General features: G+C 63.0%; 57 protein-coding genes and 1 pseudogene (1 of these 58 running past the window's edge). 29 read left to right on the top strand and 29 right to left on the bottom strand.

The features are described from left to right. The 5 genes from recQ to NDB2M4_RS13290 form a co-directional block, all read right to left on the bottom strand. Positions 1–1,010 carry the 5' portion of a DNA helicase RecQ gene (gene recQ / locus NDB2M4_RS13310; RefSeq protein WP_083556336.1) on the bottom strand. The gene continues 862 nt to the left of window position 1, outside the view, so the window shows 1,010 of its 1,872 coding nt (coding positions 1–1,010); its start codon is at positions 1,008–1,010; the stop codon falls past the left edge of the window. Between the two features lie 89 nt (positions 1,011–1,099). Further along, entirely contained in the window at positions 1,100–2,194 is a 1,095-nt protein-coding gene (locus NDB2M4_RS13305; protein WP_244536172.1) for a cytochrome-c peroxidase, read from the bottom strand. A gap of 95 nt (positions 2,195–2,289) precedes the next feature. Next, on the bottom strand, positions 2,290–2,781 hold the full coding sequence (locus NDB2M4_RS13300; protein ID WP_072375899.1) for a group III truncated hemoglobin: 492 nt from the start codon (positions 2,779–2,781) through the stop codon (positions 2,290–2,292). 28 nt (positions 2,782–2,809) lie between these two features. Then, entirely contained in the window at positions 2,810–3,331 is a 522-nt protein-coding gene (locus NDB2M4_RS13295; protein WP_072375897.1) for a hypothetical protein, read from the bottom strand. Between the two features lie 111 nt (positions 3,332–3,442). Continuing rightward, positions 3,443–5,674, bottom strand: a complete 2,232-nt coding sequence (locus NDB2M4_RS13290) for a TonB-dependent receptor (RefSeq protein ID WP_139247268.1) — start codon at positions 5,672–5,674, stop codon at positions 3,443–3,445. A 306-nt stretch (positions 5,675–5,980) separates the two neighbouring features. On the opposite strand from NDB2M4_RS13290, the gene NDB2M4_RS20265 reads away from it, so the two are divergent. After that, on the top strand, positions 5,981–6,616 hold the full coding sequence (locus NDB2M4_RS20265) for an SH3 domain-containing protein (protein WP_072375895.1): 636 nt from the start codon (positions 5,981–5,983) through the stop codon (positions 6,614–6,616). A 122-nt stretch (positions 6,617–6,738) separates the two neighbouring features. On the opposite strand, the gene NDB2M4_RS13280 is transcribed toward NDB2M4_RS20265, so the two are convergent. Further along, on the bottom strand, positions 6,739–7,158 hold the full coding sequence (locus tag NDB2M4_RS13280) for a CBS domain-containing protein (protein ID WP_072375892.1): 420 nt from the start codon (positions 7,156–7,158) through the stop codon (positions 6,739–6,741). A gap of 271 nt (positions 7,159–7,429) precedes the next feature. On the opposite strand from NDB2M4_RS13280, the gene NDB2M4_RS13275 reads away from it, so the two are divergent. Next, positions 7,430–7,783: a hypothetical protein gene (locus NDB2M4_RS13275; protein ID WP_072375890.1), complete on the top strand. Its 354-nt coding sequence runs from the start codon at positions 7,430–7,432 to the stop codon at positions 7,781–7,783. 86 nt (positions 7,784–7,869) lie between these two features. Here NDB2M4_RS13275 and NDB2M4_RS13270 read toward each other — a convergent pair whose 3' ends face one another. Further along, complete coding sequence (locus NDB2M4_RS13270) at positions 7,870–8,103, bottom strand: glycosyl hydrolase family 5 (RefSeq protein ID WP_139247266.1); 234 nt, start codon at positions 8,101–8,103, stop codon at positions 7,870–7,872. A gap of 241 nt (positions 8,104–8,344) precedes the next feature. On the opposite strand from NDB2M4_RS13270, the gene NDB2M4_RS13265 reads away from it, so the two are divergent. Further along, positions 8,345–10,351, top strand: a complete 2,007-nt coding sequence (locus tag NDB2M4_RS13265) for a protein-L-isoaspartate(D-aspartate) O-methyltransferase (RefSeq protein WP_139247265.1) — start codon at positions 8,345–8,347, stop codon at positions 10,349–10,351. Positions 10,352–10,356: 5 nt separating this feature from the next. Here the strand turns inward: NDB2M4_RS13265 and NDB2M4_RS13260 are convergent, their stop codons facing one another. From NDB2M4_RS13260 to NDB2M4_RS13245, 4 genes are all read right to left on the bottom strand, one after another. Continuing rightward, on the bottom strand, positions 10,357–12,198 hold the full coding sequence (locus NDB2M4_RS13260; RefSeq protein WP_072375884.1) for a PHA/PHB synthase family protein: 1,842 nt from the start codon (positions 12,196–12,198) through the stop codon (positions 10,357–10,359). Between the two features lie 227 nt (positions 12,199–12,425). Continuing rightward, the gene (locus tag NDB2M4_RS13255) at positions 12,426–12,791 is read right to left on the bottom strand and encodes a SpoIIAA family protein (protein WP_072375882.1); all 366 of its coding nucleotides are present in this window, start codon (positions 12,789–12,791) and stop codon (positions 12,426–12,428) included. Between the two features lie 65 nt (positions 12,792–12,856). Next, complete coding sequence (locus tag NDB2M4_RS13250) at positions 12,857–13,621, bottom strand: N-acetylmuramoyl-L-alanine amidase (protein WP_072375880.1); 765 nt, start codon at positions 13,619–13,621, stop codon at positions 12,857–12,859. Then, positions 13,618–14,349, bottom strand: a complete 732-nt coding sequence (locus NDB2M4_RS13245) for a TerB family tellurite resistance protein (RefSeq protein WP_072375878.1) — start codon at positions 14,347–14,349, stop codon at positions 13,618–13,620. Before NDB2M4_RS13245 ends, NDB2M4_RS13250 begins: the two co-directional genes overlap by 4 nt. 181 nt (positions 14,350–14,530) lie before the next feature. Here NDB2M4_RS13245 and NDB2M4_RS13240 point away from each other — a divergent pair, with 181 nt between their 5' ends. Together NDB2M4_RS13240 and NDB2M4_RS13235 are read left to right on the top strand one after the other, a co-directional pair. Further along, entirely contained in the window at positions 14,531–18,154 is a 3,624-nt protein-coding gene (locus tag NDB2M4_RS13240; protein WP_072375876.1) for a hydantoinase B/oxoprolinase family protein, read from the top strand. Positions 18,155–18,291: 137 nt separating this feature from the next. Continuing rightward, on the top strand, positions 18,292–19,167 hold the full coding sequence (locus NDB2M4_RS13235; RefSeq protein ID WP_244536171.1) for a pentapeptide repeat-containing protein: 876 nt from the start codon (positions 18,292–18,294) through the stop codon (positions 19,165–19,167). A 72-nt stretch (positions 19,168–19,239) separates the two neighbouring features. On the opposite strand, the gene NDB2M4_RS13230 is transcribed toward NDB2M4_RS13235, so the two are convergent. The 6 genes from NDB2M4_RS13230 to egtB all read right to left on the bottom strand — a co-directional run bounded on the left by NDB2M4_RS13230 (position 19,240) and on the right by egtB (position 23,904). Then, positions 19,240–19,644 (bottom strand): DUF2852 domain-containing protein, encoded by a 405-nt coding sequence (locus tag NDB2M4_RS13230; protein ID WP_072375874.1) that lies wholly within the window; start codon positions 19,642–19,644, stop codon positions 19,240–19,242. A gap of 78 nt (positions 19,645–19,722) precedes the next feature. After that, positions 19,723–20,148: a DUF2852 domain-containing protein gene (locus NDB2M4_RS13225; protein ID WP_072375872.1), complete on the bottom strand. Its 426-nt coding sequence runs from the start codon at positions 20,146–20,148 to the stop codon at positions 19,723–19,725. Positions 20,149–20,591: 443 nt separating this feature from the next. Continuing rightward, positions 20,592–20,816, bottom strand: a complete 225-nt coding sequence (locus tag NDB2M4_RS13220; RefSeq protein WP_072375870.1) for a hypothetical protein — start codon at positions 20,814–20,816, stop codon at positions 20,592–20,594. Positions 20,817–20,917: 101 nt separating this feature from the next. Then, entirely contained in the window at positions 20,918–21,559 is a 642-nt protein-coding gene (locus NDB2M4_RS13215) for a TetR/AcrR family transcriptional regulator (RefSeq protein ID WP_072375868.1), read from the bottom strand. Positions 21,560–21,595: 36 nt separating this feature from the next. Next, on the bottom strand, positions 21,596–22,603 hold the full coding sequence (gene egtD / locus NDB2M4_RS13210; RefSeq protein WP_083556330.1) for an L-histidine N(alpha)-methyltransferase: 1,008 nt from the start codon (positions 22,601–22,603) through the stop codon (positions 21,596–21,598). Next, positions 22,600–23,904, bottom strand: a complete 1,305-nt coding sequence (gene egtB / locus NDB2M4_RS13205) for an ergothioneine biosynthesis protein EgtB (RefSeq protein ID WP_072375866.1) — start codon at positions 23,902–23,904, stop codon at positions 22,600–22,602. Before egtB ends, egtD begins: the two co-directional genes overlap by 4 nt. Positions 23,905–24,164: 260 nt before the next feature. Here egtB and NDB2M4_RS13200 point away from each other — a divergent pair, with 260 nt between their 5' ends. Genes NDB2M4_RS13200 through NDB2M4_RS20260 form a run of 3 tightly spaced genes read left to right on the top strand, consistent with a single transcriptional unit; the run spans position 24,165 to position 25,199 of the window. Continuing rightward, on the top strand, positions 24,165–24,392 hold the full coding sequence (locus NDB2M4_RS13200; protein WP_139247264.1) for a hypothetical protein: 228 nt from the start codon (positions 24,165–24,167) through the stop codon (positions 24,390–24,392). 11 nt (positions 24,393–24,403) lie between these two features. After that, complete coding sequence (locus NDB2M4_RS13195) at positions 24,404–25,018, top strand: hypothetical protein (protein ID WP_072375863.1); 615 nt, start codon at positions 24,404–24,406, stop codon at positions 25,016–25,018. Between the two features lie 43 nt (positions 25,019–25,061). Continuing rightward, positions 25,062–25,199 (top strand): hypothetical protein, encoded by a 138-nt coding sequence (locus NDB2M4_RS20260; RefSeq protein ID WP_171988101.1) that lies wholly within the window; start codon positions 25,062–25,064, stop codon positions 25,197–25,199. 40 nt (positions 25,200–25,239) lie between these two features. Here NDB2M4_RS20260 and NDB2M4_RS13190 read toward each other — a convergent pair whose 3' ends face one another. Both NDB2M4_RS13190 and NDB2M4_RS13185 read right to left on the bottom strand, forming a co-directional pair. Then, positions 25,240–25,911, bottom strand: a complete 672-nt coding sequence (locus NDB2M4_RS13190; RefSeq protein ID WP_072375860.1) for an extensin-like domain-containing protein — start codon at positions 25,909–25,911, stop codon at positions 25,240–25,242. A gap of 407 nt (positions 25,912–26,318) precedes the next feature. Beyond that, on the bottom strand, positions 26,319–27,071 hold the full coding sequence (locus NDB2M4_RS13185; protein ID WP_072375858.1) for an alpha/beta fold hydrolase: 753 nt from the start codon (positions 27,069–27,071) through the stop codon (positions 26,319–26,321). A 110-nt stretch (positions 27,072–27,181) separates the two neighbouring features. Between NDB2M4_RS13185 and NDB2M4_RS13180 the strand changes: the two genes are divergently transcribed. After that, positions 27,182–27,433: a zinc-finger domain-containing protein gene (locus NDB2M4_RS13180; RefSeq protein ID WP_072375856.1), complete on the top strand. Its 252-nt coding sequence runs from the start codon at positions 27,182–27,184 to the stop codon at positions 27,431–27,433. A gap of 23 nt (positions 27,434–27,456) precedes the next feature. Then, the gene (locus tag NDB2M4_RS13175) at positions 27,457–28,713 is read left to right on the top strand and encodes an FAD-dependent monooxygenase (RefSeq protein ID WP_083556328.1); all 1,257 of its coding nucleotides are present in this window, start codon (positions 27,457–27,459) and stop codon (positions 28,711–28,713) included. Here the strand turns inward: NDB2M4_RS13175 and NDB2M4_RS13170 are convergent. The 3 genes and pseudogenes from NDB2M4_RS13170 to NDB2M4_RS20370 form a co-directional block, all read right to left on the bottom strand. After that, positions 28,704–29,441: a type 1 glutamine amidotransferase gene (locus NDB2M4_RS13170; protein ID WP_072375854.1), complete on the bottom strand. Its 738-nt coding sequence runs from the start codon at positions 29,439–29,441 to the stop codon at positions 28,704–28,706. The two genes, NDB2M4_RS13175 and NDB2M4_RS13170, sit on opposite strands and share 10 nt — an antisense overlap. 81 nt (positions 29,442–29,522) lie before the next feature. Further along, positions 29,523–30,329, bottom strand: a complete 807-nt coding sequence (locus NDB2M4_RS13165; protein WP_244536170.1) for a helix-turn-helix domain-containing protein — start codon at positions 30,327–30,329, stop codon at positions 29,523–29,525. Between the two features lie 237 nt (positions 30,330–30,566). Next, a pseudogene (locus tag NDB2M4_RS20370) lies at positions 30,567–30,804 on the bottom strand (sarcosine oxidase subunit beta); the annotation flags it as partial. A 264-nt stretch (positions 30,805–31,068) separates the two neighbouring features. Between NDB2M4_RS20370 and NDB2M4_RS13155 the strand changes: the two are divergent. The 11 genes from NDB2M4_RS13155 to NDB2M4_RS13105 all read left to right on the top strand — a co-directional run bounded on the left by NDB2M4_RS13155 (position 31,069) and on the right by NDB2M4_RS13105 (position 39,425). After that, positions 31,069–31,362, top strand: a complete 294-nt coding sequence (locus NDB2M4_RS13155) for a hypothetical protein (protein ID WP_072375850.1) — start codon at positions 31,069–31,071, stop codon at positions 31,360–31,362. A gap of 10 nt (positions 31,363–31,372) precedes the next feature. Next, the gene (locus NDB2M4_RS13150; protein WP_072375848.1) at positions 31,373–31,753 is read left to right on the top strand and encodes a hypothetical protein; all 381 of its coding nucleotides are present in this window, start codon (positions 31,373–31,375) and stop codon (positions 31,751–31,753) included. A gap of 12 nt (positions 31,754–31,765) precedes the next feature. Beyond that, positions 31,766–31,960: a hypothetical protein gene (locus tag NDB2M4_RS13145; protein ID WP_072375846.1), complete on the top strand. Its 195-nt coding sequence runs from the start codon at positions 31,766–31,768 to the stop codon at positions 31,958–31,960. Then, positions 31,957–33,342: an APC family permease gene (locus tag NDB2M4_RS13140; RefSeq protein WP_072375844.1), complete on the top strand. Its 1,386-nt coding sequence runs from the start codon at positions 31,957–31,959 to the stop codon at positions 33,340–33,342. The genes NDB2M4_RS13145 and NDB2M4_RS13140 overlap by 4 nt, the downstream gene beginning before the upstream one ends. A 120-nt stretch (positions 33,343–33,462) precedes the next feature. Continuing rightward, positions 33,463–34,134 (top strand): hypothetical protein, encoded by a 672-nt coding sequence (locus NDB2M4_RS13135; RefSeq protein ID WP_072375842.1) that lies wholly within the window; start codon positions 33,463–33,465, stop codon positions 34,132–34,134. After that, complete coding sequence (locus NDB2M4_RS13130) at positions 34,131–34,412, top strand: hypothetical protein (protein WP_072375840.1); 282 nt, start codon at positions 34,131–34,133, stop codon at positions 34,410–34,412. Before NDB2M4_RS13135 ends, NDB2M4_RS13130 begins: the two co-directional genes overlap by 4 nt. Before the next feature lie 88 nt (positions 34,413–34,500). After that, positions 34,501–35,397, top strand: a complete 897-nt coding sequence (locus NDB2M4_RS13125) for a class II glutamine amidotransferase (protein WP_072375838.1) — start codon at positions 34,501–34,503, stop codon at positions 35,395–35,397. A gap of 8 nt (positions 35,398–35,405) precedes the next feature. Then, positions 35,406–36,092, top strand: a complete 687-nt coding sequence (locus NDB2M4_RS13120; RefSeq protein WP_072375836.1) for a GltB/FmdC/FwdC-like GXGXG domain-containing protein — start codon at positions 35,406–35,408, stop codon at positions 36,090–36,092. Further along, a complete protein-coding gene (locus NDB2M4_RS13115; RefSeq protein ID WP_072375834.1) occupies positions 36,092–37,420 on the top strand; it encodes an FMN-binding glutamate synthase family protein in 1,329 nt (442 codons plus the stop codon). Before NDB2M4_RS13120 ends, NDB2M4_RS13115 begins: the two co-directional genes overlap by 1 nt. Before the next feature lie 115 nt (positions 37,421–37,535). After that, positions 37,536–38,843: a type III glutamate--ammonia ligase gene (gene glnT / locus NDB2M4_RS13110; RefSeq protein WP_139247269.1), complete on the top strand. Its 1,308-nt coding sequence runs from the start codon at positions 37,536–37,538 to the stop codon at positions 38,841–38,843. Positions 38,844–38,966: 123 nt separating this feature from the next. Next, positions 38,967–39,425 carry a group II truncated hemoglobin gene (locus NDB2M4_RS13105; RefSeq protein WP_210186546.1) on the top strand — a complete coding sequence of 153 codons (459 nt, stop codon included), beginning with the start codon at positions 38,967–38,969 and terminating at the stop codon, positions 39,423–39,425. A 248-nt stretch (positions 39,426–39,673) separates the two neighbouring features. On the opposite strand, the gene NDB2M4_RS13100 is transcribed toward NDB2M4_RS13105, so the two are convergent. Then, positions 39,674–40,285, bottom strand: a complete 612-nt coding sequence (locus tag NDB2M4_RS13100) for a response regulator (RefSeq protein WP_072375828.1) — start codon at positions 40,283–40,285, stop codon at positions 39,674–39,676. Beyond that, positions 40,282–41,646 carry a HAMP domain-containing protein gene (locus tag NDB2M4_RS13095; RefSeq protein ID WP_072375826.1) on the bottom strand — a complete coding sequence of 455 codons (1,365 nt, stop codon included), beginning with the start codon at positions 41,644–41,646 and terminating at the stop codon, positions 40,282–40,284. Before NDB2M4_RS13095 ends, NDB2M4_RS13100 begins: the two co-directional genes overlap by 4 nt. A 166-nt stretch (positions 41,647–41,812) precedes the next feature. Between NDB2M4_RS13095 and NDB2M4_RS13090 the strand changes: the two genes are divergently transcribed. Further along, positions 41,813–43,033, top strand: a complete 1,221-nt coding sequence (locus NDB2M4_RS13090) for a TIGR03862 family flavoprotein (protein WP_139247263.1) — start codon at positions 41,813–41,815, stop codon at positions 43,031–43,033. Here the strand turns inward: NDB2M4_RS13090 and NDB2M4_RS13085 are convergent. The 3 genes from NDB2M4_RS13085 to NDB2M4_RS13075 are packed head-to-tail and all read right to left on the bottom strand — an operon-like array spanning position 43,030 to position 45,871. Then, complete coding sequence (locus NDB2M4_RS13085; RefSeq protein ID WP_072375822.1) at positions 43,030–44,841, bottom strand: ABC-F family ATP-binding cassette domain-containing protein; 1,812 nt, start codon at positions 44,839–44,841, stop codon at positions 43,030–43,032. The genes NDB2M4_RS13090 and NDB2M4_RS13085 overlap by 4 nt on opposite strands. A gap of 16 nt (positions 44,842–44,857) precedes the next feature. Then, on the bottom strand, positions 44,858–45,346 hold the full coding sequence (locus tag NDB2M4_RS13080; protein ID WP_072375820.1) for a YcgN family cysteine cluster protein: 489 nt from the start codon (positions 45,344–45,346) through the stop codon (positions 44,858–44,860). Between the two features lie 48 nt (positions 45,347–45,394). Further along, on the bottom strand, positions 45,395–45,871 hold the full coding sequence (locus tag NDB2M4_RS13075; protein ID WP_139247262.1) for a hypothetical protein: 477 nt from the start codon (positions 45,869–45,871) through the stop codon (positions 45,395–45,397). Positions 45,872–46,003: 132 nt separating this feature from the next. On the opposite strand from NDB2M4_RS13075, the gene NDB2M4_RS13070 reads away from it, so the two are divergent. Then, positions 46,004–46,507 carry a CreA family protein gene (locus tag NDB2M4_RS13070; protein ID WP_072375816.1) on the top strand — a complete coding sequence of 168 codons (504 nt, stop codon included), beginning with the start codon at positions 46,004–46,006 and terminating at the stop codon, positions 46,505–46,507. A 78-nt stretch (positions 46,508–46,585) separates the two neighbouring features. Then, positions 46,586–47,224 (top strand): phosphatase PAP2 family protein, encoded by a 639-nt coding sequence (locus NDB2M4_RS13065; RefSeq protein ID WP_072375814.1) that lies wholly within the window; start codon positions 46,586–46,588, stop codon positions 47,222–47,224. Here the strand turns inward: NDB2M4_RS13065 and rmuC are convergent. Beyond that, the gene (gene rmuC, locus NDB2M4_RS13060; protein ID WP_083556323.1) at positions 47,221–48,513 is read right to left on the bottom strand and encodes a DNA recombination protein RmuC; all 1,293 of its coding nucleotides are present in this window, start codon (positions 48,511–48,513) and stop codon (positions 47,221–47,223) included. The genes NDB2M4_RS13065 and rmuC overlap by 4 nt on opposite strands. A gap of 126 nt (positions 48,514–48,639) precedes the next feature. Here rmuC and NDB2M4_RS13055 point away from each other — a divergent pair, with 126 nt between their 5' ends. The 5 genes from NDB2M4_RS13055 (at position 48,640) to NDB2M4_RS13035 (ending at position 54,256) form a co-directional block, all read left to right on the top strand. Next, positions 48,640–49,095: an NUDIX hydrolase gene (locus NDB2M4_RS13055; RefSeq protein WP_072375812.1), complete on the top strand. Its 456-nt coding sequence runs from the start codon at positions 48,640–48,642 to the stop codon at positions 49,093–49,095. 109 nt (positions 49,096–49,204) lie between these two features. After that, complete coding sequence (locus tag NDB2M4_RS13050) at positions 49,205–49,654, top strand: hypothetical protein (protein WP_072375810.1); 450 nt, start codon at positions 49,205–49,207, stop codon at positions 49,652–49,654. Positions 49,655–49,797: 143 nt separating this feature from the next. Beyond that, complete coding sequence (locus tag NDB2M4_RS13045; RefSeq protein ID WP_072375808.1) at positions 49,798–51,195, top strand: glutamate decarboxylase; 1,398 nt, start codon at positions 49,798–49,800, stop codon at positions 51,193–51,195. Between the two features lie 254 nt (positions 51,196–51,449). Continuing rightward, positions 51,450–52,676, top strand: coding sequence for an HlyD family secretion protein (locus NDB2M4_RS13040; protein ID WP_083556321.1), 1,227 nt, complete (start codon positions 51,450–51,452; stop codon positions 52,674–52,676). Then, positions 52,673–54,256 (top strand): DHA2 family efflux MFS transporter permease subunit, encoded by a 1,584-nt coding sequence (locus NDB2M4_RS13035; RefSeq protein ID WP_072375806.1) that lies wholly within the window; start codon positions 52,673–52,675, stop codon positions 54,254–54,256. Before NDB2M4_RS13040 ends, NDB2M4_RS13035 begins: the two co-directional genes overlap by 4 nt. Here the strand turns inward: NDB2M4_RS13035 and NDB2M4_RS20365 are convergent. Continuing rightward, positions 54,222–54,707, bottom strand: a 486-nt coding sequence (locus NDB2M4_RS20365; protein ID WP_210186545.1) for a hypothetical protein, incomplete at its 5' end; no start/stop codon positions are given. The two genes, NDB2M4_RS13035 and NDB2M4_RS20365, sit on opposite strands and share 35 nt — an antisense overlap.

Raw genomic sequence — 54,707 nt, 5'->3', positions numbered from 1 at the left:
CCGGCGCGACCGGTTTCCTGGTAGTAGGCCTCCAGAGACTTCGGCAGATTGAGGTGGGCGACGAAACGCACGTCGGGCTTATCGATGCCCATGCCAAAGGCGATGGTGGCGACGACGATGATGCCGGCCTCGTTGCGGAAGCGCTCGAGCACCTCGCGCCGCACCTCGGCGTCGAGGCCGGCGTGGTAGGCCAGCGCAGTGCGCCCCTTGCCCGATAGCCAGGTGGCGGTCTCCTCCACCGACTTGCGCGACAGGCAATAGACGATGCCGGCGTCCTCGGCGTGTTCGCCCTCGATGAAGCGCCAGAGGCGCTCGCGGGCGCCCATGCTGCCAGCATCGGAGATGGTGTAGCGGATGTTGGGGCGGTCGAACGAAGCGACGAAACGCTCGGCCTTTTCGAGACGCAGCTCGGCGACGATTTCCTCGCGCGTGCGCTCGTCGGCGGTGGCCGTCAGGGCGATGCGCGGCACGGAGGGGAAGCGTTCGGCCAGCAGCTTGAGCTGGCGATACTCCGGGCGGAAGTCGTGGCCCCATTGTGAGACGCAATGCGCCTCGTCGATGGCGAAGAGGGCGATGTCGGTGCGCGATAGCAGCGCCAGCGTTCGGTCCTGCAGAAGGCGCTCGGGCGAGACGTAGAGGATGTCGAGGCCGCCGGACGTGATCCAGTTCTCCAGCGCCGTTTGTGCGCGGTAGTCGAGCGTCGAATTGAGGAAGGCGGCTTTAACGCCGGCGGCGCTCAGGGCCTCGACCTGGTCTTGCATGAGGGCGATCAGCGGCGAGACGACGACGCCGAGGCCGGGGCGCACGAGAGAGGGTATCTGGTAGCAGAGCGACTTGCCGCCGCCGGTCGGCATCAGCGCGAGAACGTCGCTGCCGGCGATGAGCGATGAGATGATGCCCGCCTGATGCGAGCGGAAATCGCGATAGCCGAACACGTCGGCCAGGACCTCGCGCGCGCGATCGAGCTGGCCGGCTGAGGTCATTTGCTTGCGCGCTGCGGTACCCGACATCCCCTGCGAGACACTATGCTGCCCATTCTGGGACCTGGGTAGCGCGATTCGCTGGTGCGCCAGCGCCGCCGACCAGCGCTATGCGCAGCTCATTGCGGTATCAGGGGCTCGTAGCGCTTGTCAGTCAGGGTCTTGAGGAAGGCGACGAGGGCATCGACGCGGCGGTCATCAAGGCCGGGGCCGGTCTCCAGCTCCTTCATAGAGAGATTCTGGGGGACCTCGGGCGGGTCCCAGGGCTTGCCGGTCTCAGGGTTGATCTGCCGCTTGCGGGCCTTGCTGTTGTACTTGTCGTAGAACAGCACGACGGTACGCAGATCGTTGAACACGCCATTGTGCATGTAAGGGCCGGTGACGGCGACGTTGCGAAGCGTCGGCACCTTGAACTTGCCCTCTTCGGCGGTGCTCTTGATGGCCGGATTGGCGGAGAGGCCGCGATCGGCGGGTTTGCCGTTGGCGGCGTGCAGCGCCGCGTTCGCGGGCGTTCCGACGTTGTGGTACTCGAAGTTGGAGAAGACCTCTTTCTCCGACCCGCCCATCACATTCAGCTTGTGGCACTGGCTGCAGTTGGTGAACTGGGTCGAGAAGAAGAGCACGCGGCCGAGCTCTTCCTGGTCGGTCAGCTTTTCCTCGCCGCGCAGATAGCGGTCGTACTTCGAATCGAACGGCGCGAACTGCGGCGTGCGTTCGAAGGCGGCGATGGCGCTGGTCATGGCCGCGAAACCTTTCTCGACATCATCGAGCACGCCCGCGCCGTAGAGCGTGTTGAAGGCTGCGACGTAGGACGGGTTCTCCTTGAGGCGAGCGACGACGCTTGCCTTGTCGGGCATGCCCATCTCGACCGGATTGAGCGGCGGGCCGCCGGCTTGCTCCTCCAGGGTCTTTGCGCGGCCATCGAGGAACAGGCCGCCGACGGCCTTGCCCTTGGCGTTGATGTGGAACTCAGGGGCGAAGCTGGCGTAAGTCGCGGTGGGCGCGTTGCGCTCGCCGATCGATTTGCCGTCGTCGCCGACGGAGACTGCCCCTGCGCCTTTCGCATTCGCGCGCGGGTCGGTGAACGCAAGGTTGGGCGAATGGCAGCTTGCGCAGGCCTGCGCCCGGTTCTTCGACAGGTTGACGTCGAAGAAAAGGTCGTTACCGAGGGATTCAGGTGTGACAGCGGGCGGATCGGCAGCGTTGCCCGGAATGGCGAGATAGCCCGCAGCCAAGACGACTGCCCCCGCGACTGCCGCGAGCGGCAGCGCGCGCCCTACCAAGCGTGATGCACTCCCCCACCGCATTTTCATGAGCGCCGTGAAGGGTCCGTCTGATCCTGCGGCCACTCGAAAACCAGTCTGGCGCGGTGTGCCTTCATGCGCGGCGTCTCCAGAGGGAACAGTCCAGCCATGAACGATTTAGCCATGTGATGTGCCTTGTCGATGGCGAAGTTTGCCTGAGCGGGCGGAAGCTCAACAACCGCCGCTTCTTCGAACAGTTCCAACCAGCGGTCGAAGTGCTCCGGCCGGATGGGCATTCCCACGTGGGCCGGATATGCCTTACCTTGATAGCGCTCCGTGCCGAGCAGCGCACGCGACCAGAAATCGCACACGGTGGCGACGTGACGCTCGAAGTCGACGATGCCTGCCCGCATGACGGGGGCGAGAAGGTCGTCGGCGTGCGCCTTAACGTAGAAGAGGCGCACGCAGCGTTCGATGGCTGCCTCAAGGGCGGCAGGATTGACAGGTGCGGCCCCGGCCAGAGTTGCGGACGTGCTCGCCCCTTCGTCTCGATCCATGGTGTGACCTCTGCGGCCGCCGTTGCGGCTACTTTCCTTCGTTGACGGTGATGCGGATGACGTCCTTGGGCGCGCCGCTGATCTGAACTGTGAGCGGCCCTTCGCCGATCTCGAAACGGACGCTCTTATGGATGGCCTTGCATTCCTGGCGTCCGCTGAAGCCCTTGGAGGAGATGAGCTCGCCGTTCTGCGCGGCATCGATCCAGCCGTTATCAGAGAGTGAAATCTGATAGAGGCCGGGCTTCAGGCCTTCGATCGTGAACCAGCCCGAAAAGGTGTCAGCCGCGATGCGCTGCGCCTTCACACCCGGAGCGACGGGCATCTTCACCGACTTAGCGGGCTGCAGCGACAGGGCCACGGCCTTCTGCGGCGGAGACGCGAGCTTGCCCTCGGACTTCACGGCGACATCATCGCTGGAGGCGAGCCAAGCCAGCTCGGTGTCGAGCGGCCATTTGAAGCCGGTGCAGTCCTCGGCGAGGACGGGCGTGGCGAACGATGCAGCAGCGGCGGCGCACAGTAGCGCGGCGAATAAGGGACGGGCGATTTTCATAGCGGCTCCGAAGTTAAGCGCGGGGGACGAGGTTGGACTTGACGAGGATCAAAAGGAGAAGGCCGGCGCGTTGACGGGGGCACGCGCCGGCCTGACTACAACCTGCCCAGATCAGAACTGAGCGCGGATGTTGGCGTAGAACTGGCGACCCGGATCGGGATAGCCGTCAGTCAGCTCGTAATACTCGTCCGTCAGGTTCTTGCCTGCGAGCGAAGCGGTCCAGTTCTCATCGAGGCGATACTCGACATCGAGGTTCACGAGCGCGTAGGAGCCGACCTTGGCGTAGTCAGCAGTGAGACCAGATGTGCCACTGACGACGCTCCAGCGGTTGCTGGCCAGCTCAAGGCTCGGCGTGACGGTGAGGTCGCGCATCGCCTTCCACGACATATAAAGAAACGCTTCGTGTGTCGGCGTATCCGTCGGCTTCAAGTTCGGATCCACTGGATCCGAGATTTTGCGATGCAGGTAAGTGTAGTTACCGCCAACGCGCAGACCGGGGAACAGATCGTAGTCGACCGAGAACTCAATGCCGCGGTTCACACCATCGCCGACGTTCTGACTCTGACGGACATCATTGCCGGTGGACGAGTCCGTGTACTGGTACACGGAGTCGATGTAGTCGCTGATCTCGGTGTAGAAGACCGCCGCCGATACCTTCAGTCTTTTGTTGAACGTGTCGCCCCAACCGAGCTCATGGTTTCGCGCTCTCTCCGCCTTGAGGTCGGGATTGGGAAGTGCCGTGCCGAAGCGGGTGGAATAACGCTCGAACAACGTCGGAAAGCGCGAGCGCTCCGAGACATTCGCGTAGACCTTTCCATCTTCGCTATAGCGAAGAATGGCCGCGCTCTGCCAGTTCCATGCATCGTTTTCTCCCGTCGGATAGCCTTTGACGACGCCGGAGGAGCTATCGTAGTACTCGGCCCGCTTGAGGCGCGAGTTGTCCTGGCTGATGCCAGCTACGATATCGAACCACTTGGTCGCGTGGAACGTGTTCTCAGCGGCAAAGTACCAGTTGTACTCTTCGCGATATTGCATCGGCTCGACATAGCCGCTCGAGCTGTCCGGCCGGTTGTAGTCGTGCTCGCCGTGATGGTCGAAGCGATAGTGCGCCGATGCCTTCAGCGTGTTCATCGGGATGAGATCGGTTCCGACCTCGACCGAACCTCCGTAGACGACGTCATCGTACCAGCTTCGGAAGCTTTTCTGGGACGATTGCGTCGTATAGGACGCGTTATCGTATGAGAACAGAGAGTTGTTGAGCGTGTTGTAGTACGCGTTGGTCTTTACGTACGAGGCCTCGCCCAGCTTGGTATGTGTAAAGCCTGCAAGGCTTGTCATATCCCACTTTGGCCACTGCCAAAATCTTCCGGAAGAAGTGCTGGTTTGATCGATGAAGAGCGGCGCGCCTTTCTCGCCGGCCTGTGACGTATAGCTGATCGCATACTCATCAGTGGCATTCGGCGTGTAGCCGATCTTGGCGTTTACTCGCCAGTCGCGGGTCTCGGATCCGTCGCGGCCATCACCCTTTTCCAGCGCACCCGCTACAGGCGAGTAGTCGCCCGACAGATTCCATTGGTCGACGTTATAGATCGTGCCGCTGACTTGCGCGTAGCCTTCGTCGCGGCGCGTGCCCACGCGGCCGTAGCTGGTGAAGGCGTTCTTCGTGGAGAGGTCGCCGTCGAACGTCATGCCGACGCGCACCTCGGATTCGAGCTCCTTGGTGGGTTTGCGGCTGACCATGTTGATCGAACCGGCCATGCCTCCGGGCCCGTTCAATACGGAGACATAGCCTTTCTCGATCTGAATCTCCGCGATGTCCGGCGTCAGGAAGCGATTCATGTCGATGCGGTTGTCTGCGGGCAGATAGATGCGCGCACCATCGATGGTGAGCGGCACGCGCCAGCGGTCGAAGCCGCGCACCATCACGTCACCCTCATTGCGGGTACCGCCGTACTGGGCCATGGAAACGCCTGGTGCGAGCGCAGCCGCCTGCGGGAGTGTGACAGTGTTGAAGGTCCACATGGTCTCGTTGGAGACGGTGGCGCCACCGATCATCGAGAGCTGGCCGAGCGTGAAGATGCCCGTCTTGCCGTCGCCTTCGGTTCCCTCGCCCGCTTCGGACGGGACACTCGAAGCGCTCGTTGCCGTGCTCTTCTTGGCTTTGCTGGTCTTTGGCTTGTTCAACGGCTGGGACGGCGCTGTCACGTCCAGTGGCGGCAGCGGCGTGGCCTCGGAAGCCGTTACGTCACCTGCCGCCGTCAGCGGCGCCTCCTGCGCGTTGGCAGCAGGCAATAGGATTCCCATCGCGGCGCCCCACAGCGCCGCGTACGCAAACGTACGCATTACAATTACACCCCTACTCAGTACCCCGTGTCGCTATGTTCACATGGATACAACGTAAGGCAAGTGTAATTTGATCACACCTGTCCAAGATCAGTAGCCACAGCTCAGCCGCCCCGGCCCTGCTGCCCGCGCGCGCAGTTGGTGGCCGATCTGCTCGAAATAGATGCGCTGGCGCCGGAACGATGCTCCTCGAACCGTTGGACTATCGTTGGAAAGTGGCGCGTCAACTAAATGCGGCGGCGGCCATCAACCTGCCAAGGTTGGCGCACACATGAGCCTCAACTACCCCCGAGGAGACGAATGCGAATGAAGTTGAGAATTATGGTAGCCGCGCTGGCGACAGTGCTGGGAGCCGCCGCTGCGCAGGCCGACCCCGGCTATGCGACAGCCAATGTGAATATGCGGACAGGGCCCGACATCGATTATCCCAGTCTCGGTGTCATCCCCGAAGGCGAGCCGATCTACGTCGAAGGCTGCCTGCGCGATGAGTCCTGGTGTGACGTCCGCTGGGGACCGGATCGCGGCTGGGTCTATAGCGAATACATCGCCTTCGATTACCGTGGCAACATGGTGCTGTTGCCGGACTATGGTCCAGCCTACTTCCGGATTCCTTTCGTGACGTTCTCGGTGCGCGACTACTGGGATCGCTATTACGTCGGGCGTCCCTGGTACCGGGATCGCGCGCGCTGGTACTCCTACAAGTGGCAGCCGCGCCGTGGATGGCACGCTCCCCCGCCTGGCCCGCGCAATCCCGGCTGGTGGCGTTCTGGCTATGTCGCTCCGAAGGGAATGCGTCCGCCGCCTGACAGGGGCTGGCGCCGACCGGCTCGCGTCGAGCATCGTGGCGATCGCCGCGATGACCGGCGTGACGATCGCCGGGACGACCGGCGCGATGATCGACGGGACGACCGGCGAGATGATCGCCGCGACGACCGGCGCTGACGTGACGTCATCCGTTGTGTGAATAAGGACGCCCGGGCAGTTCACTGTCCGGGCGTTTTCACTTTGAGGCGCACGGCATCGACGCCCGAGCGTCCGCTGCGTGGCCTCGCTCTAGCGATGCTTCATGCGTGATGCGCCGACACGGCTTTCATGACTTCGGCAGTGAGCTTGTCTGTCGCCGCCGCTGAGATGTCGCCGAGACTGATCATGCCAATCACGCGGTGACTCTGGTCGCACACGGGTATGCGGCGGATCTTCTTTGCTTCCATGGTGTGCAATACGTCGTGGACCTTGTCTTCGTCGGCGCAGCATACGGCGCCCTTGGTCATCACATCGGCGGCGGTGAGCTTCGATAGGTCCTTGCCGTTGGCAACCGCGCGGATGGTGATGTCGCGATCGGTCACCATGCCCTGGAGCTTATCCTTGGTGCCAACTGGAATTGCGCCGATGTCCTCTTCGCGCATCTTTTGCGCCAGCTTAGAAAGAGGCGTTTCGGGCGGCATGACTTCAATGCCCTTATGCATCAGCTCTCGAATTTTCATAAAACTCTCCTCTGACTTTAGGCTCCTCTACTTGTGGCAGTGACGCAATGATCCTATTGCGGATCAATGGCGCATTGCTTCGCGTCAATCGATGCAATGCAAGTAATTGATGCGTGTCAACACACATGCTCCGTCATCTGCTCAACTCATATGGGCTTGGCAGCGGTTCGTCACACCGTGTGAAAACTGTGATGGGTGGATTTGGCGAACCCGATCCACTCGGCGCGTTTGCTACGCAGTCTCGCATGGGCCAGGAAACAGGAGGCAGAAAATGGCGAAGGAACAGACTACCAAAGAAGAAGCGGATCAGCAGCCTATGGCGTGGACGGGTCCGGCGCTAGCGACAGGCGTGCAGCTGACCGACGCCATGTGCACGCGGGCGATCGAAGTGACTTCCGAGCTTACCGACTTCACGCTGGCGCGGATCGAGGAGGATGTGCGGCTGCCTGAGCGCCTCTCGCACTGCAGGTCTCCTCAGGACGTGCAGCAGGCGTGGATCGATTTTTGGAACAAGGCGTTCAGTCAATACCAAGCCGAGTGGCTGCGCATTGCCGCCATAAACAGCGGTCCCCTTCTCGCTACAGATTCCGCCCAGCCTGCGCGTCGCGGGCGGCCAGCTGCCTAGGTCCGGCGTCGCATTCGCCCAGTCGTAGTGAAGCCGACTTTCGCCGGCCTCACCACTAGTGATCATTGCGATTGGCTAGTAGCCGATCAGGCGCCGCAGCTGTGGCGATACATGCAGCGAGCGTAACGCCAAGTGCCAAGGCCCCAGCGGAATTCGCAGCGCTGGCTCCAGCGCATGCAGCGATAGTCAGGCGCAACATACACAACCGGCGGAGCCGGAGGGGGCGGCGGCGGACCAAAGTCGGCGGCCATTGCCTTGCCAGCGATAACACCGCCAGCGACGACGGCCAGCGGAGCGATGTACTTCAAACTAAGCTTCATGGGCTTCTCCCGTTCCTGCCGCTCCATAGCTACCCCATCACGTATTAAAGAAAATTGATTGAGATCGGTCTGTTAGGTGCGGCTTGTTGCGATTCCGGATCGCCCTGAACAACGCTATCGAGTTGCGTAACCAGCTATTGGGGGAGTGGACAAATCTCTTGTCATGCGGCTCGCGCACCTTGCGCATGCGTCGTAGTGTGCCAACGGGGCGGGCACGCCACTTCAAATGCTGGAAACTCCCATGAGCGGTTTTGCTTCCCAGCGCGCGTACATGATCGAGCACCACATAAAGGGGCGCGGCGTACGGTCTGCGTTGGTGCTCGATGCCATGAACGAGGTGCCGCGCGAGAGGTTTCTGCCCTCACATCTGCGCGACTACGCCTACGAGGACGCGCCACTCCCGATCGGAGAAGAGCAGACGATATCGCAGCCGTATATCGTGGCGTTCATGGTCGAAGCGCTCGGACTGTCGGGCGGCGAAAGGGTGCTTGAGATCGGAGCCGGGTCAGGTTACGCGGCGGCGGTTCTGTCGCGCATTGCCGGCGAGGTCTATACGGTGGAGCGCATTGGTGCGCTCGCTGCTAAAGCTTCAGAGCGTCTTGCCGACCTCGGTTATCGCAACGTGCATGTGCTGCACGCCGATGGCACGCGCGGATGGCCCGAGCATGCTCCTTACGACGCCATCATCGTCGCCGCCGGCGGCCCTGACGTTCCGCGCTCGCTGATGCAGCAGTTGAAGGTCGGCGGGCGGCTTGTCATTCCGGTAGGGCGCGATCCGCGGGCTCAGGAGCTCGTCCGCATCACGCGCGTCAGCGACGACGATTACAAGACCGAAGATATCGCCGACGTGCGCTTCGTCCCCCTGGTTGGCGAGGAGGGATGGGAGGAGCCAAGCCGCCCCCGCGTGCGGGCGAAGAAACCCAGCAGAGACGGCGTCGATGCAGACCTCGTCAAGGCGCTGAAACAGCAAATCGAGCCGTTCGACGATGTGGATGACGCCGACCTCGAGCCTCTGCTGACGCGCATCGGTGATGCCCGCGTCGTGCTGATCGGGGAGGCGACGCACGGGACATCGGAGTTCTACCGGCTGCGCGAGAAGATCACGCGCGCGCTGATCACGCGGAAGGACTTTACCTTCGTTGCCATAGAGGGCGACTGGCCGGACGCGGGCCGCATCGACCATTACGTACGGCATTTCGAGTTTCCCGCTTCAGAGTGGACCGCCTTTGCGCGCTTTCCAACGTGGATGTGGCGCAACCAGGAGGTCCGGGAATTCGTCGACTGGCTGCGCAAATATAACCACAGCAAGCTGCCGAAGGAGCGTGTCGCCTTTCACGGGCTCGATCTCTATAGCCTGCACACATCAATCCGAGCGGTGCTCGAATACCTCGACCAAGTCGATCCCGAGGCCGCGAAAATCGCACGCGAGAGGTATGGCTGCCTGACGCCGTGGCAGTCGGACCCCGCAACGTACGGGCGTGCGGCGCTCAGTGGCGGCTACCGCACGTGCGAGAATGAAGTCGCGCTGATGCTGTCCGGCATCCTGGCGCGACAGCGGGAGTACGCGGTGCGAGACGGCGAACGGTATCTCGATGCGGTGCAGAACGCGCGTCTCGTTGCCAGCGCCGAGCGCTATTACCGGGTGATGTATTACGGCTCGCGCGCGTCGTGGAACCTGCGCGACACGCACATGTTCGAGACGCTGAAGGCGCTGTTTGCGTTCTATGGGCCGCACAGCAAGGCTGTCATCTGGGCGCACAACTCGCACGTTGGAGATGCGAGCGCCACGGAGATGGGCAGCCGCGGCGAGACCAATATCGGCGAACTCTGCCGGCGCGAGTACGGCGAAGGGGCCTACCGGATCGGATTTGGGACCGATAGCGGAACTGTTGCGGCAGCCTCCGACTGGGATGGACCGATGCAGGTGATGAAGGTTCGTCCGTCACAGCCGAGAAGCCACGAACGCCAGTGCCACGCGGTGAGCGAGGAAACCGGCAAAGCGAGCTTCATGCTGCCGCTGGGGCGCAATCTTGCCTCTGAACTCAGAGGGCCGCTGTCTTTGCCGCGTATCGAACGCGCGATCGGTGTGATCTACCGCCCCGAGACCGAGATCGCGAGCCACTACTTCCAGGCGGTACTGCCGCGGCAGTTCGACGAGTATGTGTGGATCGATACCACGTCGGCCGTCAGCCCGCTTGTCACGCGCGACCTCGAGGGCGTGCCGGATACATATCCGTTCGGGCTCTGATGGGGCTACGTTTGCAGGACGTAAGTTCCAGGCGCCTTGCACAGCGGCGTGAGCTTGCCACCTCCGGGCTCTCGGGCGTCGACCTCACCGCTGGAATGTGAGTCGAGCCAGCGCACCCACTCCGGCCACCAGGAACCCTGGTTGGGCATCATCTTCGCGTACCAGGTGTCGGGATCGAGATAGATGTCGGCATCTGTGCGCGTCGCCACGCGATAGCTGCGCTTGGAGTTGCCGGGCGGAGAGACGATACCGGCGTTGTGGCCGCCGGTGGTCAGCAGGAACGTGACCTCGGTATCGAGCAGAAGGTTCAGCTTGAAGACAGAGCGCCAAGGCGCCACGTGGTCTGTCTCTGTGGAAACGGCGAAGACGGGAACCCTTATGTCGGTGAGCGCGGCGATCTCTCCATCGGTGCGCAAGCGCCCTTCGGCGAAGTCGTTGTTCAGGAAGAGCTGACGCAGGTAGTCGGAGTGCATGCGATAGGGCATGCGCGTTGAATCGGCATTCCACGCCATGAGGTCGAACAACGGCTCACGGTCGCCCATCAGATAGTCGTGCACCATGCGCGACCAGATGAGGTCGTTGGAGCGCAGGAGCTGGAAGGCGCCGGACATCTGCCGGGCGTCGAGATAACCCTCTTTCCACATCATGTCTTCGAGGAAGGAGACTTGGCCCTCGTTGATGAATAGGGTGAGTTCGCCAGCCTCGGTGAAGTCCACCTGGGCGGCGAATAGGGTCATCGTGGCCAAGACATCGCGATGCTCACGCGAGAGCGTCGCGGCGGCAACGGAGAGCAGCGTACCACCGAGGCAATAGCCGGCAGCGTGGACCTTGCGGTTGGGGATGACAGTGCGAACCGCATCCAGCGCGGCTTCGACACCCAGCTTGCGGTAATCCTCGAAGCTGAGGTTGCGGTCAGACGATTCCGGGTTCTTCCAGGATATCATGAAGACCGTGTAGCCACGGTCGAGCAGGTACTGCACCAGGGAGTTCTGTGGGCTGAGATCGAGAATGTAGTACTTCATGATCCAGGCCGGCACGATCAGCACCGGCTCGGCCTTTACGCGCTTGGTGCGTGGCGCGTACTGGATCAGCTCGATCAGGTCGTTGCGATAGATGACCTCGCCGGGCGTGACCGCGAGCGTCTCGCCGACCTTGAAGTTCTCCATGCCGACGGGCGGGCGGCCATCGATTGCGCGCTGAAAATCTTCGGCGAAGTTCCAATAGCCGCGCACGAGGTTCATGCCGAAGTCGCTGATCGTCTTCTGCATCACCTCGGGGTTGGTGAAGAGGAAGTTCGACGGCGAGAGCATGTCGAGCATCTGGCGGGTGGCGAATTCGACCTGCTTCTCGTGATCGCGCTCAACGCCGCGCACGCCGACCGTGGCGTTGTGCCACCACTGCTGTTGCAGCAGGAAAGCTTGGCTCATCACGTTGTAGGGGAAGGTTTTCCATGCGTCGCCGCGAAAGCGCTTATCCTGCGGCAGCGGCTCGATGCAGCATTCGGGGCAACTCGGATTGCCGATGGCAGCCGTCGTATAATGAACGAGGCGCAGCCACTTGCGCAGCGCCTTGTGAACGAGCTGCCCCTGCCTGCCCGGTGATCCCGCGAGGTGAAGCATCCAATCGTAGTAGGCCTCGAGCACGGCCGCGGGGGACAACCCCATCGTGAGCCGCGACATGGCGTAGTGCACCGAACGATCGACGGCATCGGCGAGACCGCTCGCGGCGTCTTCGGCCGGATCATCGGCGAATGGGGCTCCGGGAGCACGCACGGGGAGCGTTCGCGGGGTGGGCTGAAGAGCCTGGGGGGAACGTACCGACAGCTGGGTATTGGGGCGTGTCGCCATGGGGGGCCTCTCACCAGCTACGGGGTGCGTCGCTTCAACCTGCCGTCGTATTACGTCAGTTCTTTGTGACGGCGTTGATAGGCATCAAGATCACCCGATGCGCGGAGCATTCGGATACGACAGGCTTCCTAAACTTGGGGTCAAGAGGTTGATCCTCCAATCATAGGCAGGGTCGGTGGCCCGGACAGAGCGACGCACCTTCCTCGATGATGAGCCGAGGGCCCCGCTCAGGTGGCGCTGATCCACTGGCGCGCGGCCTCGGCTTCCGCGGTCGGGTAGACCTTGACCTGGGCGGGCATGAGGAAGCCAAACGCCGTTACCGAAACCTTGATCCACTCGATATCGGTGACGACGGCGATGCGCTCCCACTTGAGGAAGTGCCCCATGCCAACCTTTGTGTCGGCCCACATCGCGCCCAGCTCCATGCCGCGGAACTGCGGCCCGATCTGATAATAAAGGCGCACCGTATCGTGCTGATCCAGCGCGCGCTGCACGGCCGGGGCGACAACCTTTTCGTAATCTTCCTTGGTGAGCTCACCCGAAGCCGATAGGGCGACGACGTTTGCCGGAAATCCCTTCACTAACTCGATCATGACCACCTCCGTAGGCTCTCGAGGATGGCGCGATTGTATTGCGCCATTCTGAAATTCCTGGGCCGTCAGCTCGTCGCGCGGTCTGGCAGCGCAGCGACGAGCCGGGTCAGCGTATCGAGGGTGCCTGCGTCGAGGCGGCCATCGGCGCGCTGCGGGCGGAAATGAAGCTGAAAACTGCGGACGAGCACGGACAGCCAGTCGCTGCGCTCGGGGTTGTCGATGCCGTAGCCGTAGGCGCGCATGAGCGCGAGCGTGTCGGTGATTGCTGCACTGTCGTCATCGAGCAGCTGCGCCGAAGCATCGTCGATAGATGCGGGCGGCACCCAATGGCCGACGCCGTGCCTGGCGAGCCAGGCCCAGTTGAATTTCTCGCCGGGGTCGAGCTTGCGTCCGGGGGCGATATCCGAATGGGCGAGGATGCGCTCGGCGGGGACGCCATGACGCTTGGCGATGTCGCGGCAGAGCGCGGCGACGGCCTCCATCTGCGGAAGCGGAAAATCGGGATAGCCATGCTCGTGCCCGGTGTTCTGAATCTCGATGCCGATGGAAGCGGAGTTGATGTCGGTGTTGCCGCCCCAGTGTGAGACGCCAGCGTGCCAGGCACGCTTTTCCTCCTCGACCATCTGCGTGATGCGGCCATCCTCGTCGACCACGTAGTGGCACGAGACCTTGCTCACCGGATTGGCGAGCCAGCCGATCGCCTTCTCGGCGGACGACATGCCGGTGTAGTGCAGGATAATGATGTCGGGACGGCTGCCGGCGCGGCGTTCCTCGATGTTGGGCGAGGGATACAGCGTATGCACCAGCGTGGAGTCGGGCTTGAGGATCATGGTCCGCCCCGCTCTCTGCCTGGTTTGTGCCGGTCTTTAACAACGGCGTCGTAGGCGGCATTGATGGCGGCGAGGCGCCTATTCGCGGCGCAGCGCAACTCCTGCGGCACGCCCGTTGCAGCCAACCGGTCAGGGTGGTGCTCGCGCACGAGCGAGCGGTGGCGCAGCTTCAAGTCGGCGTCGGAAATGTCGGGGTGCACGCCGAGGATCTGATACGGGCTGCACGGGTCGTTGATGAATCCGGCGCGGATGCTGAGGAACTCCCCGCGCGAAAGGCCGAACTTGTCGGCGACGACTTCGAGGAACCTATCCTCGTCGGGATGAAGGATGCCGTCGGCTGCTGCGACGTGGAACAGGCATTCGAGCAAGGCGCGCAACATTTGCGGCTCGTCGGCAAGCAGCGAGGCGATCTTGCCGGCGTAGGTTTCGTAGCCAGCGATATCCTGCGCAGCCAAATCGTACAGGCGATGGAAGTTTGCACGCTCTTCGGAAGGGACATCGAACACGCGCTCAAAAGCGCGCTCCTCGACGGGCAGGGCGACGCCGTCGGCCTTGGCCATCTTGGCCGCCAGCGTCGTAACGGCGATGGTGAAGGCGACGGTGCGATAGCCGGGCGTCTGCCGCGCCGCACGGTCTCCAGCGATACGGTTCCACAGCGCCGAGAGCGCGTCGCGCATAGTGCCGCCGGGCTCGATACCGATCGCCTGCGCTATATCCTTCCAAGGCATGCAGAACCCTTATCGGCATTCGCCCGTAACTTGAAGCCCCGCCTCGGCCTGCCGCCACCCAGTTCACGCAAAGTCGCAGCAATTGGCGGAAAAAACGGAGCGAGCCGGGATATGGTCGCGGTTGACGCTAACCGCAACGCCCGATAGCTCACGGGAGCGGTGGTTTTCCAGCGGGCGGCGAATGGCAGGGCTTCTCAGCGACGAAAAGTGGCACTTCTTCATCGACCGCGGGGGGACGTTTACCGACGTCGTTGCACGCGCACCCGATGGACGGCTGCTCGCGCGCAAGTTGCTTTCCGAGAACCCCGGCGCCTACGACGACGCCGCACTCGAAGCGATCCGCCGCTTTCTGGAGGTGCCGAGCGGGGCACCTATTCCGTCGACGCGCATCGCGACGGTGAAAATGGGTACGACGGTCGCCACCAACGCACTTTTGGAGCGCAAGGGCGACACCACGCTGCTCGTCATCACGCGCGGACTGAAAGACCAGCTCGAGATCGGTACGCAGGCCAGACCTGACATCTTCGCCAAGCGCATCATCAAGCCGGATATGCTCTACAGCCGCGTGATCGAGGCGGACGAGCGGGTGCGCGCGGACGGAACCGTAGAGCGGCCTATCGATCTTGAGGCACTCGAGGTGGGGCTTCGGCAAGCGCGTTCGCAAGGCATCGACGCGGTCGCCATCGTGTTCATGCACGCCTACGCTTTTCCCGAGCACGAGCAGCAGGCCGCGGCGCTGGCGCGGAGCCTCGGCTTTTCCCAGGTTTCGGCGAGCCACGAGGTATCGCCGCTGATCAAGCTGGTGCCGCGCGGGGATACAACGGTGGCGGACGCCTACCTGTCACCCGTGCTCAACCGTTACGTCGATCGCGTGTCGACAGCGCTGAAAGCCGGTGACGATGACGAACTGCGGCTGCTGTTCATGGCGTCGTCGGGCGGATTGAAGTCGGCGCAGACCTTCCGCGGGCGCGATGCAATCCTATCGGGGCCTGCGGGCGGCGTGGTCGGTATGGCGGAGACCGCCAAGCGCGCCGGGTTCGACAAGGTCATCGGCTTCGACATGGGCGGCACGTCTACGGACGTTGCGCATTTCGCCGGAGAATATGAGCGCTCGTTCGAGACACAGATCGCCGGCGTGCGGCTGGCGGTGCCGATGCTGCGCGTGCATACGGTGGCTGCCGGCGGGGGATCCATCATTTCCTACGACGGCACACGCTTTCGGGTCGGGCCGGACAGCGCCGGGGCGAACCCCGGCCCGATGGCGTACCGGCGCGGTGGACCGCTGACGGTGACCGACGCCAATGTGATGCTCGGCAAGCTGGACCCCAAATTCTTTCCGGCGATCTTCGGCGAGGCGCACGATCAGCCGCTCGATGCCGAGGCGGTGCGCGCTGCCTTTGCCGAACTGGCGCTGAAGGTGGGAGACGGGCGCGCGCCGGAAGAGATCGCAGACGGAGCCATCCGCATCGCCGTCGAGAACATGGCGAATGCCATCAAGAAGATCTCGGTCGAGCGCGGGTATGACGTTACCGAGTACGCGCTCAACTGCTTCGGCTCGGCGGGTGGGCAGCACGCGTGCCTGATCGCCGATACGCTCGGCATCGAAACAGTGCTGGTGCATCCGCTGTCGGGGTTGTTGTCGGCGTACGGGATCGGCCTGGCACAGCAGCGCGCCAGCCGCGAGCGCTCGATTGAAGCGCCGCTGGGCGAAGAATCCATGGATGCGCTGGAGAACCTCGCCTTTGAGCTCGGCAGCGAGGTGACCGAGGAGTTGCTCGACGAGGGCGTAGAGCACGACGACATCGCCATCGAGAGCTTTGCGCATTTGCGTTACGCGGGCACCGACACCGCGCTTCCTGTGTCGTTGTCGGAGCCGCACTTCATGCGGCGCGACTTCGAAGTGTTGCATCGGCAGCGGTTTGGATTCGTCTCGCCGGAGAAGGACGTGGTCATCGCGGCGCTGGAAGTTGCGGCGACGGGGGGCGGCTCTCCCCAAACTTCTCCCTCCCCTGCCCTCCCCCGCAAGGAGGGAGGGTGTGAGAGTTTGCAGGCCACTCGCGCGACGAAGTTCTATTCGCGCGGAGGCTGGCACGAGGCGCCGGTTATTCTTCGCGACCAGCTTGCCAGCGGGTGCGATATCGCAGGGCCAGCGCTCGTTATCGAGCCGAACCAGACGGTGGTGGTCGAGCCCGGCTGGAAGCTGACGCTCACACCCGATAACGACATCGTCATGCGGCGGGCGGAGCCACCTCAGCGGGAGCGCCTAGGCTCGGAAGCCGACCCGGTGCTGCTCGAAGTGTTCAACAACCTCTTCATGGCTATCGCGGAGCAGATGGGCGAGGCGCTGCGCAATACGGCGCAGTCAGTGAACATCAAGGAGCGGCTCGACTTCTCCTGCGCGGTGTTCGATGCGTCGGGGGCACTCGTCGCCAACGCTCCGCATCTGCCGGTGCATCTGGGCTCGATGGATCGCTCGGTTGAGACGATCATTCGCGAGCGCAGGGGCAATATGCGTCCCGGCGACAGCTTCATGCTGAATGCGCCGTATAACGGCGGCACGCATCTCCCCGACATCACTGTCGTGACGCCAATGTTCGATGACGCCGGACAGCGGGTGCTGTTCTACGTGGCCAGCCGCGGGCATCACGAGGACATCGGCGGATTGACGCCCGGGTCGATGACGCCGCGGGCGACGCGGATCGAGGAAGAAGGCGTCTATATCGACAACTTCAAGCTGGTCGATCAAGGGCGGTTTCTCGAAGACGAAACGCGCGCGCTGCTTTGCGGTGCCAAGTATCCGGCACGGCGTCCGGAGAAAAACATCGCAGATCTCAAAGCGCAGATTGCTGCCAACGCCAAGGGAGAGGCGGAGCTTCGGCGCATGGTTGCACACTTCGGCCTCGAGGTGGTCGAGGCCTACATGCGCCACGTGCAGGACAACGCCGAGGAAGCGGTTCGGCGCCTGATATCGCGTCTAGAGGACGGGCATTTTCGCGTCGAGACCGATCAAGGCGCGACGGTGGAGGTGCGCATTACGGTCGATCGTGCGGCTCGGTCGGCAAAGGTGGACTTCAGCGGAACCAGTGCGCAGCAGGCGAACAACTTCAACGCCCCCGAGCCGGTGACCCGCGCGGCCGTCCTCTACACGTTTCGCGTGATGGTGGATGAGCCAATTCCGATGAATGCGGGGTGCCTGAAGCCGATCGAAATCGTGATCCCCGAGGGGTCGATGCTGCGGCCGACGTATCCCGCGGCGGTGGTGGCAGGCAACGTAGAGACCAGCCAAATCGTCACCAATGCTCTGTTCGGCGCGCTCGGCGCGCTCGGGTCCTCGCAAGGAACGATGAACAACCTCACGTTCGGGGACGAGGCGCTGCAGTACTACGAGACGTTATGCTCAGGCGCGCCAGCCGGGCCTGGGTTCGACGGTGCTGCGGCCGTGCACGTGCACATGACGAACACGAGACTGACTGATCCGGAGATCTTGGAGCTGCGCTATCCGGTGGTGCTGGAGGAGTTCTCGATCCGGCGCGGCTCGGGCGGCAAGGGGAAGTGGACCAGCGGCGATGGCACTTGGCGCGTCATCCGCTTTTTGAAGCGTATGCACTGCGCCATCCTTTCCGGCTACCGCAAAGTACGTCCGTTCGGCGTCGCGGGGGGCGAACCCGGCGAAGCAGGCAGCAATGGCGTGCGGCGGAAGGATGGGGCGATCGAAGCTCTTTCGGGCTGCGACGAGACCGTTTTGGAAGCCGGAGAGGCCATCATCATCGTCACGCCCACAGGGGGCGGTTATGGCTGCAATTAAAGCCAGCAATTTGATGTGTTGCAGAAGGCGCCTCATAGCCGCTTTCAGCAATTGCCGATCTCAATAACTCTTGCCAGATCGGGCCGCGCACCCCTCATTATAGGGGCAACGATGATCGCGAAGGCGACGGATAACAAATGATGAATGCGGCTCGCAAAGTGATGGTTCGCAAATCGGCCCTCGGTGGCGCGCTTGTCGGCGGCGCCATGCTGATGGGTGTTGCAGCTCACGTGCCTACGGTTCTGGCGGCAGAGACGGAGCCGGTGCCGCAGAACGCTGCGGACATGTCGGTGCGGGACATCGCCACGGAGCTGTTCAAAGCCAAGCCTGGCGAGGCGCCCGACTATTCGAACCACGATCTCACCTATCTCGACCTGTCGGGTCTGAACTTCAAAGGTGCCAAGCTCGCCAAGTCGAACTTCTATGGCGCCGACTTCACCGGAGCGAACCTGCGCGGCACGGATATGTCGGGCACGCGCCTCGACCGGGCGACACTGATCCGCGCAGATTTCTCAGGCGCAAACCTCTCCGGGGCCAGCATCTTGAGGCCGACGATCTATTCGGACCTCTCCGAGAACCTCGCCGATGCACCGCGCTTTGCCGGTGCCAATCTCTCCGGCATCCGTGTGATGGCTAATCTCTCGGGCTCTGATTTTCACGGCGCCGACCTCAGCGACGCGAACTTCACGCCGCGCGAAGTGCGCGCCGGACAAGGCACCATCACCACGCTGTCGAAGAACCTTCTGAAGTCCTGCGACTTCACCAAGGCAATCATCCGCGGGGGCAACTTCGAGCATGCGCTGATGACGTTCTCGCGCTTCAACGGCGCCGACCTGACCGATGCGAACCTGAGGAACACCGATCTTTCCCGCGCCGACTTCACCGGGGCCGACCTGACAGGTGCCGATTTGACGGGAGCCGATCTCGACGGCGCAACGCTGCTTGGCGTCAAGGGCCTCGACAAGGCGAAGGGGCTGTCGACAGCCCTCAACTTCGACAAGACGATCCGTTAGTCAGCAAGCGCGGACGGCAACAAAAAAGCCAGGGCATGCCCTGGCTTTCGTTTGCATTCACTGCCTTCGAGTTTAGGTGATAGCGCCTTGTGGGCGGTCGCCAGGCCGCCCCCAGCGCTCGGAGATGTACCGGTCGAACGCTTCGCGGTCTCTGGCCTTTCGGCGCTGCTCCAGGAAGTCGCGGAATTTTTCGCGCTCCTCGTCGAGACGGCGCAGCGTATCGGTGCGGTATTCGTCGAAGGCCGCATTGCCGCTGTTCTTGAAGAACGGCTGCGCGGGGGCCTGACGCGCAGCCGCGGACGACGACTGCACCTTCTGCCAGTAACGCGACTGGCGACGCCAAGCGATGGCGCCGAAGACCAGCAGAACCAACGGCCAGGCGAGCCAGAAGAGGGCCGCGACCAGCCAGACCGCAGCCCAGGCGAACATGACCAATGCTGCGAAGATGAAGCCGATGAAGCCGAGGATCAGAGGCATGGAGCGCCGCTCCTTAAGAGTTGGACACCAAGTTGCCAGGGCGGCACGCCGCCCTGGCTGGATTCATATAGGGACGATTTAGGCAGATGCGCCCTCGGTGCCGTCGGTGGGACGGGTGCGGCGCTCGGCCATGAACTGGTCGAACTCTGCCTTGTCCTTCGCCTTACGCAGGCGCTCCAGGAACTCGCGGAACTCGCGCTGCTCGTCTTCGAGCCGGCGCAGGGTCTCTTCGCGGTAGTCGTCGAAAGCGGCGTTGCCGCTCGACTGGAAGCCGCCGCGGAACTCACGGCCGAAGCGTTCCATCTTGCGGTCCCACCGATCCGCCCAGCGCTGCTGCCAGCGGCTCATGTCACCGTTACGTGCACCACAACCCATGCGTCCGCTCCATAGCAAGTAGGCAAGAATGGCGAGGCCCACGGGCCAGAAAAGGATGAAGCCGGCGACCATGACGGCAATCCACGCGGGTTTGCCGTAGTCGTCGAGCGTCGCCACAACCCCAGTCATTGAAGGTCTCTCCATGTGAATGTTTATCACATTTACATAGTTGGCAGGTGGCCTGGACCCCGTCAAGGGGCGGGCGCGGAAAAATCGGACTGCCGGATTTCGGTGGCCTGGATGGAGGGTCTGGCCAGAAGCCGGTGGCAGCCCGAGACCGCACGCTCGCTACACATGGTGCGACGTGGCCCGTAGCGCCAGATGCGCTTAACGCCAGGGCAACGCACGCGCGGAAGCGATCGCGCCCAATGCTGGACGCTCGTCAGCCATCAAAGGTGGAGGAGCAGGGCTGGCACGACATTGGTGCCGCAACCGATGAGTATCGCCCGTAGGCGACAGCGTAGTGCGAACTTGCAGTGTTCTCCCTGTCGGCCGGAGCCTGCGAGAGACAAGCGATCGTCACCACGACAATGAGAGAACGGCGGCGCCGCACGCGCCGCCGTCTCACGACATCAACGCTTCTTCTTGACGGCCTTGCGCTTCACCTTCTTGGCGGCGACCTTGCGCTTCACCGGCGACTTTTTCTTCTTCACCGGCTTCGCCGGCTTGTCGGCTGCCTGCGTGAGCGCCGAGGCTGCAAGCTTCTTGATTTCGGCGGGGGTGAGCGACGACGGCGACTTCAACGCCTTCGATGCGATCTTTGCAACTGCTGCCGATGTCTTCTCGTTAGCTGCCATGAGTTCAATCCATCTGTGTCAATGAATAAGAGAGCAATTGCTATACATCGGTTTTGCTCAGAGAGCACGCATTGCGTCATGCATCGTTCGTCGCGACGCATCTACTTGTCGGTGGGAACACCAAGACCATCGAGATAGATGAGCACTGCAGCTTCCAACAGATCGTCGGGCGACATCGGAATCGTGCGTCGTGCAGCATCGCCTCTGCCGAACAACGATGCGATGCCGTGACTGAGCGACCAGATGTGCAGCGCCATCATCAACGAGGGGGGACGCTTCTCCTTCGGCATGGTCGCTGCGACCGCCTCGCACGCCTGACGCAACACGTTGAATGCACGATCCCCGGCTTCACGAACCTCGGGATAATCGTTGAGCGGCACGCCGCTTTCGAACATCGCAGAGAACTGGGCCGGCTCCTTGGCGGCGAACCCGAGATAGGCGCGGCCGACGCGTTCGAACGCTGAGCGCGGCGTTGGCTTGCCGTCGTCCCAGGCACGCAACAGCGCCTCCGCAAAGGCATCAAAGCCGCGGCGCGCGATGTCGGCCATCAACGCGTCGCGATCGCGGAAATGGCGGTAGGGCGCGGCTGGACTGACGCCGGCTGCGCGCGCGGCATCGGCGAAGGTGAAGCCAGCCGGCCCCTTCTTGGAAATGAGATCGAGCGCGGCGGCGATGAGCGCTTCGCGCAGATTTCCGTGATGATAGCCGCGGCGCGAGCCCGGGCCGTCCTTGTGCCATGTCATGGCGCGCTTTTAGCGCAATTCGTGGCTGGAGAGCTATCAGGCGGTGAGAATGTGCACGCTGAACAGGTTCTCAGGGTCGGTCAGAACCTCGCGAGATTGCCACCCCGCCCGCTGCACCAGGGCGGCGAAACCGGCCATATCGTACTTATGCGAGTGCTCGGTGTGGATGCGCTCGCCTTCAGCAAAGCGGATCCGGTGGCCGAGGACGTTCACCGTCTGGGCGCGCCCGCTGACGAGATGCATATCGATCCGGCCGTGGCGCACGTCGTAGGTGGCGAGATGCGAAAAGGCGCTCAGATCGAAATCCGTGCCCAGCTCGCGGTTGGCGCGCCGAAGCAGGTTGAGATTGAAGGCGGCAGTTACGCCTTCCGCATCATCGTAAGCGGCGATGAGGCGGCGCACATCCTTCTTCAAATCGGCGCCGATGATGAGGATGGCCCCCTTGCCGAGGATGGCGCGCATGCTCGCGAGTAGAGCGACAGCATCGGATTCGGCCAGGTTGCCAATGGTCGAGCCGGGAAAGAAGCCGACGCGCGGGTGACCGGCGATAGCTGCGGGCAACGCAATGGGCCCCGAGAAATCGCCGACGACAGGTGTGACGCGCAGGTGCGGGAAGCGCTGCGCAATGCGTGTGCGGGCATCATCGAGCGCTGCAGGGCTGATGTCGATCGGCACGTAGGCGTGGAGATCGTCCATTTCGGCAAGCAGCAACTCGGTCTTGGTGCTCGAGCCGGACCCGAATTCGATCAGCACGGCACCGGGAGGGACAAGCCGGGCAAGATGCGTCGCGTGCGCGCGCAGGATGCTCGTCTCGGTACGCGTTGGATAGTATTCGGGGAGGCTGGTAATCTGCTCGAAGAGGCTGCTGCCCTCGGCATCGTAGAAGAAGCGGCAGGGGATGGCCTTGTTGCTCTTAGACAGACCGCAGACAAGAGCGGTGGCAAACTCGCTGGGTTCGCCATGGATATCGCACAGGGATGCCTCTGCTTCGGCGTCGCGTGCATCTGCGGCGGCTTCGAGCGTGTAGTCGTCGTCGAGATTCATGCGTCATCCTCGGCAAGGCGCACGCCGGTGAACTGCCAGCGCTGATGCGGGTAAAAGAAATTGCGGTAACTCGCGCGGATGTGGCCTTTCGGGGTTGCGCAAGAGCCGCCGCGGAGCACGTTCTGGCTGACCATGAACTTGCCGTTGTATTCACCGACGGCGCCTGGTGCGGGGCGATAGCCGGGGTAAGGCAGGTAGGCGCTTGATGTCCATTCCCACACGTCGCCGAAGAGCTGGGCGAGGCGGCCCTGTGCTGCCTGCGCGGCGCATGGGCGCAATGTGTCGGCGCCGAGATCGTTGCCTTCGACGGGATAGCCGGAAGTCGCCGCTTCCCACTCGAACTCGGTCGGCAAACGCTTCCCGGCCCAAGTCGCGAAGGCGTTTGCCTCATAGAAGCTCACGTGGGTAACGGGGCGCTCGAGATCAACGGGCCGCAATCCTTCGAGCGTCATCTGATGCCAGACGCCGTCGCGCTGCTCCCAATAGAGGGGCGACGTCCATCCCTGCGCCTTGATCGTCGCCCAGCCATCGGCGAGCCACAGCAGCGGCTCACGATAGCCGCCGTCCTCCATGAAGGAGAGCCACTCGGCGTTGGTCACGCAGCGATTGGCGAGGCGATATGGGTAGAGAAGCGCTTCGTGACGTGGGCCCTCGTTGTCGTAGGAGAATCCAGCGCCGTCGTGGCCTATCGTATGTATGCCACCGGAGAAGGGGATGAACTCCAGGTCGATGGCGGAGGATTGGGCGAGAGTTTGCGTTTGCCGGTACGCCGGGCGCAGCGGCTCGACGGCGAACAGGCTAAGAATGTCGGTCAGCAGCAGCTCTTGATGCTGCTGCTCGTGATTGATGCCGAGCTCGATCAGCGCGGCCAACGGATCGGGCGAAGAGTCGACAACGCCCTCATCGAACAGACGCGCAAGTGCGGCATCGACGTGGGCGCGGTATTCTCGCACTTGGGCGACGGACGGGCGCGTCAGCAATCCGCGCCGGGCGCGCGGATGACGGTCGCCTTTGCTCTCATAGTATGAATTGAAGCAATACTCGAAGTCAGGGGAGAACTCGCGATAGTCCGAAAGCGTCGGCTTCAGGATGAACGACTCGTAGAACCACGTGGTGTGCGCGAGGTGCCACTTGGTGGGGCTGGCGTCGTCCATCGACTGAACGACTTGATCTTCGTCGGATAGCGGTGCCGCGAGCGAGAGCGATAGATTTCGGCTGGAAAGCAGGCGCTCGTACAAATCGCCCTGACGCTTGCTAGAGCGCGGAGATGCGGTCTTTTCGACCGAGAGCGTTGAAAGCACAGGGAGCCTCAGGATTTTCGTTGGTGTTCGACACCGCCAACGGATGGCGCGATGCCGCGCAGGGCCAATTGCTTGGTAACGAACGAGTGTAACCGTTGGTTCGCCGCACCGCGAAAAAAGTTACCGCGCCTCGCCGCAATGGTCTGTTGCCCGACGGCTAACAATCTTCATCCAATTGTCTCGATGATCCACACGCGTCCTTCAGCGTGCCCGCCATACGCTCATCCAGTTGGACGCCCCGGGGATGCGAGGTTGTCGGCGTGGCACGAGTCGAGCTGGAAATCGGAGCTTTGGTTCAGTTCGCGGGCGCGCAATTCGCCGGCCTCGAGACCGGCCATATGGCGCCTGAGGTGTCGTATCGCATCGAACAGCTGATGATGCTCGATGACGGCGCCACGCTCTGTCGCATTCGCTGCGATGCAGAGCCGTTCGACCGTGTGGTGTCGGCTTGGCAGCTCGCCCGCGTGCTCAAGTCATCTCAAGCGTGAAGGAGCGCATTATGCGCGTTGTGATCGTCGCTGTGTTGTTTGCGTTGTCGTCCATCGCCATGGCGGCGGACACGCCGAGCGTCGAGTTCGGGAACGAGACGTTTTCGCTCGGCTTCGAGGATCAGCGCACGCTGCCTGACGGGCAGCCAGGGAACGGACTTGCGGAGTTCACCCTGCCGGGCGAGAGCGTCGACAACTGGTCGAAGCTGTTTGCGTTCTATTCGTATCCGGAGATGAACGTCGATCCGGTCACGGCGGTTGAAGCCGTAGGTAAGGCGGTCAAAGAGAGTAACAAGGACGCCAACTACGCAATCGTGACCAACGACAAGGGCGAGGCGATCATCGATTTTCTCACCTGGGCGCCCGACAGCGACGTCATGGAATTCAACGTATTCAAATATGCTCCGGCCGCCGATGGGCGTGGACTCGTGGCCATGCAGTACGCGCAGCACGTGAAGTTGGGGGATACCGACGTCGAGCAGATGCGCGAATTGCGGGCGACTTCGGTCGCCGACATGGCGGCCACGGATATCGATCAGGCACAGAAGTATTTTGCCGCCAAGCGCGCCCGGTCTGCCTCGGCCGGGGAGCCGTCTACGCTTGCGCGCGCTGGCCGCACCCGCTGAAATGGGCTAGCGTGCAGCACCGCAACGTGTGGGTAGGTGCCGCATGCGCTTGGTGCTTCTCGCTATCGTTTTTGGCGCTCTGGCCACGCCTCCTGTGGTGCAGCGGCTGCAGCCGGACTTCGTCTGCTGGGAAGCCGACATGGAATTTCCAGTCGACTGCGGCGACGAGGATGACGATTGAACCTTCGGGTCAACCGCACATCAAGCCCGGTGCATTCGCGCTATTTGCAGACAGTCTTCAGGCCATCAGAACCGCGGCGCGCAAGATCGACGTGGAAGTGGTCGGCGTGCAGCGAGTTGTAGTTGGGACCGAGCACCGTGGTGAACTCCTGGCAGGCCCCAGCGTGCACAGCGCGTAGGAACGCACGTTCGCGATAGTCGCCGCGCCAGCCCCGCTTCACCGAGATGCGGCGACCGTCGGCGAGGACGAAGCCGGAGACATCGAGGGCGTTGGCGTGGCCATGCTCCGACAAGATCGAGCCGCTGGCGTGATTGATCGGGCGACAGGCGTAAGAACCCGCAATGCTGAGCTCTGCCAGGGGCACACCATAGACGCGGCGCGCGGCGGGCTCGATCGTATTGACGACCCAGTTGTTGACCTGGGGGATCATAGGGCAGCGCAAGTAGGCGACGGGGCTCAGGGTGACGCGTCCGCCGTCGGCAGCGGCCATCTCGAAGGGGCGCTCGGCGCCGCACACGCTCGGTCCGCCGAGCGACAGCTTTGTCTTGACGAAGGGGCTTTCGCGAACCGCTCCGGAGGCCAGGCACGCGCGTTCTTCGGTCGCCCGCCAGGGCTCGTCCTTGGCAATAAAAGATTGGCCAGTGCCGCCACAGCCAGTGAGCAGCACCGGGACAAGAATGCCAAAAGCTACGCGCAACGGGACGGATGGCATGATGGGACGCTAACCGCGGTAACCCTAACGAATTGTGAATCTGCCATCTTTCCCAGCGGTATAGAGCCAGGGCATTCGGGCGCCATTACGACTCAAAAGCGGCGCAATCAGACAGGGCGCAACGAGACAACGCCCCAGCGAAAGTTATCCACAGCTGGAGTGCCGCAACTACTGCAACGTATGCAGACCTGTCACCTTTGGCTTGTTAAGTATTAGGTGTCTGGAGCGATCCAGGCCCCCAGGCAGTGGCCAATTCGTAATGCGTATGTGCTGCAAAATCTGGGTGTGTACTGCGTCTTGGCCCCGGCATTGATCGGCCGCCGATCTCATGGCAACCCCGCGTTTGTCTTTCGAGATTCCGGTGCTGGTCGCCGGGGCCTCGTATGCGGGCCGGTCGGAATCACCGGCTAGGATTGCTCTGCCAGAAACTCCAGAACCGCCTGCTTGAACAGCTTGTCGCCGACGGTCTTCATGTGATCGCGGTCGGGCAGCATCACAGCACGCGCGCCCGGTATCAGGGCGGCGAGATCCGCGGCCGGGCCGCCGATGACGTCCCTCTCTCCCACCACCACCAGCACGGGACAGCGCAGTCCCCCCACCGCCTCGGGGGTGATGCGGGCACGCGATGAGCGAATGCAGGCGGCGAGCGCCTTGAGGTCGCTTTTTGTCTGTTCGGCGAAGGCACGGAACGTGCGCGCGGTCGGATGCGTCACATCATCGATAGTCGGCGCTTCCAGTGCCTGCGCCACAGGACCGGTGCCGGCGACGCCACGCACCATGTTGATGCCGAGCCCGCCGAAGGTGAGCGAGCGCACCCGCTGCGGGTGGGCGATGGCGAGAAAGGCCGCGATGCGCGCGCCCATCGAATAGCCGACCACGTGCGCTTTCTCGATGCCGAGATGATCGAGAAGACGGCGCGCATCCTCGGCCATGAGCGGAGAGCCGTAGTCGTCGAGATTGTAGAGCTTGGCGCTGTGACCGTGGCCGCGGTTGTCGTAGGCGATGACGCGGAAACCGGCATTGGTCAGCAACTTCACCCAGCCAGTGTCGCCCCAGTTGGTCGAGACGTTAGAAGCAAAGCCGTGGATGAGGAGGACCGGGGTCCCCTCGCCTTCGTCGATGTAGGCGATTTCGACGCCGTCCGAGCTGAATTTCTGCACCGTTCGGTTCCTCACGCGGAGCGCGCTTTTGCCATCGCGCGCACCCCTATCATTTGCCACCGGCCGGCGCTATGGTCCCGCCAGCACATCAAGAACTGCAGGGCAAATCAATGGCCTCCAGCCCCGTCCCCCACCTCGCCAACGATCAGGGCGTGGAGAAGATCTTCATCGGCGTGCGCGAACTCAACTGCATGGGCGCCCGGCCGCCGTTCGATCATCCGCACGTCTATCTCGACATGGGTGGCGACGGTCAGATCCTCTGCCCCTACTGCTCGACGCTGTACATCTACGATCCGCGGCTCGCCGCAGACGAGAGCGATCCGGCGGGCGCGATCGTCAATCTCGTCGAGGATGCGGCCTAGCGGGCTCGCACGCTGCAATACCCATGTCCCTTCCACAGCTCGATCCTCTGGCGAATTCCAACGCTGAGGCGGCGTTGACACGCGCGCGTGACGGCGGCTCCGCCGATCCGGTGCTGATCGCCGGCGGTGGCATCGGCGGGTTGTCGACAGCGCTGGCGCTGGCGCGACGCGGCATCGCCTCGCACGTGATCGAGCGGCGTCCGGCTTTTCACGAGGAAGGCGCCGGCATTCAGCTCGGCCCCAACGGCACGCGCATTCTGCAGCATCTAGGCGTCGCGGATGCGCTGCGTGCACGCGTGGGCGAGCCGGAATCGCTCAGCGTGCGCGACGGGGCGAGCGGCGCGGAACTGGCGCGGATGCCGCTGGGGGAATGGATCGCGGCCCGCCACGGCGCGCCCTATTGGGTTGCACATAGAAAAGACCTGCACGCGGTGCTGGCCGATGCGGCACGCGCCAATCCGCTGATCTCATTGTCGCTCGGCTTTAGTGCATCGCAGGTGGCGAGCAACGATGCGCGGGTCTGCTTTGCGAACGACGCGGGGGAAGCACATTTTGGCTCTGCGCTGATCGCGGCGGATGGTGTCTGGTCGGGCCTGCGCACGAAGTTGATCGACGACAGCAAGCCGCGCTTTTCAGGCAAGAGCGCGGTGCGCAGCGTGATCGCGCGCGAAGAGTTGCCGACTGACTTTCTCCGTAACGAGGTGACGATCTGGCTGTTTCCGCAGGCGCACGTCGTGCATTACCCAGTCTCGGGCGGGAGGGAACTGGCGATCATCGTTGTGCTCGATGATAGCCGCCACGACACCGATTGGAGCGCGCCGGTGGCGCCAGATTGGGTGGCGCAGAACATGCCCGATAGCGCCGCACCGCTGCAGGCTCTGATCCGCTGCGCGCCGGCGTGGAAGCGCTGGTCATTGCAGTCGCTGCCGGTTCCCGCCGAATGGACGCGCGGCCGCATCGCGCTGCTCGGCGATGCAGCGCATCCCGTGATGCCATTCTTTGCGCAGGGTGCGGTGATGGCGCTGGAGGATGCAGTCGTGCTTGCCGATGCGCTCGCACTGAGACCGGATGACGTTCCGCAAGCGCTGCGCTCTTATCAGCAAATACGGCGTCCGCGCGTCGTCAAAGTTGCCGATGCTTCCCGGAACAACGGACGCATCTATCATCTTGGTGGCCCGTCCGCGGTGGCGCGCAACCTCGTGCTGCGCTACGCGCCGCCGGAGCGACTTATGGCGCGATACGACTGGCTCTATGGCTGGAAGGCCGGAGATCAGGCGTAAACGAGACGCTCGACTGCGATACGCATGAAGTTGTCATAGAGGCGCCGCGAATTGCCGAGCAATTCCGAAAAGCCCTCGCTCACGCGGGATTGCAGCGTCTGCACGAACCCCGGAGGATGCAGGCGGCTCAGCGCCTCCTGAGCGGCTACTCCTGAAGACCAATCCACCACGGACTGGTCAGTCGCCTCAACGTGGTATTGCAATCCGAAGGCGCTCGAGCCGTAGGCGAATGCCGCGATCGGGCAGTCGCTGGTCGAGGCAAGAACGATCGATCCGTCGGGCAGCGCTTTGACCTCGGCGCCATGCCACTGCAATCCGCGCTTTTTGTCGCCGAAGCCGGCATAAAGGGGATGCCGCCGCCCCTCGGGGCTGAGCGCAATCTCAAGCAGATTGATCTCGCCCACCGTCGCCGGCCCCACTTGGCCGCCCAGCGAGTCGGCAAGTAACTGATGGCCAAGGCAGACGCCGAGGAAGGGCTTGTCTTGCTCGACGACCCAGCGGCGGATGGCTGCCTTTTCGTGTTTCAGCCAGGGATAGGCGTCTTCGTCCCAAACATTCATTGGGCCGCCCATCACCATCAGGATGTCGAACTGGTCGAGGTCTGGGAGCGGCTCGCCGCGATCAAGCTTCACGATAGCGGGCGCGATCCCATCCACGCGCAGATGGCCGGCGAGGGTGCCCGCATGGCATGAATCTGCATGCTGGAAGATGACGACGCGCGGCAGCATCGGAGGTCAATTCTCAGTTTCCCCGTAGGAAATCGGTATTCCCATAACATGCAAATTGCAAGCGGGGCCAAAGAGAAATTCTTATGGAAGCTCACGAGAGTAGCTGATGACCGATAGAAATCGGATCGGCAGCTTGACCAGTTCCTCGGGGCCGTGCGGCGCGTCCGCATCGAAGAACAGGCTATCGCCAGGCTTCATCGGATAGAGCTTGTCGGCGTGGCGATATACGACCTCGCCCTCGAGCAGATAGATCAGCTCATGGCCAGCATGCTGGAAGAGCGGGAAGACGTCCGATTCCTCGGTGAGCGTGATCATGTAAGGCTCGACGACCACACTGCCGGACAGGCCGCCGGTGTGTCCGAGGAGCTGATACTGGTGACCGGCACGAGTGCCGCGACGCTCGATGAGCAGACCCTGGCCGCTCGAAACGAAGACGGCATCGCGGCGCTCCTCGAAGCGGCGAAAAAGAGAAGTGACCGGAACGCCGAGCGCCTTCGACAGACGTTGCAACGTCGTCAGCGAAGCGCTGGTGACGCCGTTCTCGATCTTCGACAGCATGCCGAGGGAGAGGTCAGCGGCGCGCGCCAGGTCGGACGCGGTGATGCCAAGCTTGTTGCGGAATGCGCGGACCTCGCGACCGATCGCAACTTCGAGCATGTTGTCGCGCGCACCATGCAGAGCGTGCGGATCCTGATCATCCTCGCCCGGCGTGGACTTGCGCGTCGGGATCTGCCGCGACACGCGACCTGCCGCAGGCTTAGCGATGGCATCGGGATTTGAGTCGTTATCGGCCACCACGGTACCCAAAGGCTCGCTGAGGGCGTCTGAGTTGCTTTCGGCGATGCGGGCCTTAACGGAAGGCGGGCGGCGCGTTTTTGTCGATTTCATACGTCTTCAAACTTCTGCAAAACATCAAGGCCAGCGATGCGGCCGCCGAACTCGGCCGCGGCATCAAGGAGACAATTGCAGAAGTATAAGGCGGCTGCACTGTCCACTAGCAAGTGGAAAACGGTTCTACCCCCGATATCCGCCCGAGTGAGGATTGCGGACATCTTGGCAATCGATGTCTGAGCGATGGAAGATCGGCGAACTCCTCGGCGTCGAAGCACACGCCTTCCGGCGTGAGTTGTCTCGGATGATCGTCGTGTTGCGCGCGGTGTTGCCACCGGCGAGCCAGCCCTTACCGAAAGCTGCGATGTCGGTGATGCCGCGTGGCGAGATAGTAGGCGGTGGCTAGCCAATTGCCGCCCGCTCCGATGATGCCGACGCCGTAGGAAGTCTTGAACTCAGGCGTCCAGCGGAAGTGCGGATCCTCCGGGTGATCCTTCGCGAGCGCGTACTTAACAAGGCGAGAGGCATCGATCGATCCGTACTCTGAGCGGCCCCAAAAAGACGCTGTAAACATGGCCAATCACGTTCTTAGGATGCAAGCGATTTTCCGCAGGTTCAACCGCCCATCAGGGCAGCACTTTGCACATTTTTTCGACTTGCTATTCGAAATGCTCGGTAAATCAGCACTCAAATGCCTTGACAACTTGCGGCAACCCGTCGCAGAATTTTCCTGATATAAAAAACGGTTGCCTCATAGGCAACCATAACTCGGGTGGAAACTAGCCAAGGGGTGCTCATGGAAAAGAGCAATACAGACGCACGCGTACATCGAATGTTCGCGGGAGACCGGCGATGGGCAGTATTAGCCGTCGCCGTTCTCTGGGCAACGTATGCCTTCGTATTCTGGAAGGTCGTACCTAACGCCGGCTCGCCGGAAGTGGTCTACGCACTCGCGTTCGCGGGCGGCGTGGTGCTGCTGTTCAACTCGGCATCGATTTTCGCGATGCTGAAGCACTACGGAGAGGACAAGGAGCACATCTACGGCCTCGACCTCCACTACCTCGATTTGCTTCGCGGCAAGAAAGGCTGAGGAGGAAACAATGGCCAAGACGCCTTATCAACCGCCCCAACAGTCAAAGTTCGGGCAGTTCGTCGACTCGTTGTTTCTGCTGGTGCTCGTGCTAGCTGCCCTGTTCCTGCCGGTCTACTTCGGCCTCGCAGGCGGCGGCAAGACCACCCTCAATCTGCCTGACGCTTCGTGGGCAGATCTAGGGCAGAACGCGACGATGGCGCAGCAGTGGGAAAAGCTCGGCTACACGCCGCAGACAGCCCACGAGCTGATCGCCACCCGCTTCGACTATTCCTTCAGCTTGCCGGCACTGCTGATCACCGCATTCGTGGTGATTGCCTACTTCTGGCTCGTCTTCCGCTGGTCGGCGAAGGAATACAAGGACGTCATCGCTGAGCGGTTCGACCGCTGACGGAGTGCTCCAATGGAAAATCTGAACAACTTCCAGCTGCTGGAATACGCAGCCTGGGGCATCTCGGCCTTGCTCGGCCTCTGGATGCTCACCGACATGATCCGTACCAACCGCGCCCACTCGGAGGAGACGCTGCTTTCCTCGAAGGAAGGTGAAATCGAAGACAGCCTCGTCATCGACCCGCCGCACCAGGGAGGCCACCTGTGACCCAGTATACTGCAGTTCACGGCGAGAAGGTCTCGCTGCTCCGCGTCCTCGGCCCTGGTCACGTATGGGCCCTCGGCGTCGGTATCGTGCTCGTCGGCGAGTATATGGGTTGGAACTTCGCCGTCGGCAAGGGTGGTGCACTCGCTGCTCTCATCGCGTGCTGGGCGGCGGGCATGCTCTACACCTGTGTCGCAATGATCGACTCGGAGGTGACCTCAACGGTCGCCGCCGCCGGTGGTCAGTACGCGCAGGCCAAGCACATCGTCGGGCCGCTGATGGCGTTCAACGTCGGCCTGTTCCTCGTCTTTGCCTACACGATGCTCGAAGCAGCCAACGCGATCACGCTCGGCTACCTCGTGCAAACCGTGGGAGGCATGGCAGGGTTCGCCGACACGCACGATAAGCCGTTTATCGTGCTGACCATCATGTTCCTGGCGTTCCTGAACTACCGCGGCGTCTACGCCACGCTGACGTTCAACCTCGTCATCACCGCCATCGCTTTCGTCGCGATCCTCATCCTGTTCGCGGCGGTAAGCCCCTGGACGGACAACGTGCTGAAGCCGCACGAGTTGCTCAACGGTCTGCCTTACGGCTGGCTGGGCGTCTTGGCGGCCATGCACTTCGGCATGTGGTACTACCTCGGCATCGAGGGAACGACGCAGGCCGCCGAAGAAGTGCGATCTCCCGCGCGCGCCCTGCCGCTCGGCACGATGACCGGTATCATCACGCTGCTGATCGCGGCGACGATGACCTGGTACATCTGCTCCGGCCTGATGCCTTGGGAATACCTTGGTCAGGCAGTGACGCCGCTGTTCGACGCCGCCCGCCTCACCGGCTCGACCCCGCTGATGGTGCTGTTGTTCGTCGGCACCATCTTCTCGACGCTCGCGTCGGCGAACGGCTGCATCAACGATGCCTCGCGCGCATGGTTCTCCATGGGTCGCGACCGGTATCTGCCGCAGGTGTTCGGCGCCGTGCATCCGAAGTACCGCACACCGTTCCGCTCGATCGTGTTCCTCGTGCCGGTGGCTCTGGTGTTCGCATACTTCGCGCCGCTCGATCAGGTCATCACCTTCTCGATCCTGTCGGGTCTGCTCGAGTACACGTTCATGGCCTTCAACGTACTGATGTTCCGGAAGATGTGGCCGCTCGGCACGATCAAGCGCGGCTACGTGCATCCGTTCCATCCGCTGCCGGCCTTCGTGCTGCTCGCTCTTTGCGCCACGACGTACTTCGCGGTGTTCCTCGGGTACGGCACCCAGCTCGTCGCCATGATGGTGTTCTACATCATCGCTTCGGTCTGGTTCGCCGGCCACCGCTACAAGTTCGTCAAACGCGGTGCGCAGTTCACGATGCCCTGGCCGCGTCCGGTCGGGCACTGAGCTAACCGTTAGCCTGTCGCGGGACCCTTCTCCCCGCGGCAGGCCCCGCGATCCCCGGACGGCTACCCGGGGATCGCCCATCCCGCGAAACAACAACTCCAACGCGTCAGGTGCCCCCTCATGTCCCTCACGCTTTTCGTGGCTGCCGCTGGCGCCGTGACCGTTTCCTACATCGCAGTCCGCGATCATCGCGCCGCAATGGCTGCGCGTCGCGGTTTGCTCGATGAATGCGCCGCAGTGCTTGATCGCTCGGAGCTGACGCACGGGGCCGATGGCTTCCCGCAGCTTTCGGGCTCGCATCGCGGGCGCGGCGTCAAAGTCGACCTCGTGCTCGACACGCTGACCATGCGCCGTCTGCCGCAGCTGTGGCTGTCGACGACGCTGCTTGACCGCAATCCAGGGCTGCCGGGACTATCTATCCTGGTGCGCCATTGCGGCACCGAGTTCTATTCGCTTTCCTCGCGGTTCGAGTATCGGCTCGATACTCCCACCGACTTTCCTGCCGAGGTGCTCATCCGCGGCGACGAAGAGGCCGAGCCGCTGCTCGCAGAACTGGCCCCGGTGCTGAGCGGGATTCTCCAGGATCCGCGCGTGAAAGAGATCGCGATCACCGAGCGCGGCATGCGGATTTTGCGCCAGGGCGCCGAGGGCAAGCGTGGCGATCATCTGCTGCTTCGCCAGTCGGTGTTCGAGAAGGCGCAAATCGCACGCGATGAATTCGCGATGGTTCTCGATCAGCTACACAGCATGCGCAGGGTTGCGGGTGCGATGGGTCAGGCGCACGCGGCATGACAGCAAAGCCTCCGATCAACCCGTACATCGTGCTTGCCCTCGCCATCCTCGCTCCAGGTGCCGGCCACGTTGCCGTCGGCGCGCAAATGCGCGGACTTGGATTTGCGTTCTTCTCGCTGTTGCTGGCGCTGCTGTGCTGGCACGCGACTGGGCCCGAAACTTCGTTTATCGGCCGCTCCGCCCTTGGTTTGTTCGTGTGGGCGCTGTCGATTCCGGATGCTTATCGCATTGCGCGCATCCGTTACGAGGTTTGGCGCCACGGGCAGCAAGTTGCCTGATAGGAAAAATCTCTTCATACCAGTTGACTGCAGGAAAGTGCCTGCTAAGCTCAAACTCAGCACTGAAGCATTGGGGATTAGAAACAAGATGTGCGGCATTGTTGGCCTGTTCATAAAGGACGCCAAACTTGAGCCTCGCCTCGGCGAGCTCACTTCAACCATGCTTGCGACCATGTGCGAGCGCGGACCGGACTCTGCCGGCTTCGCCGTCTATGGAGCTCCGCAGCAAGGCAAGGCGAAGATCACTCTGCAGTCGCCGAATCCGGATGCGGATTTCGCCGGCCTCACCGCGGACCTGTCGAAAGCCATAGGTGCCGAGGTCAGCCTCGAGCGCAAGGCAACGCATGCGGTTCTCAGCGTGCCGGCCGACAAGGCCCAGGCCACGCGCGAAGCTCTGCGCACCGGGCATCCGAAGCTGCGCATCATGAGCACCGGAGAATCGATCGAGATCTTCAAGGAAGTCGGTTGGCCGACGGAGGTCGCGAGCCAGTTCGAGCTTGCCAAGATGCAGGGCTCGCACGCCATCGGGCACACGCGCATGGCGACGGAGTCGGCCGTGACAACGATGGGCGCGCATCCGTTTTCCACGGGCCCCGACCAGTGCCTGGTGCACAACGGGTCGCTGTCGAACCATCCGAACGTGCGTCGCGAACTGATCCGCGACGGCATGACGTTCGAGACGGAGAACGACACGGAAGTTGCAGCTGCGTACATTTCCTGGCGCATCAAGCAGGGAATGAACCTCGGCGAAGCGCTGCAGAAGAGCCTCGATGATCTCGATGGTTTCTTCACGTTTGTCGTCGGCACCAAGAACGGCTTTGCGGTCGTGCGCGATCCCATCGCGTGCAAGCCCGCCGTCATGGCCGAAACCGATCAATACGTCGCCTTTGGTTCCGAATATCGTGCACTTGCCGGCCTGCCCGGCGTCGATGGTGCACGCATTTGGGAGCCTGAACCCGCAACCGTCTATTTCTGGGAGCGCTAAGAGCTGCCATGCGCACCATCGATCTTGCTTCTACTTCACTGCGTGAAATGAACGAGCTTCTGCACAAGCAGAACGCCGGCACCAACGAAACGCAGTGGGAAATTCTCAATCCGAAGGGCCGGCATGCGGTTGCTGTCGGCGTGGATGCCCCGCTCAACATCGATATCAAGGGTAGCGTCGGCTACTACGTGGCCGGCATGAACAAGCAGGCTAATGTCACGGTACACGGCTCCGCCGGACCGGGCGCTGCCGAGAACATGATGTCGGGCAAAGTCGTCGTTAAGGGCGACGTCAGCCAGTACGCGGGTGCCACGGGGCGCGGGGGGATGCTGGTTGTCGAGGGCAACGCGTCGTCGCGCTGCGGCATCTCGATGAAGGGCATCGACATCGTCGTCAAAGGCAACATCGGCCATATGTCGGCGTTCATGGCGCAGACCGGAAACCTCGTGGTGTTCGGCGATGCAGGCGATGCGCTCGGTGACTCGATCTACGAGGCACGCCTGTTCGTGCGCGGCTCGGTGAAGAGCCTTGGTGCGGACTGCATCGAGAAAGAGATGCGCGATGAGCATCTCGAGATCATCGACGGCATCCTGAAGCGCTCGGGTCTCAACGGCGTGAAGCCGAAGGATTTCCGTCGCTACGGCTCGGCCCGCAAGCTCTATAACTTCAACATCGATAACGCGGACGCTTACTGATGAGCTACCACAACCCTCCCACGACGCCGCGCAAGGCGGCCGCATTCGATGACTATGCGCTGTCGGAAATCCGCCGTGCCGCTACGACCGGCATCTATGACATTCGTGGCGGCGGCGCCAAGCGCAAGGTTCCGCACTTCGACGACCTGCTGTTCCTCGGCGCGTCGATGTCCCGCTATCCGCTGGAAGGCTATCGCGAGAAGTGCTCGACCAACGTGGTGATCGGCACGCGCTTTGCGAAGAAGCCGATCGAGCTGAAAATTCCGATCACGATCGCCGGCATGAGCTTCGGCTCGCTGTCAGCCAACGCGAAGGAAGCACTCGGCCGCGGCGCCACCATCGCCGGCACGTCGACGACGACGGGCGACGGCGGCATGACGCCGGAAGAGCGCGGCCAGTCGCAGACGCTGGTTTATCAGTATCTGCCCTCGCGCTACGGCATGAACCCGGACGATCTGCGTAAAGCGGACGCCATCGAGGTGGTGGTCGGCCAGGGTGCGAAGCCCGGCGGCGGCGGCATGCTGCTCGGCCAGAAGATCTCCGATCGCGTCGCCGAGATGCGCACGCTGCCGAAGGGCATCGACCAGCGCTCGGCCTGCCGTCACCCGGACTGGACCGGTCCCGACGATCTCGAGATCAAGATCCTCGAGCTGCGCGAGATCACCGACTGGGAGAAGCCCATCTACATCAAGGTCGGCGGCGCGCGTCCTTACTACGACGTTGCCCTGGCCGTGAAGGCCGGCGCTGACGCCGTGGTCGTCGACGGCATGCAGGGCGGCACCGCCGCCACGCAGGAAGTGTTCATCGAGCACGTCGGCCAGCCGACCCTCGCATGCATCCGTCCGGCCGTGCAGGCGCTGCAGGACCTCGGCATGCATCGCAAGGTGCAGCTGATCGTGTCGGGCGGCATCCGCAACGGCGCGGACGTTGCCAAGGCGCTGGCACTCGGCGCTGACGCTGTGTCGGTCGGCACCGCGGCTCTCATCGCCCTCGGCGATAACGATCCGGCGCTGGAATCTGAGTACAACAAGCTGCACACGACGGCCGGCGCCTATGACGACTGGCACGAGGGCAGGGATCCGGCTGGCATCACCACCCAGGACCCCGAGCTGTCGCGGCGTCTCGACCCGGTTCTCGCCGGCCGGCGCCTAGCCAACTACCTCAAAGTGATGACGCTCGAGGCACAGACCATTGCACGTGCCTGCGGCCACAATCACGTGCACAATCTGACCCCAGAAGATCTCTGCGCGCTCACGATCGAGGCCGCCGCCATGGCGCGGGTGCCTCTGGCGGGAACGGGCTGGATTCCTGGTCAGGGCAACTTCTAAAATTGGGCGGGCGGCTGTGAAATTCTTCGGAAGATTTAGCAGGCCGGCGGCAGCGAAGAGCGTCAACGTAACCGACACACTTGGGAAAACACCGATGGCCCACGATTCACACGAGGTGAAGATCGATCTAGCGCAAGTCGCGAAAGATCGTGGCATCCGCTATTTCATGATCTCGTTCACCGACCTGTTTGGTGGGCAGCGAGCCAAGCTCGTTCCCGCAGCAGCAATCGCAGAGATGCAGAAAGACGGAGCCGGCTTTGCCGGCTTCGCCACATGGCTGGACATGACACCGGCGCACCCGGACATGTTCGGCATGCCGGATCCAGCCGGCATGATCCAGCTTCCGTGGAAGAAGGAAGTTGCCTGGCTGCCGGCCGACTGCGTGATGGAGGACAAGCTCGTCGCTCAGGCGCCTCGCGTGGTCCTCAAGCACCTCGTTGCGAGGGCCGCGGCGCTCGGGCTGCGCGTGAAGACCGGCGTAGAGTGCGAATTCTTCCTGACGTTGCCCGACGGAACGGCGATCTCCGATCAAAAGGACACTGCAGCGAAGCCTTGTTACGACCAGCAAGCTTTGATGCGCCGCTACGATGTGATCGCCGAGATGTGCGATTACATGCAGGAGCTGGGTTGGGGTGCCTACCAGAACGACCACGAGGATGCCAACGGCCAGTTCGAGATGAACTGGAGCTTCGACGACGCGCTGGTCACCGCCGACCGCCACTCGTTCTTCAAGTACATGGCAAGGACTGTCGCCGAGAAGCACGGGCTGCGCGCGACCTTCATGCCGAAGCCGTTCCCAGGCCTTACCGGAAACGGCTGTCACGCACACATTTCTGTCTGGGACACGAGCGGCACCTCCAACGCCTTCTTGGACGGCACGGACGAAATGGGCCTGTCTCAACAGGGCTACAAGTTCCTCGGCGGTATCATGAAGCACGCCGAAGCGCTGTCCGCGATCACCAATCCTACTGTCAACTCCTACAAGCGCATCAACGCGCCGCGCACGGTTTCCGGCGCGACGTGGGCGCCCAACACCGTTACCTGGACCGGCAACAACCGCACGCACATGGTCCGTGTGCCGGGCAAGGGTCGCTTCGAGCTTCGCCTGCCAGACGGCGCTGCTAACCCGTACCTCCTCCAGGCCGTCATCATTGCAGCCGGCCTCGACGGTATCGAAAGCAATGCCCACCCGGGCCGTCGCTACGATATCGACATGTACCAGCTCGGACATACAGTGACCGATGCTCCGAAGCTGCCGCTCAACCTTCTCGACGCCATCCGCAACTTCGACAAGGACGCCTCTCTCAAGAGCGCCCTCGGCGAGGAGTTCTCCGCCGCCTACATCAAACTGAAGACTGGCGAGTGGAACCAATTCGCGTCGCACTTCACGGAGTGGGAGCGCGAGAACACACTCGACATCTAAGCGAAGAGAAAACTCTGAAGCGCGCGGTGCCTCGAACGCCGCGCGCTTTTTTTTGGGCAGAGCATTGAGCGGGAACAATGCACTTCGATGCGCTCGGACTGAGTCTTAAACTCAGGAGGATCTATGTCAGGTGCTGCAAAAGTTTCAGATGCCCATATGCCCGTTGCGGCAACCGCTGAGGCGCCGGGTCCGGCTTTGCGCGAGGCATCGCTCTACGAGCTCGTCGGTGGCCAGGAAGGCCTGCGCAATCTGGTCGAGACGTTCTACGACATCGTCGAGTTCGAACCCGAGGGCCGGGCGCTGCACGTCCTGCATCTGCGCGGACATGGGGTCGCCCATTCGCGCATCGAACAACTGAACTTTCTATCCGGCTTTCTCGGCGGTCCCAGGCTCTATGCGCAAAAGTGGGGACATTCGAATGTGCGCGAGATGCACGAGCACGTCGATATCAACGCGGAGGCGAAGGACGCCTGGCTCCGGTGCATGGTGATGGCCATTGAGCGCGTGGGACTGCCCGGCGACGTCCAGGTCCGCCTGATGACGCCATTCACGCGCGTCGCAACGATGCTCGTCAACTGCTAGCGGCGGCGCGCAGCGACCCGAGCGAACCAGACTCTTTGGAGAATGCTGCGCAAAAAAAGTGCGGGAAGGACGCCAGGGCCATTGGCGATCCGGCGTCCTTTCCGCAAGTGCGCGGCGCCGGAACGTTAGCGAGACGGCTTAGCCGACGGCCAGGGATTATTTCCCGTTCAATCCCTACCAAGTTTCCCGGAAGGCTGACTCAGGTGTCGCGGGAAACCGGCCCACGTCAGCGAAGGCGCATCGGGTGGCTACTTCATCTCCATCGAGACGCGAATGAGGTCGGCGGTGCGCTCCACGCCCAGCTTGCTCTTGATGATCGAGCAAGTATTGGCGACCGTCTTGTAGGCAACGCCAATCGTCTGAGCGATCTCCGTGAGGCTGTTGCCCTCGCCGAGAAGGCGGAGGATTTCAATCTCACGCATGGTGAGCTGCTGCAGCGGATCTTCAGCAGAAAGCTGGGTGAAGGCCAGTTCGCCCGCGATCTCGCGTTCAACGTAGCGGCCGCCCTCGGCCACCTTCTTGACGGCGGTGACCAACTCGTCGGCGCCAGCGCTCTTGCTGACATAGCCGCGCGCGCCAAGACGCAGGGCGCGGGCTGCGTAGATCGGCTCGGCGTGCATTGAGAACACGACGACGCGGACCTTCTCGTCCTCGCTCAGCAGGCGGCGCAAAAGCTCAAGGCCTCCGATGCCCGTCAGATTAAGGTCGAGCAGTACGAGCTCCGGCTTGATCTGGCGAAACATCTCCAGAGCCTCCTCACCGGTGGAGGCTTCGTGCAATTCAGCACCGCTCATGCCCGACAGGAGGCGGCGGACGCCTTCACGAACGACAATATGATCGTCCACCAGAAGTATCTTCATTGCAGCATTGCCTCGTGTGTTTCAAAAGTGGAAGCGGCAGCGTGGGGGCCGCGCGCTGGAAGATGAGCGGAGACGACAACACCTTTGCCGTCGCGTCGATTGGTGACCTCTAGACTGCCGCCGAGCGTTGCTACGCGCTCGCGCATGCCGACGATGCCGAAGCCGCGAACTCCGCCCGACTTTAGACCGCATCCGTCGTCGGCGACCTTGATATCGATCGAGTTGTCCGGGTTCGCTTTGACGCTAATGTCGATGGTCGTCGGTGTCCCGTGGCGCACTGCGTTGCTGATGCTTTCCTGCACGACGCGGTAGATCGTTCCATCGATCACCTCTCCAAAGCTTTCCTCCGGCACTTCTACGCGGAAGACCAGCTTGGGGCGATGCGCCCGCCAAAATGCCAGCAAATTGTCGATGGCATGGGCCAATCCGACGTCTAGAAGCATCGCCGAGCGCAACCGGCCGAGGATATCGCGCACGTGTCTCTGCATGCGGCCGATGGCGTCGCGAATAATACCGACGCGGTGGGGAATTTCCTCGTAGTCGCCGGCTTTGGCGAGTTGCTCGATGGCGACGGCATCAACGTCGGCGGCGAACAGCAAAGGCCCGATCTCGTCGTGCAAGTCGCGCGCTAGGTCGGCACGCTCCTCGTCCTGGACGGACGTGAGCTGCTGCTGCAGGCGCTTGTTATGGGCTTCGGAGGTGGCGAGGCGCTCGACCATCTGGTTGAAGCTCTGCGACAGGCGAACGAGTTCCAGAGGACCCTGCTCGTTGAGGCGCTCGCGATAATCGCCATCGCCGACACGCGCAAAGGCGTTGGTCAGGCTGTGCAAGGGGCGCATGGTCGAAGCCAGCGTCCAATAAATGAAGGCGAGTACGAGTCCGCAGAAAATCGTCATCACAGTGAGCGTGAGCCAGACGTCGCTCCACACCTCGGCGACCTCGTTGCGGGGATCGGTCTGCAGCTCCACGGTCCCGAACTTGTCGAACACCTCGGGAAGATCTACCGCCACTTTTTTCGGGGGCGCGGCCAGCAACGACACGAGCCATGCCGGCGCGGGGTCATCGGCGATGGCAACTTTGGATGCGTGAATTTCCTTTCCGTCGGGGCTGATGAGCGTCGCTCGCAGATGGCGATCACCCTCGAAGTCAGCCACCAGAAGGGCCAGGCGCCGTGCGGGATCGGTTGCCTCCTCCCAATCGTCGACGGCGTTGCGCGCGATACGGCTGCCGACCGCAATCGCGGCCTGCATCTCGGTCTCGATCTTGGCCACGGCGTGCCAATAGGTGAACGCGCCGCCGGCGATGAGGCTCAGCAGCAAAGTGGCAAAGACCGAAATCAGGAGGCGAGTGCGCAGCGACAATTGCAAAATCCTCGGTGCATTAATTGGAACATTATAACACCCCGCCGTCGCCGCCTAGACCGGCTGAACGGTCTCCGACGTTAACTCCGCTTCCCAGGGCGGGCCGTTGCCTTAGCCAACGCGAGAGTGTTAGGGCGGGCTCCGGGGCAGAGAGGGCAATATAAAAGTGGCGCGAGCTTCGAGTTGCAGCGTCGCCGTAATCGGCGGCGGCCCGGCGGGGCTCATGGCCGCCGAGACCCTGGCCCGTTCCGGCGTCAGCGTGACGGTCTACGACCGCATGCCCTCTCTCGCGCGCAAGTTCCTGCTGGCGGGCCGTGGGGGGTTGAACCTGACCCACAGCGAAGAGCTCGAGCAGTTTCTCGCGCGCTACGGCAACGCGCGGGAGCGGCTGCGGCCGGCCATCGAGGCATTCCCGCCCAGCGCGGTGCGGGAGTGGTGCGAAGGGCTCGGTGAAACTACCTTCGTTGGATCAAGCGGGCGGGTGTTTCCGGTGGCGATGAAGGCGTCGCCGCTGTTGCGGGCGTGGCTTTCCCGGCTGATCGCGGCTGGCGTCACTATCCGGAACCGGTGGCAGTGGACGGGTTGGGATGGAGAAGGGCGCCTCACGTTCGAGACGCCGGCGGGGGAGAGGCGCATCGAGGCCGATGCGACGCTGCTGGCGCTCGGCGGGGCGAGCTGGCCGCGGCTCGGGTCGACAGGCGACTGGGTGCCCGTGCTGGATGGCGCGGGCGTCGCCGTGGCTCCGCTGGCGGCGGCAAACTGCGGATTCCTGATCGCGTGGTCCGATCACTTCCGCGGCCACTTCGAGGGGCAGCCGCTGAAACGCATCGCGGCGGGGTTCGAGGGAGCGAGTGTGCGCGGGGAGGCTTTAATCACTGCCGAGGGCATCGAGGGCGGCGCCGTCTACGCACTCTCGGCCAAGTTGCGCGATGCCATCGCCAGAGACGGGACAGCGGTGCTCTTGCTCGATCTGCGGCCGGATATGACCACCGAAGCGCTGGCGGCGCGCCTCGGCAAGCCACGGGCTAAGCAATCGCTGGCGACGTTCCTGCGCAAGGCGGCGGGCATGTCTGCGGTGGAGATTGGACTGCTGCACGAGACGGCTGCACAACGCCTGACCGAGACGCCCCCAGAGGAGATCGCGCGGCTGATCAAAGCCGTACCGTTGCGTCTGACAGCGGCAGCACCCATCGCGCGGGCGATATCGACCGCGGGCGGCGTCAAATGGGATGACGTCGATGACCGGCTGATGCTGCACCGGCGTCCGGGTGTGTTCGTTGCCGGCGAAATGCTGGATTGGGAGGCGCCGACGGGCGGCTACCTGCTGCAGGCGTGCCTTGCGACGGGTGCGCAGGCCGGGCGCGGGATTGTGGAGTGGTTAGGTTAAGAGCTTTCGATCTCCTCGCGGAGGATTTCGAGTTCAAGCCATCTTTCTTCGGCGGAGGCGAGTTCCGCTTCGACGGCCGCGAGACGCGCTGACTTGTCGGCAAAGGCCTTCGCATCGCGCGTGTAGAGCTGCGGGTCAGCGAGCGCATCGCCCAGCTTCTTAGCTTCCTCCTGGAGCGCGGCCATCTGCTTGGGCAGCGTCTCCAGCGCGTGCTTGTCCTTGAAGCTCAGGCGCCGCTTCGACGGCGGCGCTGCGGCCGTCGGGTTCTCTTTTTCTTTCGGTGCGGACTTGGCCTTGCCAGTGCGATGCCCGGCGAGGTCGGAGCCGCGCTGCATCAGCATGTCGGAATAGCCGCCTGGGTATTCACCCCAGCGGCCGTCGCCTTCTGGCACGATGACGGCGTGCACGATGCGGTCTAGGAAGTCGCGGTCGTGGCTGATGAGGAGGACCGTACCAGCGTACTCGGTCAGCATTTCCTCGAGCACATCGAGGGTTTCGAGGTCGAGATCGTTGGTCGGCTCGTCGAGCACCAGCAGGTTCGATGGCTTGGCGAGGGCGCGGGCGAGCATGAGGCGGCCGCGCTCGCCGCCGGACAGGACCCGCAAGGGCGTGCGCGCCTGCTCGGGCTGGAAAAGGAAGTCCTTCATGTAGCTGACGACGTGCTTGTGGCCCGTTCCCACGGCGACGTGATCGCCGCGGCCACCGGTCATGGCCTGGGCCAGCGTCCAGTTGGGATCGAGGCTGTCGCGATCCTGCTCGAGCGTCGCCATCTCGATGTTGGCGCCGAGGCGTACCTCCCCGCTGTCGGGCTGAAGTGCGCCGATGAGCATGCTGACCAGTGTCGTCTTGCCTGAACCGTTGGGGCCCACGATGCCGACGCGGTCGCCACGCATGATGCGGGTGGAGAAATTGTCGACGATGCGGCGCTCGCCGTAGCTCTTGGAGATGCCCTTGGCCTCGATGACGAGGGCGCCGGACTTCTCTGCCTGCGCCGCCTCGATCACTGCCTTACCGGCGGCCTTGCGATGCTCGCGCCGTTGCTGGCGCAGCCCTGCAAGCTCGGCCATACGGCGAACGTTGCGCTTGCGGCGCGCGGTGACGCCATAACGAACCCAGTGCTCCTCGCGCACGATCTTGCGGTCGAGCTTGTGCTGCTGGACCTCTTCCTCGGCGAGCTGCTGGTCGCGCCAGGCTTCGAACTCCTTGAACCCGATGTCGACGCGGCGGGCGCGGCCACGGTCGAGCCAAACGGTGACGCGTGAGAGCGTTTCGAGGAAGCGGCGGTCGTGGCTGATGAGCACGAGTGCGCCGCGCTGGCTGGCGAGCGCCGACTCCAGCCACTCGATAGTTGGCATGTCGAGGTGGTTGGTCGGCTCGTCGAGCAGAAGAATGTCGGGTTGCGGTGCCAGCACGCGGGCCAGCGCGGCGCGGCGGGCCTCGCCACCGGACAGATGAGCTGGGTCTTCTTCACCGGTGAGCCCGAGCTGCTCGAGCAGGTAGCGCGCCTGGTGCGCGTCATCACTCGCACCGAGGCCGGCTTCGACATAGGACAGCGTCGTGTCGTGCCCTGTGAAGTCTGGCTCTTGCGGCAGGTAGCGCACGGAGGCGCCGGGCTGCACGAAGCGCTGGCCGCCATCGGGTGTGACGATCCCGGCGGCGATTTTCAGAAGGGTAGATTTGCCGGAGCCGTTACGACCGACGAGGCAGACGCGCTCGCCGGCGGAGACCGAGAGTTCGACTCCTTCGAGCAGCGGATGACCGCCGAAAGTCAGCGCGATGTCGCTGAGTTGCAGAAGAGGAGGGGCCATGTTGGGTCCGGAATGATCAGCCGGCTTCGCCGATGATGTAGCGGACGATGGCGTCCGGCTTCACGCCCTTCTCGCTGCGCGCCCAGCCGCGCACGGAAATGCCGGCTTCGTGCACGGTCTCGGGATCGCCGGAGACGAGAGGGTGCCACCATTCGAGGCTGCGGCCTTCATGAAGCGTGCGATAGGCGCACGTCGAGGGAAGCCAGGGCATCTTCTCAATATCGCCGGGCGTGAGGCTGAGGCAGTCGTGCACCTTCTTCTTGCGGTTGGGATAGTCGCGGCAACGGCAGGAATTGGTGTCGAGCAGCTTGCAGCCGAGGCGGGTGAGGTAAACGTCACCGGTATCCTCGTCCTCGACTTTCAGGAGGCAGCACCGTCCGCAGCCGTCGCAAAGGGATTCCCACTCTGCGTGCGACATGGCGTCGAGGGACTTGGTCTCCCAGAACGGGCGGTATCCCGGGGCGTCCTGTTGTTTTTTGGCCTGACTGGTGGTGCTCTTGCTCATGGGGGCGCCTTGTAACACATCCCCCCGCTGCGTCACCTTATCGTTGAATCACTGACGCGCGTTAAGACGGCGCACGAACCCGGTGCGATGCAGGAGAAGGTAGGTCAGCAGGGCGCCACTGGCCGACGCGATCGCCATGATCGCGGCATTGATCATTACGGGCGGAAGCGTTTCTGGCGATCCCTGGAGGCTGAACCAACCGCTTATGGCAAGGACGGCAGGATAGACGAGCGCGGCGGCAAGGCTCGACCACCATGTAAGGCGGCCGCCCCAGGAAACGTAGGCCGCGAGGGCAAGGCCGGCGAGGATGGCCGAGTAGAGGCCGACGACGTAGGCCAGCGGCACCGCGATAGAGATCGACCTGAAAAGGTTCTGGCTGAACTCGGGCACCGATACGGGGAAGTCGGTGGCGATCCAGGGGACAATCTGCATCAGCGCGATGAGGGCGGCGCCGCCGAGCGGGGGTCCGAGCACGACAGCTGCGATCACAACCTTTGCCGCTTCGCCGATCGTTCTGCGCGCCATGTGTCCCTCCGGATAGCCAAGGCGCGCAGCCATAGCACGCGGCGGTAAAGCTTGTACTGCGCGGGCGGCGGGGCCATCTGGTGCCATCGGAGCGGGCTAGAGCCGGTCCCGCGTTTGAGGAGACGACTAGGAATGCGCGCGATTGCCTGCCTTGTATTGGCCTTGCTGCTGGCCGTTCCCGCCGCCGCCGCGGACCCCGACCTCATCATGAAGAAGACGACGGTGTGGAAGCTGCTGTCGCCCGATCATAAGCTCGGCACTTACGCGATCGATGATCCCGATGTTGAAGGCGTTGCGTGCTACTTCACGGTGCCAGAGAAAGGCGGCTGGAAAGGATGGCTCGGGCTTGCCGAGGAGCTTTCCAACGCGTCGCTCGCGTGCCGGCAGGTTGGGCCGATCAAGTTCAAGCGCAAGCTCGAGCAGGGTGATGAGGCCTTCAGCCAGCGCCGGTCGCTGATCTTCAAGAAGATGCAGATCGTGCGCGGGTGCGACGCCAAGCGCAACGTGCTGGTCTACATGATCTACACCGACAAGATCATCGAGGGCAGCCCGGAGAATTCAACGTCCGCGGTGCCGATCAGCCCGTGGGGCGAGGCCACTCCGCCGGCGAAGTGCGCCGACTGGGTTGCGAACTAGCGGGCCTTGAGTTGCTAGGCAAAGCCCGCCACTTGCTGCATAGAGCGATCGGAACCAGAAGCGATCGCGGGGCAGAGCGTGGCGGGCAACGAGCAAGGTCGGCAGGGCAAAACTCGCTGCACGCAAAGGTCGATTTTCGTCCTCGTACTGCTGACTATCGGCGTCATCATCGGACTTGTGGACGGGCCGGACGCCGTCATCCGCGCTTACGTGCATGGCCTCTCCTCGCCAGCGCTTACGGAGCTCAGCGGAGCGCTCAACCGGCTGGGCTCGTGGAAAGCCATCTACTTCATGACAGCCGTGGTCGCTGGCGCGCTGCTGCTGCTCGGCCATCGCGCTGTGGCAATCCGGCTGCTGGTGGTGATGGGCGTGGCACTCGCCGCAAACAGCTTCATCAAGCTGCTGGTCGCGCGTCCGCGTCCTGAACCGTTCTTCGGCGTGGCGCCGGACAGCTATAGCTTCGCCAGCGGACATGCGCTTTTCTCTGCCTGCTTTTTCGGGTTCATCGGGCTCTTGGTGGCCTCGGGCTTGCCGGATCGCTGGCAGCGCGCAGTGGTGCTGATGCCGACGGGGGCGCTCATCGGCGCCATCGGGCTGTCACGCATCTATCAAGGCGTGCATTACCCCAGCGATGTACTGGCCGGGTTTGCGCTTGCGGCGTTGATCTTGTGCGTAACGGGCGGGCCGGGCACACGCGACGACAACGGCCGCGGCTAGCTTTGACGCGACAGCGTGCGTTTTCCAGCCGGGTCGGGATCGGGCAGTGCGGTGACGTTGGAGCCGGGCGCCTGCATGGCGTCGAGATCGAGTACGTTGAGGCGATCGCGGCGCGCAAGGATTCTCGTGGTCGTCGCGGTGACCTTCTCCAGGGCTTTGCCTGACAGCGCGAAGTGGCGCTCCAAATCGGAGACGCGCTCGACCAGCTGGGCGACGTCACCGATCAGCAGGCCGACCTCACGCTGGATGACGTCGGCGTGGTCGCGCATCTTGGCGTCTTTGAGCAACGCCTGCACCGTCTGCACGGCGAGCATCATCGTGTTGGGCGACACGATCATAACGCGGGCGCGGTGGGCGCCCTGCACGAGATCGGGGAACTTCTCGTAGAGATCGGCGCATATCGATTCCGACGGCACGAACATCAGCGCCGTTTCCTGCGTCTCGCCGGGAATGAGGTATTTGTCGGCAATGGCGGCGACGTGCCGCCCGACAGCTTCGCGCACCGCGGCGAAGGCGGCCTTGGTCTCTTCCGGCGATTGGGCAACGCGCAGCGCTTCGAAGCCTTCGAGCGGGAATTTGGAATCGACCACCAGAGCTTCGGTGTTGGGCAGGCGGATGACACAATCAGGACGCTTGCCGTTGGAGAGCGTCGGCTGGAAGTCGTAAGCCCCGGAGGGGAGAGCATCGCGGACGATGGTCTCCATGCGCATCTGGCCAAAGGCACCGCGCGCCTGCTTGTTGGCAAGCACGCCGTGCAGCGAGCCGACCTCGGTCGACAGCTTCGAGAGGTTTCGGTTTGCCTCGTCGATGAGCGCGAGGCGCTCGTTCAGCGTCGAGAGGCTTTCCCAGGTGCGGCGCTCGGATTCACTCATGTTGTCGCCGAGCCGCGCGGCGGTGGAGTTGATGTTCTCGCCGAGGCGAGCTGCTGTCGCGTTGAGGTTGTCGCCGAGGCGCGCGGCAGTTGCGTTGAGATTCTCGCCGAGACGAACCGCTGTCGCGTCGAGCGCTTGGGACACGTTACGCGCGAGCGAGTCGATGCGGTCGTTGAGGCTACGTGATTGTTCGGCACTCTGCTGTACGGACAGCTCCGCCATGGCGGAGATGCGGCCCTTCAGCTCGGCGAACTCGGATTCCGTTGTGCGGTTGCGCGAACGGGCGGCGGAGAGCAACGCCGCGAAAGCGGTGATAAGACCGGAAATGCCGATCGCCGCGCAACTGAGCACAAGCGCGTTCTCGGCGAGGAAATCCTCGATCGCAGTAAAATCGAGGGAAGTGAGGAACTCAGGCATAGCCCCTGCGATAGCTGATTCGTACGGACAGAATTCGGGCAGAGGTACCGCTATGGCAACCTTTGACCTAAGATCGTGTCGGATCAGGGCCGTACCCTGGCCGGCAGGGGAGCTGACGCGCAAGCCATGTCACGCCTCAGTGCAGGAATTCTGCTCTACCGGTATGCCGACGCGCTGCAAGTTCTTTTGGCGCATCCCGGGGGGCCTTTCTGGAGACGCCGGGACCTCGGTGCGTGGAGCATACCCAAAGGCGAGGTCGAGCCTGGCGAAGAAATTCTAGCTGCAGCGCAACGCGAGTTTGCGGAGGAGACCGGGTTTCGACCACTCGGCGATGTGCTCGATCTGGGCGAAGCGCGACAACCGAGCGGCAAGCGCGTGCACATCTGGGCTATCGAAAGCGACTGGGATGTCTCAGCTCTGGTGAGCCTAACGTTCCCACTCGAATGGCCACCCAAGAGCGGCAGAACGCAGTCGTTCCCCGAGATAGATCGCGCCCAATGGTTCTCGCTCGATGCCGCGCGGCTAAAAATCCTGCCGGGGCAAATGGTATTTCTCGATCGTCTGGCATCGAAGCTCGAGTAGACGTCAGGGGTTGCGAATGCAGATGAATTTTGCTGCTTTGCGCTACGGCACTTTGATATTCGTTTATGGTTGAACCCTACGGTCGGAACATAACATCGAGGCGCGCGACATGCTGAAGACGATCGTTGAAGGAACAAAGCTCTCGGTCTGGTCGATGCTGGGTGCGGCTACGCTGGTGGCGGCGGGTACCTTTCTGGCTATGACACCGGCGGCTGAAAGCAAACCGGCGAAGGGGAGCGGCAGCCTGGCCGGAAGCTGGAGCGGCAGCGGCTGGGTGTCATTCTCGAATGGAAAGCGCGAGCGTGCACGTTGTCGCGCGCACTATAGCCCCAATGGGGGGAAGAGCTATTCGCTGAGTGCGACGTGCGCGACCGCCTCGGGCAAGGCAGCGCAGAGCGCTACCGTGTACGAAGTCAGCCGAAACAGATTTCGCGGCACATTTCACAACACCGAGTACAACGTGACCGGCAGCATCCGTGTCGTTCTCAACGGCAATAGCCAATCGGTGACGCTATCGGGAGACAGCAATTCAGCCGCGCTGAGCCTCAGCCGCCGCTGAACCTGCTCCGTACTCGCTCAGCGTTCCGATCTGAAACAGTTTAGAGCACAACAGGAACCAAGAGCGGCCGCAACGCGGCAATTGAACGGAATGGCTAGGATTGGGGCTGCCTTATCCTCACTCAAGCAGGTGAGGAATCCACAATGCCGACGGAAGCCTTCTCTCTAGTCCCGGGCGATTTCGACGACGAGACCTATGGTGCGGGGGATCTGGCTGCCGGCCTGCCGAAGTCTGCCTTCCCGGAAGGGGAGCGCGATCCGCGCCGCGTCTTTGCGGCGGTGCGCGATGAGCTGATGCTCGATGGCAATTCGCGCCAGAACCTCGCAACGTTCTGCCAGACCTGGGAAGAGCCCGAAGTCCATCGCCTGATGGATGAATGCATCGCGAAGAATCTGGTCGACAAGGACGAGTATCCGCAGACGGCAGAGATCGAGCGCCGATGCGTGCGCATGATCGGCGATCTGTGGCATGCGCCGCAATCCGACCATGCCGTCGGATGCTCGACGACGGGATCGAGCGAGGCGGCGATGCTTGGCGGCCTCGCCATGAAGCGGCGGTGGGAAGCGGGACGCCGCGCGGCTGGAAAGCCAACCGACAAACCCAACCTCGTGACCGGACCGGTGCAAGTCTGCTGGCACAAGTTCGCGCGCTATTGGGACGTCGAGCTGCGCGAAATTCCGATGGAACCGGGGCGGCTGAAAATGACGCCCGAGGAAGTGCTGGCACGATGCGATGAAAACACGATCGGCGTCATTCCGACGCTGGGCGTGACATTTACCGGCGAGTTCGAGCCGGTGAAGGCGGTCAGCGACGCGCTCGACAAACTCCAGCGGGAGACCGGGCTCGATATCCCAATCCACGTGGATGCTGCCAGCGGCGGCTTCCTGGCTCCGTTCTGCGCACCCGACCTCGAATGGGATTTCCGCCTGCCGCGCGTGCGCTCGATCAACGCCTCGGGGCACAAGTTCGGTCTGGCGCCGCTGGGCGTCGGCTGGGTGTTGTGGCGCGAAGAAAAGGATCTGCCCGACAGCATGGTGTTCTGGGTGAACTACCTCGGCGGAGAAATGCGCGACATCGGACTTAACTTCTCGCGCCCCGGCGGACAGGTGGTGTGCCAGTACTACGACTTTCTTCGGCTTGGGCGCGAAGGCTACCGCAAGGTGCACAACGCCTGCTATCGAAGCGCGGCTTACCTGGCTAGCGAAATCGCGGCGATGGGGCCGTTCGAATTGATCTTCGATGGAGACATGGCGCGTGGCATCCCCGCGGTATCATGGACGGTCAAGGACGGATCAGATCCCGGCTTCACGCTGTTCGATCTTGCCGACCGTTTGCGGGTGCGCGGATGGCAAGTGCCGGCCTACACGCTTCCGGCCAATTGCAGCCGCCTGGCGGTGCAGCGCATCCTGGTCCGCAACGGCGTCAGCTATGATCTCGCTTCCCTGCTCATCGCGGACATGAAGGCCGCCATCCAGCATCTTCAAGCCCACCCCACCGCCAGCCCGCTGAGCAGCGAAGACGCCACCGGCTTCCATCACTAACTTGCCTGCGTTTGCCCTGCGCCATTGACGCAGCTGAGCGCGCGCGGGCACGCCCCCGCTTCCGCTTCGGCGCTATACCAAAGGACAGGGCGAGCGCCACCAACGGTTAGCCTTGCAGAACCAGCGCGCAATGGCAGCGCCATCGCCAGCTCCCTACATTTTGAAACGTATCCGGGCCCACGGCGGCATGTGCCACACCGGTTGTGTGTAGCTGGCATTGTGTTCTCGCGGTCGCGGTTTCAGGGGTTTCGCCGATGGTGCTCGACGCCAAAAACTCACTTGCCCGCGAGGCAAAGCTCGCATCAGCCGCGCCAGCGGGCCGTGTTCAGCCTGAACTGAAGGCGGCACCAGAGCCGTCGCAACCGCAGGGCTTCTCTCCGCAAAGCAGTCCCGACGTCGTCGCCGCCAAGACCGGCGCGAGCTTCTTGCACCGGCACCCGAAGGCGTCCGTCTCTGGCGCGCTGTTAGGCGTGTTGCTGACGGCAGCCGGCTATCTCTACTGGGACTACGCGTCACGGTTCGAATCGACGGACGACGCATTCATCGCATCGCGGCCTTTCGCGATCGCGCCAGAGGTCTCCGGCTATCTGACGCAGGTGCCCGTCACCGACAACCAGCATCTGACGACGGGTGATGTAATCGCGCGCATCGATGAGCGCAATTACAAGATCGCGGTCGAGAATGCGAGAGCGGCCGTCGCCAATGCGGAAGCGGGCGTCAAGAAGGTCGAAGCCGACATCAAGGTGCAAGAAGCCAAGATCGTTTCCGACGATGCGAACGTCGCTCAGGCGAAAGCCTCGCATCTCTTCGCAGAGGAAGAAGCGGCGCGCTTCCAACACTTGGCGCGCGATGGCTTCGGCACTGTCGAAAAGGCGCAGCAATACACCTCGCAACAAAGCCAGACGCAGGCGGGGGTGGACAGCGCGCAGGCGACACTCGCACTCGACCAGAGACAAATCGACTCGTTGAAGGCTGACCGCGACGAAGCGTTGGCGCAGGTGGAACAGGCGAAGGCGCAGCTCAATCAAGCTCTGGTCAACCTTTCGTACGCGACCATAACCGCGGCGCAGCCCGGGCGCGTCGTGCAGCTAACTGCGGCAGTTGGCGAATTCGCGCAGCCGGGCACCAACCTTTCGATGTTCGTTCCCGACGAGATCTGGGTCGCGGCAAATTTCAAAGAGACGCAGCTCGATGCCCTGCGGCCAGGGCAGCCGGTTGATATCACCCTCGATGCGTATCCCGAGCGGGTCATACATGGACACGTCGCCAGCGTGCAGCCAGGATCTGGCACTGCGTTCTCGCTGCTACCGGTCGAGAACGCGACCGGCAACTATGTCAAGATCGTGCAGCGCGTACCGGTGAAGATCGTTCTCGATGACGCACCCAGCGATGTGGCACTCGGGCCCGGCATGTCAGTGGTACCGACGGTGCGTGTCAATCCTGCCCCATCGATCTACGAACGCCTCGAGAGGCTGTTATGAGGGCTGGCGCGACAGCTTCACCACGATCGCCAATTGGTGCCGGCGTGCAAAACCCTTGGCTCGTTGCCGTGCTGGTTGCGCTCGCTGCGTTCATGGAAGTGCTGGACACGACCATCGCCAACGTTGCTCTGCGCTACGTCGCGGGCGGCCTAGGCGTCAGCGTGGACGAAGCTTCTTGGGTGGTCACGAGCTATCTCGTCGCCAACGCGGTTGCACTTGTCGCCAGCAGCTTCTTTGCCCGACGCTTCGGCCGCAAGGCGTTCTTCATCGCCTGCCTCGGACTGTTCACTGTCAGCTCCGTGCTCTGCGGCTTTGCCTGGAATCTCGACAGTCTGTTGTTCTTCCGTGTGCTGCAGGGCCTCGGTGGCGGGGGCATGGTTCCCGTGGCGCAGTCGATCCTTGCCAGCTCATTCCCGCAGGAGAAACGCGGCCAGGCGTTCGCGCTGTTCGGCGTCGCGGTGGTGGTGGCGCCTGTGGTCGGGCCGACGCTCGGGGGATGGCTCTCTGACAACTGGTCATGGCACTGGTGCTTCCTGATCAACGGTCCGGTAGGTCTGCTGACGATAGGGCTCATCTGGCTGGTGCTGGGCGAGGAAGGTCCGGCCCATGGCGATCACGTGCGGTTTGATTTCATCGGCTTCGCGCTCGTCGCGACGTTCCTTGGCGCATTGGAGGTGGTGCTCGACCGAGCCTTGATCGATGACTGGTTCGGTTCGGCTTTCATCGTGACGACCGCGGCGGTGTGCGCGCTCGCGTTCCTGCTGATGATCCCGTGGGAGCTTTCGCGCGCCAATCCAATGGTGGACATCCGAATGCTGGCGTCACGACAGCTCGCCGCTTGTTTTCTCATCATGGGATCGTTCGGCGTGGTGCTTTACGCGACGACGCAATTCCTACCGCAGCTGGTGCAGGAGGACTTTGGCTACACGGCTACGTGGGCGGGTCTCGTGCTGTCGCCGGGCGGTCTCGTCACCATGGCGATGATGTTCATCGTCGGGCGGCTATCGGGCCACGTGCAGCCCAAGTATCTGATCGCGGCGGGCGGATCGATCATTGCGCTGTCGATGTACGTTCTCACGAACGTCAATCCCAGCCTCGATTTCTGGTTCTTTGCGGACTCGCGCATGCTGCTCGGCCTCGGGCTGCCGCTGATCCTCATTCCGATCATCACGGCTTCCTACGAGGGCCTGTCGCCGGAAAAGTACGATCAGGCTTCGGCGCTGATCAACGTGGCGCGCAATACTGGCGGGTCGATCGGTGTGTCCCTGGCTTCGAACGTGCTGGCGCATCGCGAGCAGTTTCACCAGGCGCGGCTTGTTGAAAATGCGATCCCGTCGAGCGTGCAGTTCCAACAGGCATTGCATCAGGTGACGCAGTATTTCGTCGCGCAGGGGAGCTCGCTGATGGAGGCGAAGCAACAGGCGCTGGCCTGGATCGGGCAGACCGTGCAGGCGCAGGCTTCTCTGTTCGCGTACGTCGATGTGTTCTGGACTTTGACGCTGGTGGCTTTGGCAGTGGTCCCGCTGGCCCTCGCACTGCGCAGCGTCACGGGCGGCCAGCCGGTGCATGCAGCGCACTGACCGTCTGCCTTTTGAAAGTCAGATCGTAGCGGGCGAGCCACTCGTCCCACGGCGTAAAGTCCGAAGTATCATAGCTGCTGCGAACGACCGGCATTTTGTGCGACAGGCGTGTGCCAGCGCTAATTGCGGCGTGCCGCTGAACGTGCTCGCGATAATATTCGTAGCGGTCGTTACGATCGTGGCGGTACCTGTCGCGACCGGGAAAATAGTCCATGTTCGTCGCGTCGGGCCACCGGCGAACAATCTCGGCCGCCACGGCATCGATCGCCTGCCCCTGCGATATGCCGAAGAGGCGCGTCGGTCCGTCGGCGAGGCGGCCTCCAATGTCAATCGGCGTCGAACTTTGACCCCTTATCGGCGTGCAATGTTGACCCCGTCTGAGTGTGGTGATGGCGCCGGCCAGGACCGGAGCTGCGGAGCGTAGCGAAGCAAGCGGAGGGCGTGGCCGGCG

Source organism: Hyphomicrobium sp. NDB2Meth4, from assembly GCF_900117445.1.
GTDB lineage: Bacteria > Pseudomonadota > Alphaproteobacteria > Rhizobiales > Hyphomicrobiaceae > Hyphomicrobium_A.
Note: the sequence above shows the minus strand (reverse complement) of the source record. Positions and strands in the feature narration are given on the sequence as shown.

Excerpts from the sequence above, each read along its gene's own strand:
- NDB2M4_RS13300 (WP_072375899.1), bottom strand. The coding sequence starts at position 2,781 with ATGGATCGAGACGAAGGGGCGAGCACGTCCGCAACTCTGGCCGGGGCC.
- NDB2M4_RS13295 (WP_072375897.1), bottom strand. The coding sequence starts at position 3,331 with ATGAAAATCGCCCGTCCCTTATTCGCCGCGCTACTGTGCGCCGCCGCT.
- NDB2M4_RS13290 (WP_139247268.1), bottom strand. The coding sequence starts at position 5,674 with ATGCGTACGTTTGCGTACGCGGCGCTGTGGGGCGCCGCGATGGGAATC.
- NDB2M4_RS20265 (WP_072375895.1), top strand. The coding sequence starts at position 5,981 with ATGAAGTTGAGAATTATGGTAGCCGCGCTGGCGACAGTGCTGGGAGCC.
- NDB2M4_RS13280 (WP_072375892.1), bottom strand. The coding sequence starts at position 7,158 with ATGAAAATTCGAGAGCTGATGCATAAGGGCATTGAAGTCATGCCGCCC.
- NDB2M4_RS13275 (WP_072375890.1), top strand. The coding sequence starts at position 7,430 with ATGGCGAAGGAACAGACTACCAAAGAAGAAGCGGATCAGCAGCCTATG.
- NDB2M4_RS13270 (WP_139247266.1), bottom strand. The coding sequence starts at position 8,103 with ATGAAGCTTAGTTTGAAGTACATCGCTCCGCTGGCCGTCGTCGCTGGC.
- NDB2M4_RS13265 (WP_139247265.1), top strand. The coding sequence starts at position 8,345 with ATGAGCGGTTTTGCTTCCCAGCGCGCGTACATGATCGAGCACCACATA.
- NDB2M4_RS13260 (WP_072375884.1), bottom strand. The coding sequence starts at position 12,198 with ATGGCGACACGCCCCAATACCCAGCTGTCGGTACGTTCCCCCCAGGCT.
- NDB2M4_RS13255 (WP_072375882.1), bottom strand. The coding sequence starts at position 12,791 with ATGATCGAGTTAGTGAAGGGATTTCCGGCAAACGTCGTCGCCCTATCG.
- NDB2M4_RS13250 (WP_072375880.1), bottom strand. The coding sequence starts at position 13,621 with ATGATCCTCAAGCCCGACTCCACGCTGGTGCATACGCTGTATCCCTCG.
- NDB2M4_RS13245 (WP_072375878.1), bottom strand. The coding sequence starts at position 14,349 with ATGCCTTGGAAGGATATAGCGCAGGCGATCGGTATCGAGCCCGGCGGC.
- NDB2M4_RS13240 (WP_072375876.1), top strand. The coding sequence starts at position 14,531 with ATGGCAGGGCTTCTCAGCGACGAAAAGTGGCACTTCTTCATCGACCGC.
- NDB2M4_RS13235 (WP_244536171.1), top strand. The coding sequence starts at position 18,292 with ATGATGAATGCGGCTCGCAAAGTGATGGTTCGCAAATCGGCCCTCGGT.
- NDB2M4_RS13230 (WP_072375874.1), bottom strand. The coding sequence starts at position 19,644 with ATGCCTCTGATCCTCGGCTTCATCGGCTTCATCTTCGCAGCATTGGTC.
- NDB2M4_RS13225 (WP_072375872.1), bottom strand. The coding sequence starts at position 20,148 with ATGACTGGGGTTGTGGCGACGCTCGACGACTACGGCAAACCCGCGTGG.
- NDB2M4_RS13220 (WP_072375870.1), bottom strand. The coding sequence starts at position 20,816 with ATGGCAGCTAACGAGAAGACATCGGCAGCAGTTGCAAAGATCGCATCG.
- NDB2M4_RS13215 (WP_072375868.1), bottom strand. The coding sequence starts at position 21,559 with ATGACATGGCACAAGGACGGCCCGGGCTCGCGCCGCGGCTATCATCAC.
- egtD (WP_083556330.1), bottom strand. The coding sequence starts at position 22,603 with ATGAATCTCGACGACGACTACACGCTCGAAGCCGCCGCAGATGCACGC.
- NDB2M4_RS13195 (WP_072375863.1), top strand. The coding sequence starts at position 24,404 with ATGCGCGTTGTGATCGTCGCTGTGTTGTTTGCGTTGTCGTCCATCGCC.
- NDB2M4_RS20260 (WP_171988101.1), top strand. The coding sequence starts at position 25,062 with ATGCGCTTGGTGCTTCTCGCTATCGTTTTTGGCGCTCTGGCCACGCCT.
- NDB2M4_RS13190 (WP_072375860.1), bottom strand. The coding sequence starts at position 25,911 with ATGCCATCCGTCCCGTTGCGCGTAGCTTTTGGCATTCTTGTCCCGGTG.
- NDB2M4_RS13180 (WP_072375856.1), top strand. The coding sequence starts at position 27,182 with ATGGCCTCCAGCCCCGTCCCCCACCTCGCCAACGATCAGGGCGTGGAG.
- NDB2M4_RS13175 (WP_083556328.1), top strand. The coding sequence starts at position 27,457 with ATGTCCCTTCCACAGCTCGATCCTCTGGCGAATTCCAACGCTGAGGCG.
- NDB2M4_RS13170 (WP_072375854.1), bottom strand. The coding sequence starts at position 29,441 with ATGCTGCCGCGCGTCGTCATCTTCCAGCATGCAGATTCATGCCATGCG.
- NDB2M4_RS13165 (WP_244536170.1), bottom strand. The coding sequence starts at position 30,329 with ATGAAATCGACAAAAACGCGCCGCCCGCCTTCCGTTAAGGCCCGCATC.
- NDB2M4_RS13155 (WP_072375850.1), top strand. The coding sequence starts at position 31,069 with ATGGAAAAGAGCAATACAGACGCACGCGTACATCGAATGTTCGCGGGA.
- NDB2M4_RS13150 (WP_072375848.1), top strand. The coding sequence starts at position 31,373 with ATGGCCAAGACGCCTTATCAACCGCCCCAACAGTCAAAGTTCGGGCAG.
- NDB2M4_RS13145 (WP_072375846.1), top strand. The coding sequence starts at position 31,766 with ATGGAAAATCTGAACAACTTCCAGCTGCTGGAATACGCAGCCTGGGGC.
- NDB2M4_RS13135 (WP_072375842.1), top strand. The coding sequence starts at position 33,463 with ATGTCCCTCACGCTTTTCGTGGCTGCCGCTGGCGCCGTGACCGTTTCC.
- NDB2M4_RS13130 (WP_072375840.1), top strand. The coding sequence starts at position 34,131 with ATGACAGCAAAGCCTCCGATCAACCCGTACATCGTGCTTGCCCTCGCC.
- NDB2M4_RS13125 (WP_072375838.1), top strand. The coding sequence starts at position 34,501 with ATGTGCGGCATTGTTGGCCTGTTCATAAAGGACGCCAAACTTGAGCCT.
- NDB2M4_RS13120 (WP_072375836.1), top strand. The coding sequence starts at position 35,406 with ATGCGCACCATCGATCTTGCTTCTACTTCACTGCGTGAAATGAACGAG.
- NDB2M4_RS13115 (WP_072375834.1), top strand. The coding sequence starts at position 36,092 with ATGAGCTACCACAACCCTCCCACGACGCCGCGCAAGGCGGCCGCATTC.
- NDB2M4_RS13105 (WP_210186546.1), top strand. The coding sequence starts at position 38,967 with ATGTCAGGTGCTGCAAAAGTTTCAGATGCCCATATGCCCGTTGCGGCA.
- NDB2M4_RS13100 (WP_072375828.1), bottom strand. The coding sequence starts at position 40,285 with ATGAAGATACTTCTGGTGGACGATCATATTGTCGTTCGTGAAGGCGTC.
- NDB2M4_RS13085 (WP_072375822.1), bottom strand. The coding sequence starts at position 44,841 with ATGGCCCCTCCTCTTCTGCAACTCAGCGACATCGCGCTGACTTTCGGC.
- NDB2M4_RS13080 (WP_072375820.1), bottom strand. The coding sequence starts at position 45,346 with ATGAGCAAGAGCACCACCAGTCAGGCCAAAAAACAACAGGACGCCCCG.
- NDB2M4_RS13075 (WP_139247262.1), bottom strand. The coding sequence starts at position 45,871 with ATGGCGCGCAGAACGATCGGCGAAGCGGCAAAGGTTGTGATCGCAGCT.
- NDB2M4_RS13070 (WP_072375816.1), top strand. The coding sequence starts at position 46,004 with ATGCGCGCGATTGCCTGCCTTGTATTGGCCTTGCTGCTGGCCGTTCCC.
- rmuC (WP_083556323.1), bottom strand. The coding sequence starts at position 48,513 with ATGCCTGAGTTCCTCACTTCCCTCGATTTTACTGCGATCGAGGATTTC.
- NDB2M4_RS13055 (WP_072375812.1), top strand. The coding sequence starts at position 48,640 with ATGTCACGCCTCAGTGCAGGAATTCTGCTCTACCGGTATGCCGACGCG.
- NDB2M4_RS13050 (WP_072375810.1), top strand. The coding sequence starts at position 49,205 with ATGCTGAAGACGATCGTTGAAGGAACAAAGCTCTCGGTCTGGTCGATG.
- NDB2M4_RS13045 (WP_072375808.1), top strand. The coding sequence starts at position 49,798 with ATGCCGACGGAAGCCTTCTCTCTAGTCCCGGGCGATTTCGACGACGAG.
- NDB2M4_RS13040 (WP_083556321.1), top strand. The coding sequence starts at position 51,450 with ATGGTGCTCGACGCCAAAAACTCACTTGCCCGCGAGGCAAAGCTCGCA.
- NDB2M4_RS13035 (WP_072375806.1), top strand. The coding sequence starts at position 52,673 with ATGAGGGCTGGCGCGACAGCTTCACCACGATCGCCAATTGGTGCCGGC.